Origin of the sequence: Vibrio sp. 10N.261.51.F12 (genome assembly GCF_041471725.1) — a bacterium.
Classification (GTDB): Bacteria; Pseudomonadota; Gammaproteobacteria; order Enterobacterales; family Vibrionaceae; genus Vibrio.
Genome location: NZ_JBFROV010000010.1, coordinates 1 through 44323 on the forward strand (window position 1 = coordinate 1; position 44323 = coordinate 44323).

The window sequence follows — 44323 nt, forward strand, 5'->3', positions numbered from 1 at the left end:
TAACTGATCGGCATTACCGCATAAGCGGGTCTTTTTAGTGATGCCGTTTGGGCACCCAAACATTAGAGGCCAGTTAAGCGTAACTATGCTTATGGATCTGCAGTTCAGTACGCATACCTTTCAGTAAGCTCACACACATTATCAACAAAATAATGGTAAAAGGTAATGCAGTAGAGATAGCCCCCGCTTGAAGTGCTTGAATAGCTTCTGTACCACCAACGTATAATAAAACGGCTGCAATCGCACCTTCTATCGTGGCCCAGAATACACGTTGAGGTACTGGCGCATCAATCTTACCGCCAGCAGTTATGCTGTCGATAACGAGAGAGGCTGAGTCTGAAGATGTGACAAAGAACACCATAATCAGAACGATAGAGATAACGGATAAGAGCGTGCTCATTGGTAAGGCTTCATACGCATAAAATAGTGAAAGCGTAAGGTCAGTTAGACCATTTTGACCAAGTTCACCGACTTGATTGATGACTTGATCGATTGCCATACCACCAAACGCTGCCATCCAGAACAATGTAATCGTTGTAGGAATAACAATAACAGCGGTTAAGAACTCACGTACCGTACGTCCTTTAGAAACACGAGCAATAAACATACCGACACATGGGGACCACGAAATCCACCATGCCCAATAGAATACCGTCCAACCGTGCATCCATGCTTCGTCTTCACGACCATATGGGTTACTTAATGGAATGATATTCTCAACATAGCCGACAATGGTGGTACCTAACGAACCAAAGAAGGTTGCGATAGAAACCACAATAACAACAACCAATAATACAAATGCGATTAGGATATTAGTATTACTGAGAAGTTTTACACCACCATCTATACCACGAACGACTGAAAAGACCGCAAGTGCCGTAACAAAGGCGATCACGCCCAATTGCAAGGTCGTACCAGCTTGAAAGCCAAAGACATGACCGATGCCGCTAGCGGCTTGTTGAGCACCAAGGCCCAATGAAGTGGCTAAACCAAATAGCGTTGCAAGAACGGCCAAAATATCAATGATATGCCCAAACCAGCCCCACGTTTTGTCACCCAGTAACGGGTAAAACACGGAACGCATAGAGAGCGGAAGCCCTTTGTTAAAGGCAAAGAATGCCATTGAAAGTGCGACAACAGCGTACATTGACCACGGGTGAATGCCCCAGTGGAACATCGTTGCACCTAAGGCTACTTTTCGTGCTTCTTCGGTATAGGCTTCAACACCAAGTGGCGTTTCATACCAGCCTGTAAAGTAAGCAACAGGTTCTGCTACCCCCCAAAACATAAGGCCGATACCCATGCCGCCAGCAAAAAGCATGGCAATCCAGGATAAGGTTGAGTGATCAGGTTTTGCGCTTGCGCCACCAATTCTAATTTTACCGTATGGAGATAGAACAAGGCCAAGGCAGAAAATAACAAAGATATTACCTGCCCACATGAATAAGCTATCGAAAGCGCCAATGATTTGCCATTTAGCGCCATCTAATGCCGCTTTAGCTGTGGCTGGGTCTACTACGAGAAGGGCGATAAGAAACAGTAAAATGAGACCTGCACTTGTGCCGAATACAGGGTTATGAACGTCAAACCCCCACTTTTGGACATTGTCTTGTCCTACCGTATAGTCAGTGTTATCTATACTATACTTGTCCTTATTATTATTCATCATTCCTCTGATACTACTTAGAGCTCTAACTAAAATTCGGGCGAATACTAACAAAATCAACGATAGATTAAAAGAGATTCATCGTCTGGCTCACGTTTTAACATGTATCAAGAGCGTTTATTGCATAGAGCTCTAACTGTTTTAGGTCTAAGGAAATTACCGATGTTCCGAGTGACTTTTTAACGGGTGGGGAGCACGCTAAACTTAAGCAGCACCTTGGTTGAGGGTAAATTAAGGAGAATAAAAAATTGCATGAATTTAAGCCATGAAAATAGCCCATTCGTGATCAATATATTTTTATCGAAGCGATAAGGATGCAACATCGCGATGAATGTGTTAAAACGCAGGGAATAACCCGTTACTCGTTAATTTTGGAACAAAGATTTGGAAAAACACGAAGAAGTGCTCGTGGCAATTCGCCAAGTAATAAGAGCAATAGACTTACATTCAAAAAAATTGAAAAAAGAGTGTGGATTAACCGGTCCGCAGCTGGTACTGATGAAGGCGATCAGAGAGAAAGGGAATGTAACTATTCGTGAGTTGTCGAATCACACCAATATTAGCCAAGCGACGGCGACGACGATCATCGATCGCTTAGAGCTTAATGATTACGTGAGGCGTGAACGCAGCCATCAAGACAAACGAAAAGTTCACGCCGTACTGACGGAGAAAGGTACAGAGGTATTGGATAGCGCTCCTTTACCACTACAAGATAGTTTTGTACAAAAATTTCAAAGTCTTGAAGCTTGGGAGCAAACTCTTTTGTTGTCTTCTATTCAGCGCATCTCATCGATGATGAATGCCGAAGGTATTGATGCCGCGCCCGTGCTGCAAATAGACAGTATCGTTAAAAACTAACGTAAGTCGTATTCGTTTTACTTGCTAGTTAAGCCATCAATTTTCAGAGCCCACATTGTTTATTAACGACGTGGGCTTTTTTGAGCGCTTAAAACAGTCATTAGATTAAAGGCAATAGCGTTGGAAATATATCAGCGCGAGGTAAATCACATGGTTTACCGAATACGATCCAAAGATGAGTTCTAATGAAAAACAGCATAGGATAATTCAACATTTTCTTGCTAGAATATAACTTTAGTAACCACACCATGTTGAGATATTACCCATGCAGGCTCGCCCTCATATCGGGATAATACTTGATACACGATATATTTTGATGGATTAGAGTTCGTCATAGTGAGGAACGATGACAAAAGGCATTGATAAGTACAGTATTGACAGTACTGACTATACAATTGGACAAGATAATGTCCAAAAATGGGGATTTGATGTACACAATCCTGTCTTTGGGTGGAGTGCAGGCTTTATTGCATTACTGCTCATTTTAGCGGTGGTTGTGGATGCGGAGACCGCTAAAGCAGCACTAGATGGAATAAAATGGAGCATTATTAACAAATTTGATTGGCTGTTCATGTGGGCAGGCAACATTTTCGTGATTTTTTGCTTAGTTTTGATTGTTTCTCCATTTGGTAAAATACGATTAGGCGGCAAAGACGCGACGGCGGATTATTCTTTCATGTCTTGGCTAGCAATGTTGTTTGCTGCCGGCATGGGTATTGGTCTCATGTTCTGGAGTGTTGCAGAGCCTGTCGCTTATTTTACGGGATGGTATGAAACACCGCTTGGGGTGACCGCGAATACTGAACAAGCTCGAGAGCTTGCGCTCGGAGCGACCATGTTCCACTGGGGTCTACACCCTTGGGCCATTTACGGTGTTGTAGCGTTGTCGTTGGCATTCTTTACTTATAATAAAGGCCTGCCACTTTCGATGCGTTCGGTCTTTTATCCAATACTGGGCGATCGTGCTTGGGGCTGGGCGGGGCATATCATTGATATTTTGGCCGTTTTGGCAACGCTATTTGGTTTAGCGACGTCTTTAGGTCTAGGTGCACAGCAAGCCGCGAGCGGCATTCACCATGTATTTGGTGTCGAGTCAGGCATGACTCTGCAGGTTATCGTTATTGCCGTTGTGACGCTGCTAGCGGTGGTATCGGTACTGCGTGGTATTGATGGTGGCGTTAAGGTCATCAGTAACATCAACATGATCATCGCTTTCTTATTGCTGGCTCTAGTCGCTCTAATAGGATATGCCGTTACATTTGCGTCAATCCCTGACACATTATTTGCCTACTTGAAAAACATCGTACCGCTGAGTAACCCGCATGGTCGTGACGATGAAGCGTGGATGCACGGTTGGACAGTATTCTACTGGGCTTGGTGGATTTCATGGTCCCCATTTGTCGGGATGTTTATTGCTCGTGTCTCTAAAGGGCGCACCGTTAGACAATTCATCACCGCCGTTCTAATTGTACCTACATCCGTGACTATTGTGTGGATGTCAGTGTTTGGTGGCCTTGCGATTGATCAAGTTGTCAATGAGGTAGGTACGTTAGGTGCTAATGGATTACGCGAAGTACCACTCGCGATGTTCGAGATGTTTGATGCGTTGCCAATGGGTACATTCCTGTCTGTGATTGCGGTGATACTCGTATTGGTGTTCTTTATCACATCATCAGATTCAGGCTCGTTAGTAATCGATAGCATTACTGCTGGTGGTAAAGTGGATGCACCAGTAATTCAACGCGTTTTCTGGGCATTTATGGAAGGTGCAATCGCGGTGGCTTTACTTTGGATTGGTGGCAGTCAGGCTATCGAAGCGCTGCAAGCAGGCGCGATTTCATCGGCGCTGCCGTTTACCTTCATCTTGTTAGCGATGTGCGTTAGCTTGTTGATGGGTATGAGAACAGAACGCACATAACGAACGGTTAATGTGGGTGTGAATTAAAAAGAGTGGCAGATGCCGCTCTTTTTTTTTTGAATCAAGTGTTCGATAGGCCGTCGAATACAATAATAACTCGATAGGTATGCTCAATATATTTTCGGGTTATACATAATAAACTCGGTTGTAATATACCGGCATTAATCATCATTGTTCTGAGACTAATATGTCATTTTCGCCAGTATGTCATTCATTCCTATCGACCCAACGCAGTACGATGAATGATGAAACTTTAAGGAGGCTACTTTTCGTAAATCCGACATGGTTACTTTAGGAAACTTGAATAACGTCAATAAATTAACAGACAAAATATTGACGGTCGATTTTACAACGAAAGTTGGATATTATCTGCCCGCGACACCTTAAGGACTAACATGATTAGTTGAATATTAAGTTACAAAAAGAATAATAACCTATGAAATTATCACTAAAGCAAAAGCTTATTACGGCAATGTTGTCTGCCGTGCTATTAATGGCGGTAGTATTAACAATGCTATCGGCAAAGCAACTTTCTAACCAAACCCACAATGCCATTTCAAGTCGAGCGAATACAGTATCGTTAGCGGCGGTTGAAGGCATAGGGAACTGGATTGATATTAGAAAAAACATTGCATCAGCATTTAATTCCTTTTCAGCAACAGAAGACAAAGTCCCATACCTACAACAGGCTCGAATTTCCGGTGGCTTCGATGACATCTTCTTAGGGACGCCAAACGGTGAGATGTATCGCTCACATCCAGAGCGCAACAGAGCGGATTATGATCCGAGAACTCGCCCTTGGTACCAAGACGCTCAAGCCGCGAACAAGCAGATCATCACCGAAGCGTATCAAGATGCCATTACTAACGCGTTGCTTGTGACCATTGCAGAGCCAATAAAAAGCAATGGTCAATTAGTCGGTATTGTCGGTGCGGATGTGCTGATTGATCAGTTAGTCGACGATGTCATCAGCCTTAATGTTGGTCATAACGCAAGTGCTATGCTGATTGATTTGTCTAACGGCACTTTTCTCGCTCATGAAAATACCGCTCTATTATTAAAATCCACCACTGAACTCAACCCTACACTAACGGCTAGAACCATTAGCGATTTAGCGTCCAGTGGTGAGGTTGCAGACGTAGAAGTCCAAGGCCTGGATAAGATGTTGTATTTCACTAAGGTGCCTGACACAAACTGGGTGCTGGCCGTTGAACTTGATAAAAATACCGAGCTAGCCGATCTCAACAGTGCCTTAACCCAATTGATTATGACCTCTGTACTTATCGTTATCTTTGTCGCGGCGATCGCTTCTTGGATGGTGAGTCTACTGGTGACCGAATTAGGCCGAGTATCAAAAGCGTTGGCTGAAATTGCGTCTGGCGAAGGTGATTTAACTCGTCGTTTGGAGCCCAAAAGTAACGATGAAGTTGGACAGCTTGCTCGAAACTTTAATACCTTTGTGAGTTACATGCATGAAACGATTACACAACTGACACGTGTATCAGAGTCATTATCCGACCAAGCCAAGGATACGGCATCACACGCGCGCGTTAGAAGTCAGAGAATTCAAACTCAGCAAGATGAAATCAATATGGTGGCTACGGCAATCAATGAAATGGCTGCCGCGACGCAAGAAATCGCCAACAATGCTGAGATGACCGCGAATAATTCATCGGAGGCTGTTGAAGCGAGTAATCATGGGGCTGAGCAGGTTTCTGCCACTCAAGGTTCGATTCAAAACCTGGCCTCTGAGGTCGAGGTTGCCACGGGTGTTATCCGTGAGTTAGAAGTGCACGGCAGTAGTATCAATACCATACTATCTACCATTCAAGGCATTGCAGAGCAAACCAATTTATTGGCGTTAAATGCAGCAATTGAAGCGGCGAGAGCAGGGGAGCAAGGAAGAGGGTTCGCGGTGGTGGCCGATGAGGTTCGAGTCTTGAGCCAACGTACACACGCGTCTACACAAGAAATTCAACATATGATCGAGACGCTTCAAGCCACAACAGCTAAAGCCGTTGGTATTATGGGTGACAGTCGAGGCCTCGCCGAGACGAGTGTCGATGATGCGAATAGTGCTGCCGCAAGTTTGACGCAGATCTTATCGGCGGTGAGCCAAATTAGTGACATGGCAACACAAATAGCCACTGCAGCAGAAGAGCAAGCGTCGGTGACATCGGAAGTGACACGTAATACGCAAGGGATTCGCGATGTTTCAGATGAGCTTGCAGAAGAAGCACACGAGGCGGCACAGCAAGCTGTAGAGCTCTCCGAGCTGTCTCAGAAGCTACAAAGCGAAATAGGTCGCTTTAAAGTGTAATGTTCTTAAGTGCTGCATTTTTAAGTGCAGCACCATTACGTAGTGTGTTTTAGAGAGAGTGCTTAATAGCGATAGTGATATTCAACTGATTTATCGCTATTAAGCGGTTTAGATATTACAGCCAAACATCGTTGAGTACCGTACTGTCATCATAATGATAGGCGATTTGAGCTTGTAACAACTCTGCTGTCGCGACGGCGTCGGTAAGGGCATGATGCGGCGGGTAATCTGGGAGTCCATAACGACGGCGAGTCTGCCCCAGTCGCACTGAATCAGCTTGTTTTCCTTTAAGCATATTGATGACGCCACCGGTCATTTTAGTCTGGTAACTTGATTCAATTTGCATGGTATCGACAACAGGAAACTCTATCCCCTCACCAATCATCCCCTTTAAGGCACTATCAAGAAAGCCACGTTCTATCGGATTATAATGAACGACAATAATTTTTCCGGCCAAAGCCTCCAATACATCCCCTAAAATATCTTTAAGTTTTGGTGCATCTAAGATGTCGTTGTGGGTGATACCATGAATCACAACAGACTCTTCCTCTAGCGTCGCTTTAGGCCTGACGGTCCAATGCTGTGCTTGGTTTAGTCGAATCCTGGATGTACTAAATGGCACAAGCCCTATCGATAAAATACCATCTTTATCTGGGTCTAAGCCCGTTGTCTCAAAGTCCAAAGCGACAAAAGACACATCTTTCAATAATGTATTGCCGCTGGGAAGGCCTTCGCCATAAAAGCTTTTTAGGCGGGAGTCCTCCATACGTTCTGCCAATGTTTTAAACTTGGCTTGCCACTGTATGTTGGGGCCGCTGAATAGTTTTTTTATCATAATCCATACCTAACCATAGGCGGTCCCTACTTGAAATTGTTGTTGGCTTGATAACGAAATTTTAGGAAATTTTGACCATTACTCAAGACTTGGAAAGCATCTTTGAGATTGCGGCGTTCAAAATCCGATAAATTTTCTGGCTCGATGTTATTGTCTGGAGCTATGCCCATTTGTACATCCATCGCTTGATGGCTAATACGTACCATGGAGATAAATTCCATCGCGTCTTTTAGGTCGCGAGCTCTTCCCTTGGGTAGTATGCCAGCATCATGTATATCATCTAATCGCTCAAAGGAATTGGTCGAGCGAGAACCTACCGCTAAAGCATGGACGCGGATCAGGTCGGCTAATGGCGCGGTTCCTCTACGTTTTAGGTTAATAGAGTTGTTGTGCTGACCATCTTTTTCCATTACAAAGTCTTTGAAAAAGCCCAGTGGAGGTTTGCGGTTTAATGCATTTCGAGCGAGGCAGGCGAGGAAGCGGTTATTTCGACGTGCGCGTCGTACAATAAAGCTGTTCAGTTGTTCTGCCCATTTTAACTTGCCGTAGACCCCATCTAAGTCAAAAAATATCGAGGCGTTGAGCAAGGCTTTTGGATTGGGATCATCTATCCAATCAGAAAAGCAGGCTTCCCATTCTTTTCGGGTCATACGCCATTCAGGGTTGGTCGCCATAATGTCACCCGTGCAATAGGTATAACCGCAATCGGCGAGCGCATCGCAAATAAATGTCGTGAATGCTTTGAAGTATTCCCCATGCTTTTCTTCGCTGTAGCTGTCATCGAGAATGATGGCGTTGTCTTGGTCAGTGACCATGAGTTGCTCATCGCGTCCCATAGAACCAAGTGCAAGAAAGCAGTAAGGAATCGGCGCATGTCCCAGCTTTTCTTCGGCCAGCTCAATAATTCGTTGTTTGAAACTACGCCCAATTACGGACATGGCAGTACCGACCATATGTGCATTGGCATCTTCGTTAACCAAGCGCACGAAACTGTCGCGAACCTGATCCGACAACTGAGCCAACTCCTCAACAGTTTGTTGCTGAAAAATACTGCTGACCAAAAGCAATGAGTTTTGCGATTCATAACGAACGATATCGGTGGTTTCAATGACGCCAAGCGGGATCTTATTTTTGACGACCGGAAGGTGATGAACGTTGTAACGCAACATAATGAGCATTGCTTCATAGACGTACGCGTTGTGGTCGAGTGAAATAAGGTCGGTTGACATCACGCTGGCCACTTCATCCTGTGGGCTTAGGTTTTTTGCTAGTACGCGAGTGCATAAATCACGATCGGTGATAATTCCTACGATGGGTGATGAATCATCTTCATCATTATCAGTAATATCTGGATTGAGAATAAGCAGCGACGAGACTTGTTCGTCAGCCATCTGCTTCGCGGCTTCTTGAATCGTTCTGTGACGATCGATGGTCGCGGCTTCGCCAGTGAGCAGTGTGCGAACTTTTGAAGTGGTCAAATCATTGGTGTTGCTGTTATTGGAGACGGTTTGTCTAAGCCTAACTCTATCCTCGACTTCAACAAAGTCCGCAAACGAATCAAAGTTGTCGTAAAGCTCTTGGAACACTTCTGCCGATAAACAGTACACAAGGGTATCTTCAACCGCTTTTGCTGGGAAACGTACTTTATTGTTGGTCAACAGCCCCATTTGCCCAAAAAGATCGCCTTCATCGAGCCTATTGTACAGCTCGCCCTTACGTCGATAGACCTCAACGACACCACTGCGAACCATATACAAATCGTTGATTTCGTCGCCAAAATGAACGATAGGTGTATCTTGTCGGTAGTAGGCGATCTCAATGTGTTGCGAAACATGCAACACGGTTTCTTCTGGCAGTTCATCGAAGGGAGGGTAGCTGGTGAGGAAGTGTTGGATCTCTATGAGTTCTGCGTCCATGTGAGGCCTTAATGACTATTTGGTGATCTCGTGATCTAATCATTTAATAGTACACGCAGAAATGAAAAAGGTCAGCCGAAGCTGACCTTTATTTTATCGAAACGTTCTAGATAACATCTTGATTACTTAGAAACTGATGACTCGCATCAAGCACGAAAACCTCTTTTGGTTTTCGTCACTTACGTTCCCCAAAGTACTTAAAGAACGGCAGCAATGCCTTTGCACAACGGTGTCATATTGGATTTTGTCATGCCAGCAACGCTGATTCGGCCAGAGCCTACAATGTAGATCGCAAACTCGTCTTTTAGTTGATTCACTTGCTCTTTAGACAGACCTGAGAAAGAAAACATACCGTTTTGTCTTTCAATGAAGCTGAAGTCTGCATTGACGCCTTCAGCTTTCAGGGTTTCCACAAAAAGGCCACGCATTTCTTGAATACGGTCACGCATTTCGGCCACTTCATTTTCCCACTCTGCGCGAAGGGCTGCGTCGTTTAGAATATAAGTCACAACCGCCGCACCATGTGCTGGTGGGTTGGAGTAGATAGAGCGAATGATGCCTTTTACTTGAGAAAAAGCGGTCTCTGCGATGTCGCTCGACGCGGCAACTAAAGTAAAGGCGCCGACACGTTCGTTATAAAGGCCGAAGTTTTTCGAGAACGAGCTCGCAACCAATATCTCTTTGTTGTGTTTTGCAAAAATGCGCAGACCCTGAGCATCTTCTTCCACGCCCTTAGCGAAGCCTTGGTAGGCAAAATCAAATAATGGGATAAGACCTTTATCAGCCACTAATTTTGCTAGTTGTTCCCATTCAGGCAATGTTGGGTCAATACCGGTTGGGTTGTGACAACAGCCGTGCAGAAGAACAATATCACCTGCGCTTGCTTGCTCTAAATCCGCAACCATCCCAGCAAAGTCTTTGTCTTTGGTCTCTGAGTTGTAGTAGCTATATTGAGCCGTTTCGATACCAGCTGCAGCAAAGACACCATTATGGTTAGCCCATGTTGGGTTACTGATCCAAATTTTTGCGCCCGTCAGTTGACGTTTAATGAATTCACCAGCGACGCGTAAGGCACCCGTACCACCTGGCGCTTGCGCAGTTTTTGCGAGCTTTTGGGTGACGATTTGAGACTCTTCACCAAACAGGAGTTTTTGTACAGCAAGACCATACTCAGCCGTGCCTTCAATCGTGAGATAAGATTTGGTTTTTTCGTTTTCTAGAAGTGCGGCTTCCGCTTTCTTTACGGTAGCAAGAACAGGGGTCTGACCTTGCTCATTTTTATAAATACCCACACCAAGGTTAATCTTCTCAGCTCGAGTATCTTTTTTAAACTCTTCAGTGAGGCCTAGTATAGGGTCAGCGGGCGCGGCAACAACTTTTTCAAACATAATCTTCATCCATGTTAATTGAAGGGGCAAATGTGAACATATTTTGTAACGATAACAGCCTATTTATACCTTTGTAGGCTATACGTGACAACCAGATTAAAGAAGAAAAACAAAAATTAGTTTGATTTGAAGCAGAAAAGGTCATTAATTCATTATTTTTACAGTTTTACTTTGTTATCAGTGTGGTGGGGACTTCGATAACGAGAGCGATCCTGAACGGGTATATTCCATTCAGGATTCATTAACCTGTTATTTCGTTGCGTTTATTTCTTTAGGTCTATTTCAGATTCTATTGCTTGGGTTTCGATATCTGGATGTTGGTCAAGTTGATCTTTGAACCATTCGTTCAAATGTCTCACCACGGCGGAAATTGCGTGTTCCTTGGAGGGAGGGACTGCATCAGTTATATTCAATGTTTCTTTAGGATGCAGGCCAGTTTCGTCTTCCGCGACGTGGAGCCAGTCGGGGTGCCAATAATACGGTTGACCATTCGAGGCTTCCCATTTGTGAACGCCATTTGACTCTCCACGATAGTGAATATCTGATTCGGTAAATTTGCTCATTATCATTGCCTTCTCGTCGTTCGGAACCTTAACGTTAAATGTAGTTTGGTCGCGTGAAAAAACCAACATTAACTATGATTTGAAAGCGAAACCTAAAGATGCAATTTTGTTCACTTGAAAACGATGATGCCGACATTAAAAAAGGTCACCCAGAAGGTGACCTTTAATATTCATTGAAGCGTATTAATAGAGCTTATTAACTAAGCCACAATCAATGCTTCTTAGAAGTTAGCTGAGCGTGGTGTACGTGGGAATGGAATCACGTCACGAACGTTGCCCATGCCTGTTACGTAAGAGACTAAGCGCTCAAAACCAAGACCGAAACCAGCGTGTGGCACTGTGCCGTATTTACGTAGGTCGCGGTACCAGCTCATGTGCTCAGGGTCGATACCCATAGCAATCATACGCGCATCAAGTACGTCTAGACGCTCTTCACGTTGTGCACCACCGATGATTTCACCGATGCCCGGTGCGAGTACGTCCATCGCAGCAACCGTCTTGCCATCGTCGTTTAAGCGCATGTAGAAAGCTTTGATGTCTTTCGGGTAGTTCTTAACGATAACCGGTGCTTTGAAGTGCTCTTCAGCTAGATAACGCTCATGCTCAGAAGACATGTCAATGCCCCACTCAACGTCAAATTCAAATTTCTTACCAGAATCTAGTAGGATTTGGATGGCGTCAGTGTAGTCAACTTGTGCGAAATCAGCGTCAACAAATTGCTCTAGGCGAGTGATAGCTTGCTTGTCGATGCGAGAAGCAAAGAACTCAAGATCGTCGCGGCGCTCTTCAAGAACAGCGGCGAAGACATACTTAAGCATGTCTTCAGCGAGTTTTGCTGCATCATCAAGATCTGCAAACGCAATCTCTGGTTCAACCATCCAGAACTCGGCTAGGTGGCGACTTGTATTCGAGTTTTCAGCACGGAACGTAGGGCCGAACGTGTAAACTTTGCTTAGTGCACAAGCGTAAGCTTCCGCATTAAGTTGGCCAGATACCGTTAGGAACGTTTCTTTACCGAAGAAATCTTCGTTGAAATCAACCTTGCCTTCGTCGGTGCGAGGTAGGTTTTCCATATCTAGCGTAGATACGCGGAACATTTCGCCTGCGCCTTCTGCATCAGATGCAGTGATAAGCGGAGCTGAAGTCCAGAAGAAACCTTGCTCGTGGTAGAAGCGGTGAATCGCTTGGGATAGACAGTTACGAACACGGGCTACTGCGCCGATCACGTTGGTACGTGGACGAAGGTGAGCCACTTCACGAAGGTATTCGATAGAGTGACGTGTCTTAGCCATTGGGTAAGTATCCGCGTCTTCAACCCAACCAACGACTTTGACGTCGGTTGCCGCAAGCTCAAAATCTTGACCTTTTGCAGGAGACTCTACAATCTTACCTGTTACTTCAACAGAGCAGCCAGTGGTTAGCTTAAGTACTTCGTCGTCATAATTATTAAGATTATTAGGGACCACGGCCTGAATCGGGTCGAAACAAGAGCCGTCGTAAATGGCAAGGAAAGAGATTCCAGCTTTGGAATCACGACGTGAACGGATCCAGCCGCGAACAGTGACTTCACTGTCTACCGCTAGCTTGCCGCCAAGTACGTCTGTTACAGGCGCGTAAGTCATGTTATTAATCTTCTCCATGGAGGTAAAAACGCAACCCAATGGCGACTGTTTAAAATACAAGCACGACATTGAGTTGATTATAAATTTCTCGTAAGAGGGATATATTACCTGTCAATTTTCATGGTTCAACCTTTATTGTGGTTATTCAGCTTTTATTGTTGCCCTTCAGGCGCGTGTTGAGGCCATTGCGTCCCGTTTTGCTGTTATTTAACGCGTTTTTTACTACGCGACACCATTTTCATTGAACTCAAGATACGGTTTACCTTTGCCGCTATTGAGATTCAGTGCCGTGATTGCTCAACACAAACTGATTGAGTAAGGTTTCTAGCTGATGCGAAAGCTGTTGCAAATCAATACTAATTTGATGTGTCTGCGTCGCTGAGCTTGATGCTTCGTTGGCGTGCTCAGTGATCACTGCGGTTTTTTGTCCAACACTTAAACTGGTTTGTCGATTGGTTAGTATCTGGGTTTGCACGTTATTGGCAATCTCAGTTGTCGACTCAATATGTGAGACCATCTGCTGCATTTTTTGAGCAAGGGTTTGGACATCATTGGCACGTTGGTGAGCGGTGATCGATACATCATGAACGGACTGAACCGAGACGCTACTGCCATGCTGGAACTTGACAATAATCGCTTCGATGTCACTGGTTGCTTCTGTTGTTCTACTCGCCAGTGAGCGTACTTCATCGGCCACAACCGCAAAGCCTCGTCCTTGTTCACCTGCTCGTGCTGCTTCGATGGCGGCGTTAAGTGCGAGTAGGTTAGTCTGATCTGCAATCCCTTTGATGGTGGAAAGAATGGCAGATACTTGTACCGTTTGTTCATTGAGTTTAGAAATATGTGTCGATACCTGAGTAATGTCCTGAACTAATGATTCTATGTCATTACTTGCTATATGAGCTTCCGAACTGCTCTGTTTGGTGAGCTCACTAGTTTGTTGCATCAATTGCGAAGCACGTTCCGTTGCGTCGCTAACGGTAGCTTGCTGGCCTTCAAGCATTTGCATGCTGGCTTCTACCGCGGCAGTTTCAGTCAGCTGTCGTTTTGCTGTCGCCTCATTACTTTGCGCAATTCGTGTCAGTTTATCGGCATTCCCACTGACGATTTTTGCTGTTCTTTGGACTTTATTTAAGCTGTCTGAGACGGTGTCTAAAAAGGCGTTCATGTCGGTTGTTAGATCACCGATTTCGTCATTCTGCTGTGGTGATAGACGAATAGAAAGGTCTTTACTGTCACTGACTTGCTTCATGAACTTTGACGTAGTCTGAACTGGGCCGACAATAAAACGACGAGCAATGAAGATTGTGGCAAGGTAACCGAGCAGGGCAATAATGCTCATAATCGCGACAGCAATCGCTGTACGTTTGTTGATGAGGGCGTTGACGTGTTCTAGATTGTATTCGATGCGTATGGCACCGAGTACCTCGCCTTCAGGCGTCATATGACATGCAATGCAATTTGTCCCGCGATAGTCTGCACTGGCTGTCATTGGCAGAGCAACCACTAAACCATTCCCCCAATCGGCCTTAAATGGCTCGAGAACCGTTTCTCCACGTAGCGCTCGCTGGTCTATCTGGTCTAATGCAACTTGATTATCTAGCCCCTCGCCATAGATTTTCGTGACAGCGTTACCACGTAACACTCGTACATTTTCTACGTTTTCTTGAGCAAGAGCTTTGTGCCGTAGTGTTTCTTTTTGCGCCATGGTGCCGGTGATCATCATCATGTTCAAGCTGTCAAAATAGTTGCTGGCCTTGTCTTCTAGCTGCTCACTGAGTACTGAATAGATAAGTTCGCGTTGTTGGCTATATTGATAAGCGGTGGAGGCCACGACGACTAAGCTAAATACCAACATGAGGGTAAGAAGAAGCTTGTTTGTGATAGAAAGACGTATTTTTTTAATGGATAGACGCATAATGATTATTGTTTTTTTAGTTAGCGTAATGGGCTGATAATGTGAATTTTAAGTTAATTTCTTTGGTTGTTAAAAGGGTATGATATAAAAACCTCGTAATGCTCATGGTTTTACTGCATCGGACAATAAAATATGAGATTTAGTGCAGCTAATTCATTGTTTTAAATAATGTGTTGGGGGTTTCTAACCGGGACTATTACTGGCTTTTATTGTCTCAGAATGAGGTATTTAATCGTGATATGAACCCCATAAAAATATGTGATCTTTGACTTGGCATTGACAGACGCGAGGCTAGAGCGGCGTACAACTCACCTATACTAGTGTAACAATATGTAACTGCGCGAGCTGGGGGTTGATATCAAAGAAAATAATGACGATCGTTGGGTCTGGGGACGATCTAATATTCGACGTATAGCGATAATTATTAGCTTGACCGGCTTATCTCTTTATTACATTTGGGTTTTGTATTTGGCGACACAACCACAAGTTTCCCTTGGCTACCAAACCTATTACATCGATAAGAAAACTCGGTTTTGGGGTAAAGATAATGGTCAGTTATTGTTGGGGGAAAGTGGTGTGATTAATGTTGCTAAGCCGTCTCCTTACTTGAGTCGTGAAGGTTGGAATGACAAGGTCGAAGGCGACTCTCGGGTGTTACTACATCGAGGCGGGTTGTTTTTTAACATGACAACATTGCCAAGCAGTCACCATCTGCATGTTTCGATGACACTCGACAGGGCGATTACTGAACCTGTTTATGCCTCCCTGAATGGAGGTATTCGTGTCGAATTGCATCCACGAAGCACCAACACTCTCGAAGGGGCTGTGGTGTTAACCTCTCATGATATGAAAGAACCACTCCAGCACCTTGAGTTTGAAACACCGGCGAGTCTATCTGTGACACAAATAAAGCTGCTAGCCCAACCCATTACCCATGCACTAGGAAGCCGCTAATGCTATTCAATACTCAGTTATCACCACTCAACAATCGGGTAGGGTCTTGTCAGACTGTTATTACAGAGCGACCAAGTTTATTGGTAAGTAAAGAGCAATGGATAACTATCGTTCTTGCCGTGGTTGTCAGTCGATTAGCATTTTATGTAATCGGTTTATTAGGTGCACAAGCGTTTAACCCGGAAAGTACTGCGGGGTTAGATGTCTGGCACCAAGTCTGTCGTTTTGATTGTATTTGGTTTCAGCGCATTGCAGACAATGGTTACGATCTTGTGCCGACCTGGATGAAGGGAGGGAATGCCGCCAACTGGGCATTTATGCCAATGTCACCCTTTTTGGGTTGGTTGATGGCCAAGTTGACCGGAAGTACAGAACTCGCGTTGATTATCGTCTCCAATATTACATTTTTTCTCAGTGTGCCGGTTTTTCTTATGGCATTGAAGCAACTTAAGTTTTCGGTTGAAACACAGGAAGCGGCGATATGGTTGTTGTGCTTCTCTCCTTATACCGTGTACTCGATGGCTGGCTATTCAGAACCTCTTTACATTGCACTTGTCAGTGGCGTATTTCTTGCCTGCTACCGACAACAATGGGCAGTCGTTGCATTATTAGGGATGTTAGCGGCCGTTACTCGAAACCTTGGTGTCATGCTAGTGTTTCCTGTCTTGATTTTTGGTGTGCAATACTACGGAGTGCGAAGCTTTATGCTCTTGAAAGAGAAAGCCTTGCGAGTAGTGCTGTCTATTTGGTTAATCCCTTTAGGCTTTTTCAGTTACATGGCATATCTTCATTTTTGGATGGGCGATGCCTTGGCATTTGGTCATATTCAGATTGCTTGGGGAAGAACACTGACCAACCCGCTTCATTGGCTTAGTTATGGCGTAGAACAAGGGGGCCCCAAGCTGTATTTGGTGATTGTCACGCTGTTTGGTGTTGGACTCAATGTCTATTTGTTTGCGAAGAAGCGATATGCTGAAGCGGTATTTATGATGATCAATTTGTTGATCCCGCTTTCATCAGGCGTGAATGCGATGCCACGATATATTTTTGGCCTCTATCCAACATTGTTGGCCATTTTAATGCTTTTTGAACGCTACCCTCGTACAAAAGCACCGGTACTATTAGTGTGTTCTTCGGTATCTAGCCTGATTGCAATCGGTTTTTTCTCAAAGTTATTCTTCACAGTATAACTTGAGCAAATGATTCGTTTTAAGTAGGATTGCCTGTCATTTTTATTCAGAGCATTCCTATGAAAACTGAGTTGTATAAAGAGTTCATGTTTGAAGCCGCACATCATCTACCGCATGTTCCAGAGGGGCATAAATGTGGTCGCTTACATGGCCACTCTTTTCTAGTTCGCTTATACGTTGAAGGTGAAGTGGATCCACATACAGGTTGGATTATTGATTTTTCAGAGATAAAAGCTGTATTTAAGCCGATATATGATCGCTTAGACCACTACTACCTGAACGACATTGAGGGGTTAGAGAACCCAACAAGTGAAGTATTGGCTAAGTGGATCTGGGATCAATTAAAACCATCACTTCCTCTGTTGAGTAAAGTTGAGATCAAAGAGACCTGCACGGCTGGTTGTATTTACGTAGGCTAGGGTATTTCTCTTGAATAAAAAAGCCCAAAGTGAGTCACTTTGGGCTTTTTGCTATTGGATGTCCTGTCTTGAAATATGCCCCGAACTGAAATGTTTTACGCATTGGAGTCGAGTCATTTAACAGGGATAAACTAGATTAACACACCACTTTTATAGCAAGGCCACCTTGAGAGGTTTCGCGATATTTGGCGTTCATGTCTTTACCTGTTTCTAGCATGGTTTCAATAACCTTATCTAATGAAACACGAGGCGCCGACGCACGACGTAGCGCCATACGAGTCGAGTTAATCGCCTTCACTGCGGCAATACCATTACGCTCAATACAAGGCACCTGCACTTGGCCTGCAACAGGGTCACAAGTTAAGCCAAGATTATGCTCCATAGCAATTTCTGCGGCCATGCAGACTTGCTCTGGGCTTCCGCCCATAAGCTCAGCAAGACCAGCAGCGGCCATCGAACACGCCACGCCCACTTCACCTTGACAGCCTACCTCAGCGCCAGAAATAGAAGCATTTTGCTTGTATAATCCGCCTACCGCGCCAGACGCCGCGAAATAACGAATGTAATCTTTTTCTGTCACAGTTTGAATGAACTTGTCATAGTAAGCGAGGACAGCAGGGATAATGCCACAAGCGCCATTGGTTGGCGCAGTCACAACACGACCGCCCGCTGCGTTTTCTTCGTTGACGGCAAAAGCATACATGTTCACCCAGTCAACAACAGCCATTGGATCGGTGTTCGTTTTTTCTGATGTCAGTAGCTGCTGGCGAAGCGCCGCCGCACGACGTGGTACACGAAGTGGACCTGGCAAAATGCCTTCAGTGTTCATCCCGCGATCCATACACTCACGCATGGTTTTCCAAATGTTGGCAAAGTAAGTTCGAACGTCATCATCTGAGTAAGCCGCATGCTCGTTCTCCATCACTAACGTGCTAATAGACAAGCCATGTTCTTTACATTGGTTGACTAACTCTTCTGCCGTGTTGAACTCATATGGAGCCTTGATAGCGGACGTCACTTCTTTGCCGAAATTTTCTTCGTCAACAATGAAACCACCACCAATAGAATAATAGGTTTTTGAATAGGCGACGTCTTCATCAATCCAAGCATGGATTTGCATACCGTTTTCATGAAGAGATAAGTTGGAAGAGTGGAAGTTCATTCCGCTGTCGCGAGGAAACGAAACCGTATGGCAATGCATGCCAACAGGTAGACGTTCTGTTTCTTCAACTCGAGCAATAAAGCCTGGAATAGAATCGATATCGACTTTCTCAGGAGAGTTACCTGCTAACCCCATGATAATCGCGATATCAGTGTGGTGACCTTTCCCTGTCAGTGATAGTGATCCATAAACATCTACGGTGATTTTGGTGATGTCGCGTAATTTACCCATCGAACGTAAATCGTCGATAAACTCTTTACCCGCTTTCATTGGACCTACCGTGTGAGAACTTGAAGGACCAACACCAATTTTATAGATATCGAAAACACTAATCATACTGATTTACCTCTAGAAAAGCCCCCTCGAACGAGGAGGCTTAAATTATTGTTATAGGGTGTTTATTTGGCTAATTGACGGAGTCAATTAAAAAGCGCCGTAGATTACAGAAGTAATGGCTGCGATACCACATAGTGCTGTAAAGATTTGTACAGGCGTAGAGGTTTTCAATTTTGCCATTGCCGGTACTTTGCGCATTGCATAAACAGGCATTAGGAACAAAATAGCCGCAATCATCGGCGCACCCATGGTTTCAATCATACCAAGGATGCTTGGGTTGATGATTGATACGATCCAAGTAGTGATAACGATGAACAGTAGCGATACTTTTTCAATCTTCTTAATTGGCATTTTAGAGCGAGATTTACCTAAGCCAACTAGACCTTCGTGTGCACCCAAGAAGTGCCCAAAGTAGCTAGAAGTAATCGCAGCGAACGCAACTACTGGACCAAGAATAGAAATAAGTGGCGATTCATGAACGTTTGCTAAGTAAGACAGTACGCTGATGTTTTGCTCTTGAGCGGTCGCAAGTTGTTCTGGTGAAAGAGACAGAACAACAGAGAACACAAAGAACATAACAAATGTCATCAGCATCATCGCTGCGCCACCAGTAATCATGTCTGTTTTCTTCACAGCATCGTCACCGTATACACGACGTTGCTCTTTAGAGAACTGGCTGATAATAGGGCTGTGGTTGAATGAGAAAACGATAATTGGGATGGCTAACCAAATAACAGAAGGCATTGAACCCCAGTCAGGACTCACGCTTGCCATTGATGTATTCCAATCTGGAATTAGGTACAGCGATAATGCGAGTAAAATCGCAACCAGCGGGTAAACCATTATTGATGTGGCTTTTAGCATAAGCTCTTTACCGAATACCACACCACATGTCATTGCTGCAATTAAACAGCCAGACAGTAACCAACGAGGAATGGACTCCATACCCATTTGGTTGACGAGGAAGGAATCGACTGTGTTAGTGATGCCAACACCGTAGATAAGAACAATAGGATAAATGGCGAAAAAGTAAGCAAAAGTAATAAGGTTTGCGCCAGTTTTACCAAAATGTTCTTCTACCGTATCGGTAATATCGGCATCTGGATTTTTAGCTGAAAGAACAAAGCGCGCTAAACTTTTATGAGCGAACCAAGTCATTGGAGCCGCTATTAGCGCTAGGATAACTAATGGCCAGAAGCCACCCGCACCGGCTTTAATTGGTAGGAAAAGTACACCCGCACCTACCGCGGTACCGAATAAAGACAATGCCCAAGTGAAATCTTTGTAAGTCCACTTAGAAGAAGTGCGGCTAGCAGCCGTAGTTGTTGTTGAAGTAGTCATTTATGTTACTCATTTTTGGGAACAGGAAATAAGTCGGGAGGAGTTTGCAACGTTTTTACGTGCAAAAATTAGATCTAGGTCATGATTTTGCGGGGTCTATTCATAGTGCTGATGAATTCGTTAATTGGGTCACGTTTTTATTGTGCTACAGATTAGTTCCGCTAACTTTCAGATTAGTTTAACTAATGATAATTAGCGGAAACGATTGCGTTTTGTGACTAAGATGTGAGGCTATTGTTGCGTAAGTTGATGCTGGAGGCTTTGGATGATTTGTGCGGTTACGCCCCATATGAAATGGGTCTTGTATGGGATGGCCAAAACTCGGTGATTCTGCCCCTTTATATTGAAACGGTGCATTGTCATGTTTGATGTATGAGCTAAAAAATCGAGAGGAACTTCGAATAGATAATCGACTTCATTTTTATCTACCCTGGGCTGGTAGGTTGGTTTAACGAAAGCAATGATAGGCGTGACTTGGAATTGAGTAATCGTAATGAGATCGGGTAAATGCCCGATCACTTCTACTTCATCGTACCTTAACCCGATTTCTTCTTCAGCTTCTCTTAACGCAGTAAAGTGGGCGTTGGGATCGCTAGGCTCCACTTTACCGCCAGGAAAACTAATTTGTCCCGGGTGGTGTTTCAGGTGTTTAGCTCGCTTCGTAAGGATGACTTGTAGGCGTCCGTTTCTCTCAACTAAGCCAATGAGCACGCTAGCAGCACGAAGTGTCAGGTGTTGAACATGCGCTGAACGTTGCTTTGATTCGGGATGATAATCAGAAAGAGCATGCAGCTGAAAGCGTTGTAGAAATTCATATCGAGTCATCTAATGCTACGCTACCGACGCTAAGTATTCATTGATTTGATTTTTGACGACCTGCATTTCTGCGACCACCAAATTAATATCTTCTACATCTGGAGCTTCATTATTTCGAGTCATACCTTCAATTGCCTCTAGTTTATCTACGGCCTTCGTTTCCCCAAAGCTAGCGAGGATCCCTTTTAGGGAGTGTGCAGTAATGAACAACTCACTCCAGTTTTGTGTCTGATATAGGTTGAGCACCGTCTCAGCCCCATTCTCATGTTCTTCCATAAAGGCCATAAAAACGGCTGCGATGATGTCTTCGTCATTGTCCATATAACTACGCAGTACATCGAAATCAATCATTGTTTAGTCCTTTTATTATTCATCGTTGGCAAGCTTAAAGTGATCACGTTTACTTCTTACTTCATATACTTACAAAATAGTACAGCTGGTGTAAAAATGAAAATAGAAACACCTATCATCTAAACTTCTTAGATTTGAGCGGCAAGAATCTAGTACTTTACGACTAGAAATCAAAAAAAATAAGTCATTCTTTAGCTGTAAACTTTGATGCATAGAATAAACCTGTCTATTCTTATTTGTGCGACATATATAACAAAAAATCAACAATCGCTTCGTCAGGCTAGTGTTGCGACACAAAATAAGGAACATTGAATGAGCGCAAGGATAGAAACGCCCAATACGACAAGTCAAGGTTCAGACTATAACGAAAAAAATACAGACTTTTACTCAAAGTACATTAAGGATGTCGTTGGGGTTGACTTGCTGACGCCCGAACAAGAGTATCACTATGCAACACTTGCCCGAAGAGGTGAGAAAGCCGCGAGAGATGTATTGATCGAATCCAACCTTCGACTTGTTGTGAAAATCGCTAGAGGTTACACAAAGAGAGGGCTAAGCAATCACACTATTCTTGATCTTATCGAGGAGGGGAATCTTGGCTTGATGAAAGCGGTTGATAAGTTTGAGCCAGAAAAAGGCTTTCGTTTTAGTACTTATGCGGTGTGGTGGATTAGAGAAAGTATCGAATCGTCCTTAATGAATACAGGTCGTACGGTTCGGCTGCCGGTACATGTGATTAAAGAAATTAATCGCCTTTCCAAACAAACAAAGAAAATGAGTGCTGACTTAAAACGCTCTCCGTCAGTCAAAGAAATTGCGGATAAGGCAGATAAATCACAGGCTCATGTTAGCGAGTTGATTCACATGAGCGGCTTTATTGAATCAAGTTCGTCGGTCGATATTATCGACAAAGCGTATTTGTCGTTAGATAACTGTCGTTCAGAGGCTATCCCAGAGCCGTATGAGGTCTGCCATGATGAAAAGTTATTGCGTAATCTAGAGCTCGTTATTCTCTCACTACCTGACAAGTATAAAGATATTGTCATTCATCGCTTTGGCTTGTTTGGGAAAGAGGTTTTAACATTAGATGCGCTTGGTGAAAAATATGGTCTATCAAAAGAGCGGGTCAGACAGCTGCAACAAGAAGGGGTATCAAAATTGCAGAATAAGCTTAAATTTGACGGATGGATTAACTGAGCCACTTCTCTTAGTGGGCATGTTGGCTGCTATGGGTGGTGAGGCCTTGGTTAGGAAGGTGGTAATGCCTTGGTGAGCATTATTTGACATGCTTGACCTTGTTGTGAAATTTGCTAGCCCAACGATAAAGGACATACGCTGTAGCAAGCATACCGACAACAAGAGCAAGTGTGTGAGAGCATAATCACGCTAGATTAGTGCATCGCACATCGATTTTTGGATTGATTGAGAACCATAACAAGGCGCTCTTTACTTGCAGACTCGAGTTGGGTTGTTAAAATCCGCTCAAACGCAGCTTGGTATACCCGGTTTTTAAGCACAACTAAAATTGTTGCTTCCAACTTATTCAAACGCAGTTTCGCTGTCTTGATCTCTTCTTCAGAAGTCGCTGTCACTACAGGCTGATATGCCGTGTCATACCAGGCGGACAACATCTCCCTCACTTCAATTTCTTCTACAGGTACGTCACCGTGATTCAGTTCCAAATCGCTTGACGGTAGTTGACTGTAGCGCGTGTCCAATTTGTTTTTTACAAATTTATACATAAAAATCATTCGCTTGAAAGAAGTGAACTAAACTTAGCACCTTGTCCTAGGATTATCTATTGATAATATTAATAATATTGTCGAATCTCACAAAAGAAACAAATTTTCGACGCTACGTACCTGGTTGCGATATTAAGGTTTGTATTCTGTCGATACGTGTTTGTCGAGTAGGTAATCAAGATACCTACGTGCAAGTGACTCTCTATGCCATTGCGAAATTATTCGTTTCATGGCACAAAAATAGGCCTTGAACCTGATTAATGTTTTTAACGTACGAGTTAACCGTTCAAAGTTTTTTTTGTTTTCAAGAAAAGAACAGTTAACGGGTATAGCGCGCTCAAGAGGCTGAAGTCCTGCTTCATACCAACAAGTAACAATATCTCTAATCTCGATTTCTTCTTCAGGAACATCATTACTGTTAAGCCGCTTAAATGCTGGCGGCACGGTAATGTAGCTCTCATCATAAATATTAAACACATAGAAGTAGCTCATAACATCATCTCGTTGTGCTGGAACGACAATAAACTAGGAAGTTATCGATAGCATTCAAGATAAATGAGTCACTAGTAATAGAAATACCATTAAAAATGAACAAATGTCACATTTGTTTAGACAGTATTCATTGTAACCAGTGTGGAGGGGATAAGTGATGCGGCGTAGTCGCGTATTATCGGCAAACTAACTTGATTTCGACACTATATTTCCTAGTTTGGTAGATAAGTTCGCTGTGGTGTTTATGCAACTCGTCAATTAAGGTCGCTATAGAGAAAAAGTCATGGTATCGAGTACAAACGATAGACAAAAGTTATTTTGGTCTGAAGGGCTACCGGACATAACCAAAGTCGTGTCAACGGGGGAATTTTGGCAAAACATCTTATCGCTTGAATTGAGCGCTGAACAGCTTCAACCGCCTTCATTGGAGACTATTAATCAACTGCTGAGTTTAATTCGCGATGTTGAATTAGGCGGTGTACCCGCGGCCTTATCTGTTCCTTTGCAAACCACGGCAAGAGAAATGCTCATCGTTAAATTTGAGGTTTATCTGATCGTTGACGAGCAAGTTAAAGGGTGCGTGACCTTGATGTCACGTACGGACGGTTACATCAGCGTGCTCACGTTAATAGAACAGTTGTTAGATGAACGAATGGGTGGGGTGATGATTACCAATCAAGACCACGAAGTCATCTTTGTTAACCATACCTTGTGCCAACAGCATAACGTTTCAGCGATAACAGCGTTAGGTCAAAACATCACAAACATCAGTTTATTCCACCAAAATAATGCCCATCTCGAGGTATTCAAACAAACGATTCGCAGTTGTTGTAAATGGCAAGGCGCTATGGCAACACGTTCAAAAGAAAGTAAAACCATGATCGAGATAGTGAATGTTAGAAAAATCCAATTGGCGCATTCTCAGCATGTTTATATTTATTCGTTTACTGCCGATACTGATGCTCAGCCAACGCCACTCTTCTCTAGTTGTGACTTAGCGATCACAGAGCAAGTACTTGATGAAACCTCTTTCCGAATTAAAGCTCAAGCACTGTCTCGCCGCGGCGGTAAGTTCATTATTCTTTCATTTCAACCTAACTTTTATTCTGAGCTTGAAGAAACATCGAGAAATAAAGTCTTGCTTGCACTGAGCCATTTCCATGATAAAGAAAGCTTTGGGTATCTCGGAAATAACACGTTTGTTGTGATTATTCGAATTAGAAATACGGATGGAAAAGATTTATCAACGATTAATTTGAGCATTAGGCAGTTTTTTTCAGGGTTGAAAGCCTACCTTGATGGTCATCTTGTCAATGATATTTCAGAGGGAAAAGTAGGCGTAGCACTATATGGCCTCAATAATAACAGCGTAGATGAGGTGATATCTCAGTCAGTACAAGCCATGTTCGTCCATGAAGTGGGAAAAAGTAATATAAATTATTACGATGAAGCGCTCGTAAAAGCGAACATCAGAAGGAAGTGTTTGGAGCGTTTACTAATCGAAGCGATTAAAAGTAAAGAGATTGATGTTAATTTTCAGCCTATTGTCGATACTCAAAGCGGGGAAGTCACAAAGCTAGAAGCGCTATGTCGGTTCCGATTTGAAGACGTAAAGTATTCTGTCCAAGAGGTGATTTATATAGCCGAAGAGCTCAGAGTAATCTCGGAATTAGATTTGATTGTTGCCAAGCGTGCGATTGAAGAATTTTTGATCATTCAACACTCAAGCTTACAACCCTTGTCGTTATCGTTGAACTGTTCCTTGGTGGAATCAGGGGAGTATTCTGCACACCTATGTGATTTATTTGAATTCATCGACCACTCTTCGATTGACAATAAATTGGTGACGATAGAGATTACTGAGACCGCATATTTTATCAATAACACCCAAAATGCAAACCTAATTAAAACAATCCGATCGGCAGGGGTAAAGGTTGCTGTTGACGATTTTGGCACTGGAAACGCTTCATTTTCTTATTTTAGTGATTTCGACTTTGATGAGTTGAAAATTGACAAAAAATTTATTTCTAATATTGATGAAGTTAAACAAAAATATTTTGCAGTCAATATGTTGCGGCAGTTGTCTCATGACTTGAACATTAAAGTTGTCGCGGAGGGGGTAGAGAAAGAATCGGAACTTGCTGTTTTGAAGGCGATAGGCGTTGACTACATTCAAGGTTACCTTTTTTATCAGCCGATGACGCCAGCCCAAGTAGGGGTGTTAATGGCGCAATCCACCGCGGGAAGTTCAGTATAGTATGATGACCTTAGAACAGGTAACGTCAAACTCATCGACTTGTATTGGACGACGCAATATCGTGCAATTACCTGGCGGTACGATCGTGTTTAACCAAGATTATTTGTGCGCAGAGGTGAGTGAGTTAAAAGGATTACTACCGCAGCTTGTTATTTTTGATGGTGTCGGTGGAATATTCAAAGACTTTGGTAATGGAATGTATGGTTTTCTACCTATTGCCGGTTTCAAAGGCGGGTTAAAACTACGATGTGTTGTAGAAAACGTCGTTATTCGCGTGAAGTGTGATCTTAAATTGTGGGGCGATGAGGCTATTCCTCTCGAGTTTGGGCATATAAGTGCTCGAGAACCAAAGGTATCTTACTCATTGCTCAGTGATGGCACGCTGTTCATATCTAAAAATCAAATCGCTGACGCACTAGCGATTAATCCTGCCGTTGATGACCACCTGCGTGTTTTGACCATAGTAAGTACGTCTAGCTGCAGTTATGTCAAACAATGCCAAGATTATGCGCTTCTTGTCCCGAGATTTCCTGGCATCGTCCAATCTCAAGCTGGAACAAAAACAGGTCTACATATTACGTTAACGAACGTGAGCGACAGCACCAGTGTCCAATATACGATCTTTGTTGATCCTGTGTTGTTTGCATCGATTGTAACGCGACCTTTACTATTTTCTGCGTCGAAAGATACTTGTGTTTTAACTCAACAACAGCTTTTAATTGATGCACATAAACAGTTAACCAGCCCAATACTGTTCGTTGAACGTTTATACTCAATTGATCGACATGCGCTGTGTGAACCGTCATATAATGGCTCATTTGAGGTGGCGTTGGCTCCTTATAAAGGTACGTGCTGTAATCTTTTGCTTTATAGCATCTCTGATGCAATAGAAACTATAGCAACAGGCGTTACTATGTTGTCGCCTCAGACTGTTGGTCAGAAAAACATTGAACATGAAGTAATGAAGTGGGCCGAAATCGAATTAAATACACGAGATATTATTGATATAGCTGCCCAGCCTGATATCGCAAAACCGACACTCAAGTGCTCTAATGGCGTCTCAAAAACCAATGACCTGGAAGGCAAGGTTACGCTTACTATCCCCTCAAGTAGCAAAGGGTTAGAGACATTATTTGTGTATCTTGGCGAGGTGTGCAATGAAGCTAGTGCCTTGTCATTTGACCTTATATTCATGCCTAATGTCTCTTATCAAAGTTGTGTTGTACGTAAGTCTGATCATCATTGGCAAGTGTCTCGTCGCGAACTGCAGCAGCTTGTGAGTCAAAGGAGTCGAAAGCGGATTCAGCGTATTGATATTCACTGTCGTCATGCTTTTGTTACGTCGAACGATCTTAAATTCTGCACGTTATGGACCATTAAACCGAGTGAAATAATGAGCTTGAACTTAACCTTGAATTTCGAAGATGGGACGGTCGGCTTTTCGTCGGTTTCCATTTGACATTGAATGCTTGTTTTCATTGTCTTGTTACGATTTCATCTTTAGGACCTAAAATATTGGATTTTATGGATATATTCATCTATTACTTTCTATTAGTAAGATAAGTAATCAAGGACACGTCGACAAGGAGGCGGTTGATGAAAGGGATAATTTTCACTGAGTTTATGGAATTGGTCGAAGAGAAATTTGGCTTGGATGTGTTAGATGAAGTACTCGATATGTCTGGCGATGAAGGCGTTTATACGTCCGTAGGAAGTTATGATCACAAAGACCTAGTTAAATTGATTGTGAATTTGAGTAAGAAAACGAATATTGACCCCGCGACGTTACAACAAGTGTTTGGACAAACCGTATTTAGCGCGTTACTGAAGTCATTACCCGACAGTGCCAGTATTGGACAGAGTGATTCGACGTTTCAATTTATACGGCATGTGGAAAACTATATTCATGTTGAAGTGAAAAAATTGTATGCCGATGCTCAGCCTCCTAAGTTTCATTTTATTAGTGAAACTGAAACCGAGATGGTCTTGGATTACGAAAGTGCACGTTGTATGTCTCACGTCTGTTTAGGATTGATCGAAGGGTGTGCCAATCATTTTGGAGAGCAGTTAGAAGTCAAGATGACACCTCAAACCGATGACAACAGCGTCGTTCGCTTTAATCTAACTCTTGCCTGAGAAGTCTATGCCTAGTGAAGCCGCACTCGAAAGGAAGATCAAACGCGAAAAAGCAGCTCGTCAGGCTGCAGAGAGGTTATTGGAAGAAAAAAGCCTTGAACTCTTTTCTGCAAATCAGAAATTAGAACAAGCGCTTAAACAAGTTGAGATGCGTTCGGAAGCCAGTTTTAAGCGATTAGAACTGCAGCAAAGTGTAGAAAAAATACTGATTCATTTTGGGCGGATGTTTTTGCGTACCAACCTCGATGATGTGTTGTTGCTTGATCTTGTCAGGCAGCTTGATGATATGTCAGATAATATTAGTTGCTCTGTTAAACTTCATCCGGATCTTATCCCTTCCCTCAAACAACAAGTTTATGTTTCAGCATCAATGAATAAACAAGAGGAGGGGGATATACATATTACGGCGAGTGTTCCAATTGAAGTGGAACAACAAAGAGTGGGGTCGTTGAACCTTACAATGTTAAGAGACTCCGTTGATGTCGGCTTTGTTCACAGTCAAATGTCCTTGGTGTGTGAGTTGCTGTCGAGTTCGATATCGCGGCAATTGATCACTATTCGGCATATTGAGTCAAAAGAACGAGCGGAAGCTTCTGAGCGTTCTACTCGTGAATTTTTAGCCATGATAAACCATGAGTTACGTACCCCACTTAACGGCTTATTGGGCAGCGTAGAACTGTTAGCGGATACCACGTTAACCGATTCGCAAAAAGACTTGCATCAAAATCTGAGCCAATCAGGGTTGATGTTACGCTCAATTATCAATGACTTGCTTGATTTCAGCAAAATAAATGCTGGCATGTTGGAGCTGATTCATTCTGAGTTTAGATGGCAAAATATCAACGCTATGCTGCTGAGTATTTTTGAACATAAAGCGGCAGAAAAACAAATCCATTTTCACACCGAAGCTCAATGCCTTGAAGACAAAGTTATATGTGCCGATCAGGAGCGACTGACTCAGATTTTCGTCAATCTGTTAGGTAACGCCATTAAGTTTACTGAGCGTGGTCATGTTCGCCTAGAGGTTCAGGAAGAGGAAGGGGCTTACGTATTCTCGATCTCTGATACCGGCATTGGTATTAGTGAAAGCGCACAACTTAAATTATTTCAACCTTTTACTCAAGCTGACCGCTCTAGTTCAAGGAATTATGAAGGGACAGGTCTTGGGCTTGCCATTTGTAAACGATTGGTTGAGTTGATGAATGGTAGTATATCGCTAAGCAGTAAGATTGGCGTGGGCACTGTCTTTAAAGTGACACTGCCGCTTTGTGTCGAATTAGCCTCAAGCCATCAAGAGCGCAAAGTCATACAAGAAGAAATTGCGATCGACTTATCAACAATGAAAGTACTCGTCGTCGACGACATAAAATTAAATCAGGTAATCATTACCAAAATGCTGAGTAAGCTAGGGATCGACCCTGACATTGCTGTCAATGGTGTGGAAGCGGTAGAGCATGCACGAAAATGTGGTTATGACCTGATTTTTATGGATTGCCGTATGCCAGTGATGGATGGATTTGAAGCCACGAGGACTTTGCGTTCTGAACACTATGCAAAGCCGATTGTCGCCCTGACGGCAGGGACGACTCGAGAAGAACGCCAAACCTGTTTTGACGTAGGCATGGACGACATACTCTCGAAACCCTATACCGCAAAAGATCTAACTAAAACGCTATCTAAATGGCACTCTGACCGCTTATAAAACAGGCAGAATCTTCGCCAGTTTATCAAAGGTTTCTTGATACTCGGCTTCACACTGACTATCAGCAACAATCCCGCCTCCAGCCCAAGCATGAATTTTACCCTGATACGCGGCAAGTGTACGGATGGTAATACTTGTATCCATCACGCCATGAGCACTGATATAACCAATACTGCCGCAATAAATATGTCGGCGATGGGGCTCTAATTCTTCAATGATCTCCATGGCACGGATTTTAGGTGCGCCAGTAATCGACCCCCCAGGGAAGCTTGCTTTCAAAAGGTCAAGAGCGCTGTATGGTTCATCAAGTTGTGCTGTGATGGTGCTGACAAGATGATGGACAGCTGGAAAGCTCTCAATATCAAACAACTTAGGCACTTTTACACTACCTGGCTTCGCGACGCGCCCAATATCGTTACGTAACAAATCGACAATCATCAAGTTTTCAGCTTGATCTTTGCTGGCATTAGACAGCTCGAGCGCGTTTGCTTCATCTTGCTGCGGGTCTTGGCTTCTTGGCCTTGTTCCTTTAATTGGCTTTGTTTGCACTTGTTTATCATTGGCAAGGAGGAATCGCTCGGGTGAAATACTTAATATGGCGATGTCGTCTAAACGAATAAAGGCACTAAATGGCGCTTTATTTTGCTGGTCTAGCTGTGTGAATGCCTGCCATTCGCTGCCTTCGTAATCAGCTTGCCAGCGCTGGGCTAGATTGATTTGGTAGCAATCTCCTGCCTGTAAGTAGCGTTGCACTGCTGAGAACTTATCGCTGTATTCACTTTTAGTCATATTGGCGTGCCAATTCGACGTTCTCTTAAAGCATGTCGTTATGGGGGCAACTTGAGCTTGCAACCAAGCTAAGTGTTGATGGACATTTTGGCCTACGACAATGGCTTTTTTATCTCGATGGTCGACAATGAGCGCCCAATCATAAATACCGACTGCCATCTCTGGTGCATCGATATCTTGAATGGCTAAGTCGGGGAGGTGTTCAACTCTTCGGCCTAAGTCATACGAAAAATAACCGAGCGCTCCCCCTACAAATGGCCAATGACTATCGCTGTCAACGTGGCCGATATGCTCTAGTATCGCCGTCTCCAACAAAGAAAACGGGTCATTGGTGCTAGTGGTTGTTGTCGTGGAAGTGCTTGCCATCGCGCTAGTCGTTGCCGTTGTGCTAGTAGATGCCGCCGCGGTTTGGTTTACCGTTGAAGCCTGGTTTACCGTTGCAGCTTGGTTTGTTACACATTGCGTGATGGTTGTGTTCAGGTTATGAGTGACAAGGGTCGCAACCGGTTTTGTGACAAGAATGTCGAAGCGGCTGTCTTCATGATCCAAGGACGAAGATTTCAATAACATTGACCAAGAATTGCATTCAATGGCAGCAAAGTAGTGGGTAGCGAGATCGTCTTGATAAGGAACGTCAAGGAATTGAATAGGTTGTAATTCTTTAGTATTCATTTGTGTAAATTGTGACAGAAACGTTGTCGCACACATGGCGCATGATGGAAAGCAAGAGTATCATAATTTCACAATAAAAAGTCGGACATTTATCCTTGAATTTAATAGGGTTTAGCTTGGTGTGTTGCTTGCCACATGCTGCAATAAAACCAGTCCGTCATCCAGGAAGCAATTAAAATAAAGAGGTATTCATGGCGATTATTCGTAAAGAAGACGTAATCAGTAGTGTCGCTGATGCATTGCAGTACATCTCGTACTATCACCCTCTCGATTTTGTTCAAGCCCTAGATAAGGCGTATCAAAAAGAAGAGAGTCAAGCAGCGAAAGACGCGATTGCCCAGATTTTGATTAACTCGCGTATGTCTGCAGAAGGACATCGTCCGATTTGCCAAGATACTGGCATCGTGACGTGTTTCGTTAACATCGGGATGAATGTTCAGTGGGAGTCTGATCTCACGGTTCAGCAAATGGTTGATGAGGGCGTGCGCCAAGCCTACACCAACCCAGATAACCCTTTACGCGCATCAGTATTAAAAGACCCAGCTGGTAAGCGAATTAATACCAAAGACAATACACCGGCCGTCGTTCATATCAATATGGTACCCGGTGACACGGTAGAAATTCAGATTGCAGCTAAAGGTGGTGGCTCTGAGAATAAAACCAAAATGGTCATGCTAAACCCCTCTGATGATATTGCCGAGTGGGTAGAGAAAACGCTGCCGACAATGGGGGCTGGTTGGTGCCCACCGGGTATGCTTGGCATAGGCATTGGTGGTACGGCCGAAAAAGCGGCCGTGTTGGCGAAAGAATCACTAATGGAACATATCGACATTCAGGAACTTATCGACAAAGGCCCTGAAAATGCAGAAGAAGAGCTACGTCTTGATATCTTCAATCGAGTAAACAAGCTTGGTATTGGTGCGCAAGGTCTTGGTGGCCTGACGACCGTCGTTGATGTGAAAATCAAAACGGCACCGACTCACGCAGCGTCAAAACCTGTGTGTTTAATTCCAAACTGTGCGGCAACTCGTCATGTCCACTTTACGCTTGATGGAAGTGGCCCTGCAGAGCTGACTCCACCAAAACTGGAAGAGTGGCCAGACATTACTTGGGAAGCTGGCGCTAACACGCGCCGAGTGAACCTAGATGAAGTGACGAAAGAAGACGTACAAGAGTGGAAGACCGGCGAAACAGTTCTACTTTCGGGTAAGATACTCACAGGTCGTGACGCGGCACACAAGCGTATCCAAGGTATGCTGGAGAGTGGTGAAGGCTTACCTGCTGGCGTCGATTTTAAAGGTAAGTTCATTTACTACGTTGGCCCTGTTGATGCCGTTGGTGATGAAGCCGTAGGCCCTGCGGGTCCGACTACCTCGACACGAATGGATAAGTTTACCGATATGATGTTGGATGAAACCGGCATTATGGGCATGATTGGCAAAGCGGAACGTGGCCCTGCGACGGTACAATCAATTAAAGATCACAAAGCGGTGTATCTGATGGCGGTTGGCGGGGCGGCATACTTAGTGGCAAAAGCGATTAAGAAAGCACGCGTTGTCGCGTTCGAAGACCTTGGCATGGAAGCGATTTACGAATTTGAAGTGGAAGATATGCCGGTTACAGTGGCGGTTGACTCGAGAGGTGCCAATGCTCACCAGATCGGACCAGACACTTGGAAAGTGAAAATTGCGGAAGCAGAAAAGGCATCATAGATAAAAAAAATAAGAGGGGATGTGCAGACATCTTCTCTTTTTTATCTATAATTCAGTCGTATACTGAATAAAAACAATGAAGGAGAGCGCACGAATGCCTCGATTTATACAAATATTACAGATAGCGGTACTGCTCATCGTTGGCTTTTTTGTTGGCTACGATCTTATTTTTCATGGTGTCAGCATCTTTAATGAAAAGTATGTCACCATGGCCTGCGTATTGACCGCACTTCTTGAAATTGCACTCTTTGTTATCTACAAATTGATTGAAGACGATTAAGTAAAATCCTACGCTGTTGTATTCAAACCCCTGAATTTATTCAGGGGTTTTTTGTTCATGTTTCGTTAATCTCGTATAGTACATACTGTCACCTCGTTAATTATTTGGAGTACGTTGAATGAGCAGAATTGGTCAAGAAGTCTCTGACATCCTGCATAGAAGTATGGATTCTCATGTGAGAATTGCGGTCACTGGGTTGTCTCGTGCTGGGAAAACAGCATTCATTACTTCACTAGTCAATCAACTGCTTCATACCTCAACGCATGACAATCTGCCCTTATTAGAATGTGCGAGAGATAATCGGCTTATTGGCGCGAAACGTGTACCACAGTCAAATTTGATGGTGCCGCGATTTGCTTATGATGACGCGTTGGAACAATTGCATTCGACCCCGCCGGATTGGCCGAAACCTACTCGAGATGTCAGTGAAATTCGCTTGGCGTTGAAATACAAACCCGCAAAAGGGGCCAAGAGATTATTAAGCAAAACATCCACACTGTACATTGATGTCATTGACTATCCCGGTGAATGGTTACTGGATTTGCCTTTGTTAGACATGACATTTGAACAGTGGAGTGAGGGGCAGTTCGATAATTTGAAGGGCATTCGCCAAGAATGTGCGGAGACATGGTTGTCGAGCCTAGACGCTTTTGACGTTAATGCTGAAGCGAATGAAAAGCAGATAGCCGCGATATCGCAAGATTTTACGGACTATCTTCTGGAATGCAAAAAACGCGGCCTACACTGGGTGCAACCTGGAAGGTTTGTATTACCCGGAGAGCTACAAGGCGCGCCAGTGTTGCAGTTTTTTCCATGCCTTACCCCTGCTGAAAAATTAACAAAAAATAGCGGTTATGACATGTTGAAACGCCGCTATGAAGAATACCAAAGTAAGGTGGTGAAACAGTTTTATAAGAATTATTTCTCGACCTTTGACCGTCAAATTGTGCTGGTAGATTGCTTACAACCTTTGATGACAGGTAATGAATCATTTCATGATATGAAAGATGCGTTGCAACAAATTATGAAGAGTTTTCGATATGGACAAAGCAATTTGTTACGTCGTCTATTTTCTTCTCGGATTGACAAGATATTGTTTGCCGCAACTAAGGCGGACCACGTGACGCCAGAGCAACACAATAACTTAGTCAGCTTATTACAACAGTTGGTTCACCCTGCTTGGCAAGATACCGCCTTTGAAAACATCGAGATGAGCTGTATGAGTGTCGCATCTATTCGAGCGACACAGGCCGGGTTTGTCGGAAAAAGTGCCGAGAATATGCCCGCATTGCGAGGGACAACATTAGCTGGTGAGTCGATAACCCTTTATCCAGGTGACGTACCAGCAAAGCTACCAAAACCAGAATATTGGCAAGACAATCGATTCGAATTTACGGCATTTCGGCCTCTTGAAAACGAACCGGATGCACCTTGTAGTCACATACGAATTGATAAAGCACTACAGTACTTAATTGGAGATAAACTTCGATGAATGACATAAAAGGGCGAAAAGTATTCGCCGATGAAGAACCTACATTAGAACATTCGCAAGAAGTGAATAGCCAGACCTTATTTGAGCCACAAGAAACCTTTGTCCCTGCGGCGCCGGAACCATCCGATGACTTGGAGGGACAAGAATTAGAACAAGTCGTCAAAGGAAGCACTAAGAAAGGTTGGCTGGCAAGTTCATTCCTACTTGTGTTTACTGGGCTTGTTGGTTGGCAAGCCGTCGACAATGTCGTGACGGCAATCAATACCGGTGATTGGTTATCACTGGGTTGGTCTGGATTAGTGACTGCCGTCGCTGTGCTAGGAATTGGTGCTTTTGGCAAAGAGTTATACAAACTTAGAAAACTGAAAGACCATTTTTCTGCTCAAGAACAGGCGGAAGCCATTATTGACAATGATGGTGTTGGGCAAGGGCAAGCCTTCTGTCAAAAGTTAGCTAATGAAGCTGGCATTCAACCTGAACACCCTGCTTTTGACCGATGGAAAAACAGTGTTCATAGCGCGCACAGCGATGCTGAAGTGCTGAACATGTATCAATCTATGGTGATTAAAGAGCAAGATAAACAGGCACTCACAACGGTCTCTAGGTTATCAGGAGAAGCGGCGTTGCTGGTGGCGTTGAGTCCATTGGCGATTGCCGATATGCTGTTGATAGCGTGGCGAAACTTCAAAATGATCGATCAACTATCGGAAGTCTACGGGGTCGAGTTGGGTTATTGGTCTCGTTTGAAGTTGTTTAAATTGGTATTGGTGAACATCGCCTTGGCTGGTGCAAGTGAGCTCGCTATAGAATCGAGCGCTGACATTCTGTCATTAAATATCGCAGAAAAACTCTCCGCTAGGGCAGGGCAAGGATTAGGCGTGGGATTGATCACTGCGCGATTAGGGTTGAAGACAATGATGTTGATGCGGCCGATACCATTCCAAGAACAAGATAAGCCAAGGTTAAGTACGATTAAAACCTCTGTGATGTCGCGTCTGAAAGATAAACTAACGTCATAGGTAAGTATTCTTATCAATCTAATAGGCCCCAGAATGCAACTGGGGACCCGTTAACGAATGCCTTGTTCACGTAACCTTTTGTATAAAGTATTTCGGCTGACGTTTAGGATCTTTGCAGTAGCGGAAACGTTGCGCCCGTGAGTCTCATACACGGATAACCAATCATCAGGAGGGTTGTCTAGCGCTTGTGGAATTATGGGTTCAGAAGAAAAATGAACGGTTGGTTCTAAATCATTCAAAAAGTCGTCGGGAAGGTGTTCTATGGTAATGGTCTCAGTATCAGACATCGCCACTGCAATCTGAATGACACTCACCATCTGTCGTATATTGCCCGGCCAAGGGTGCGATTTAAATAATGACAGCACATCAAAGCTAAGCGTGGGTAACGACTCAGACTGTGAATACTTACGTAGCAGGTATGAGATTAACGCTTCTTTGTCGGTACGCTCTCTCAGGGCGGGGAGTGTGATGTTGAGTCCAGTCACTCGATAATACAAATCTTGTCGAAAAGTGCCTTGGTCAACATCGATTTTAAGATTTCGGTTCGTCGCTGAAACTAGCTTAAAATCAACAGGATAAGAAGATGTTGAGCCCAGTGGCGTCACTTGCCTTTCTTGTAGTACCCGTAATAGCCGAGCTTGTACATTCATTGGCATATCACCTAGCTCATCAAGAAATAAGGTACCTTGGTCGGCTTTTCTTATCAGGCCGATGTAACCTTGTGTACGAGCGCCAGTAAACGCCCCTTTTTCATAGCCAAACAGCTCCGATTCAACAAGCTCTGACGGAATAGCAGCGCAGTTTACGGCAATCAAAGGTGCGTTCTTTCGCGCACTGGATTGATGAAGAGCATTCACAAAGACTTCTTTCCCAACCCCTGTTTCCCCATGAATCAAAATCGGTATTTCGGTATGTAGAATTCGACTGGCTTGGTTAATCGCCTTTGCTAAGCGAGGATCACCCATATTGATTCCTGCGAGATCAAGAGGCGCATCGTTAATCTTGGAGGCCACGTTTTCAGGCGCAGCGAGTCGGTAATCAAGTTGTCGAGCCTTTTGCTTAGCTGGCGGAAGAATAATGGCGAACACTCGGGATTGATTAAGGGATGACACTGGAAATGGCGTAAAAGCAGGGTGTGACATCACATGATTTAGTTTCGCATCGAAAATTTGCTCAAAACGTTGCAGTGCAAGATTTTTCCCCAATACAACTTCTGCTCTTCGATTCGCCGACACGATAATACCCGCCTCATTGAATACTAAGAGTGAAGACCACTGACTATCGATATTGTCGGGCGATGAATTAAACCAAAACAGGTAGTGGTCATCTTGAAAACGGCTGGTGATGAGCTGATTTTCAATTGCTTGAGACATGAGTTTGACCATACCTAACGTATGCGCTGTAGGCATATAGGCGTCACTTGAAATCGACAACACACCAGTAAGTCTTCGGTCGGCATCAAACAACGGCGCGGCAGATCCTGCCATAAATCGATTACATGACAGAAAGTGCTCGTCTCTAAAAATCTGCACAACGGAGCCGGTTTGTAGCGCCGTTCCTATCGCATTAGTGCCAATTAAACTCTCTTTCCAGTGCACGCCATTTTTGAAAACATGGGGCTGCTGACGGCTAAAAAAGTGCTGCTCTCCCCAGCTGTTGAGGACTTGGCCTTGAGGGTTCGCTAATGAGATCAAACAGTTACTATTGGCGAGCAGGCTATCATAAAACGGAAGTACTTTTTGTTGGGTCGTATGGATTAAACTCTCGCTTTCTTCTGCGATGTGAGTGAAGGATTGCCCTGTCGACATTTCGATAATAGGCGTGCTGGAATGGGAGAGTCCCGCTTCTCGGCAGCGTTGCCACGATTTATCGATGATAATCTTGTGAGTGTTATCCATATCGTTACCCGAATTCATTTATAGAGTGAACACACTAAAGGTTCGTTTGCGAACAATAGTGTTCACTAACTGCGCAATTAACATATCATTCTGCTGAACACTGTGAACACAAATTGTTAACAAGTGTTACCTGGATCAACAAAACAAAATAGCGATTAAAATCAAGTTATGACAATGGCTTAGTGTTTTTTTGTCATTTCTTCAATGAGTTATATTTATAAATGTAATTATTTTGTTAACTCAATGGTAGGTTGGCACAACTCTCGCAACAGTGAGCAATATCGAAAGTTATTGTTTGGGAATGTAGGAGTTACTAGTGTCGCTAACACTTGAGCAGGTAAGCAAAATTGTTGATGGAGAAGTTCATATCTCCGATATCAACCTCACGTTTGAACCCGGATCGTTTAATGTACTGCTGGGGCGCACGTTGGCAGGGAAAACATCGTTAATGCGTCTTATCGCTGGTTTAGATCAACCGACATCGGGGAAAATTAATGTGAATGGTGTGGATGTCACTGGGGTGTCCGTGCGCGACAGAAATATCTCAATGGTCTACCAACAGTTCATTAATTACCCTAACTTAACGGTGTTCGAAAACATTGCCTCACCGTTACGGTTGGCTGGAATGCCAAAGAAAGAGATTCAAGAGCGCGTGTATGAGACCGCCGAGATGCTGCGTATCACAGAGCACCTTAACAAGCACCCCTTAGCGCTATCCGGTGGTCAGCAGCAACGCACAGCTATGGCGCGTGCCTTAGTCAAAGACGCAGAAATCATTTTGTTTGATGAGCCCCTTGTTAACTTAGACTACAAGTTACGCGAAGAGCTACGTCAGGAAATGAGAGAGTTGTTCAAGACGCGTCACACCATCGCGATATACGCCACAACAGAGCCTAATGAAGCCCTTGCTTTAGGAGGAACGACAACGATATTGCATGAAGGAAATGTCGTGCAAACCGGCATTACGCCTCAGGTTTACCATCAGCCAGACAACATTGTATCGGCAACGCTGTTTAGTGAGCCACCTATCAACTTATTGTGTGGGGATGTGACGGATAGTGAGGTCACGTTTGACCAGAGTGCGCACTTTTCGCTTAACCAATCGCTTAGTCACCTGCCAAAAGACCGATACAACTTTGGTATCAGGCCAAGTCATCTCAGCTTATTGCCAAAAAATGATGACGACGTAGAGCTAACTGTGCAAGTCGAAGTTGCTGAGATTAGTGGCTCTGAAACGTTTCTTCATGTACGCAACGCGCATTTTGATTTGGTGCTTCACTTGGCTGGTGTGCATAGCTATGACGTTGACGAAACAATCAAGATTTATATTCCTATCCACAAGTTTTACGTGTTTGGCATGGATGAAAAACTCATTCATGCCCCAATTCATGATGTGCGAGGTCGATAATCATGGTGCAAATCACGCTCAATTCACTCGCGCATACGTACGACAAATCTCCGGATGCGTCTTCGATTTATGCGATTCAAGAAATGAACCACGTATGGAAGAAAGGCGGGGCATACGCATTACTTGGTCCATCGGGATGCGGGAAATCAACGCTTTTAAACATTATTTCAGGCTTGATGAGCCCATCTCAAGGAGAGGTACTGTTTGACGATTTAAAAGTTAACGACCTGCGTCCACAAGATAGAAATATTGCGCAGGTGTTTCAGTTCCCGGTCATCTACGACACCATGACGGTCTATGAAAATCTAGCCTTTCCACTCAAAAATATGAAGGTACACAAGGCGAAAATTCATTCCAAGGTGACAGAAATTGCGGAGATCTTAGAGCTCACCAATGTGTTGTCAAAAAAGGCGCAACACCTAACGGCGGATGAAAAGCAAAAAGTCTCGATGGGAAGAGGGCTTGTCCGTGATGATGTGTCCGCGATTTTGTTTGATGAGCCACTCACGGTCATTGATCCGCAATTGAAATGGAAACTGCGCCGCAAGCTCAAGCAGATTCACCAACAGTTCAATATCACCATGGTCTACGTGACACATGATCAGCTGGAGGCGTCGACATTTGCCGACGAAATCGCCGTGATGTATGACGGAAAAATCGTCCAGTTCGGGACACCAAGGGCGTTGTTTGAACGCCCGAACCATACGTTTGTTGGCTATTTTATTGGCAGTCCTGGTATGAACTTAATGGCGGTGTCGCCCACCGAACATGGCGTGTCATTTGACAATATAGAGATACCGCTATCGCAAGCATTTCAAGAGGTTATTGCCACAACCGCGAGCGATAACATCAAAATCGGAATTCGACCTGAGTTTGTGCACGTGTGGGAAAACGAAACGCCGAGTGCGCTGGTGTCTCGCGTTGAGCATGTTGAAGACTTAGGTACGTACAAAATTCTCACGCTCAAGCTGGGCAACCAGACAATTAAAGCTCGCCTCCAAGAAGACCAACTTGTTCCCAAAGAGATTGCCTACATTAGTTTTCCTGAGCAATGGACCATGTTGTATGTGGACGAATATCTGGTGAATGTAGGAGAGAACCAATGAATAAAGTAACGAATAACAAAGCTTGGTTTCTTGTACTGCCGGTATTCGTATTGGTTGCCTTTAGCGCCATTGTTCCTTTAATGACCGTGGTGAACTACTCGCTACAAGATATCTTTGACGCGAACAATGCGTATTTTGTTGGAACAGAATGGTACCGAGAAATGCTCAATGATGAACGCTTGCATGGGGCGTTGCTTAGGCAGTTCGGGTTTACGTTTACGGTGTTGTTTATTGAGGTGCCACTCGGAATCATTGTGGCGTTGACGATGCCAACAAAGGGTAAATGGTCGGCATTTTGTTTAATCATTCTTGCGGTGCCGTTGTTAATTCCGCTCAACGTGGTCGGAACCATCTGGCAAATATTTGGCCGGGCAGACATTGGTCTTTTAGGTTGGTCCCTTAACAACCTAGGCATTGACTACAACTACGCGGGGAATCCTATCGATGCATGGCTGACGGTTATCTTAATGGACGTGTGGCATTGGACTTCGTTGATTGCGCTGCTGTGTTACTCAGGGCTAAGAGCGATTCCAGATGCCTACTATCAAGCGGCCAATATCGACAGAGCGTCAACATGGTCAATCATACGTTATATCCAGCTGCCTAAATTGAAAAGTGTATTGCTAATCGGTGTTCTCATTCGCTTTATGGACAGCTTCATGATCTATACCGAACCCTTTGTCCTCACGGGTGGGGGACCCGGTAATTCGACGACATTCTTAAGCCAAACATTAACACAAATGGCGATTGGTCAATTTGATATCGGTCCAGCCGCTGCTTTCTCTATCATCTACTTTTTAATTATATTGCTAGTCAGTTGGTTGTTTTATACCGCAATGACGCACGGTGAAAACAAATAAAGGAATATACAGTGACTAAATCTAAATACACGAGATATACACAAATAGTAGGGCTGGTATTTTATATAGTGTGCCTGATGCTGCCAATTTATTGGTTGCTTAATATGTCATTTAAAGAAAACCAAGAAATATTGGGGAGCTTGAGCTTTTGGCCAGAAGTGTGGACGTTTAAAAACTACCAAACCATATTCTCTGATCCAACTTGGTATATGGGTTATGTGAATTCCGTTATCTATGTGGTGATGAATATGTGCATCACATTGCTCGTCGCCTTGCCAGCCGCGTATGCGTTTTCACGTTATAAGTTTGTGGGTGATAAGCACTTATTCTTTTGGCTTTTAACCAACAGAATGGCTCCACCTGCTGTATTCTTATTGCCCTTTTTTCAGTTGTATTCATCGGTAGGGCTGTTTGATACTCATATTGCGGTGGCGTTGGCGCATTGTCTTTTTAACGTGCCGCTTGCGGTATGGATACTAGAGGGCTTTATGTCAGGTGTCCCAAGAGAGATTGATGAAACAGCCTATATCGATGGTTACAGCTTTCCAAGGTTCTTTGCAAAAATATTCTTGCCTATGATTGGCTCGGGCATTGGTGTTACTGCATTCTTTTGCTTCATGTTTAGCTGGGTAGAATTGTTGTTGGCTCGAACATTGACGTCGGTTGATGCGAAGCCAATTTCAGCGGTCATGACGAGAACCGTCAGTGCTTCGGGGATTGATTGGGGCGTGCTAGCCGCAGCAGGCGTATTAACTATTTTACCCGGAATACTCGTGATTTGGTTTGTACGAAACCATGTCGCGAAAGGGTTCGCATTGGGTCGAGTTTAACAGGAGAACGATGATGACTTGGATGGCATGGACAACACCATCAGCGCTGTTTTTTTTAGGTATTGCACTGATTTTATTTACTATGACAGTGTTAGAAATTAAATCGCCGTGTATAGAGAGAAAAGGCTTTTTGCCAATCAGTACCACGCGCGGTGACAGGCTTTTTATTGGGCTATTAAGCGCTGCATACATTCACTTAGGGTTTGTCGGGGCGACGGAGCTGTCTATTTGGGTGCCATTTTCACTATCCATAATTTGGTTAGCGGTGGTGTTGAAATGGGGGTAAATAATACACACTAATCAATTGAAAAGTTGAGTTAATAACAATATTAATCATGTGATTTATGAAATAACCATTCTTTGGATATTCAATGATAAGAGAATAAGAACCACTGATTTAGACGTATTTATTGTTGCCTACGCGCGATGAATAAACGAATAACGTAACAGTAAAGATCGTAATAACTGACGTTGTAATGGCTGATATTGCAATACTTAGCATTGCAATTGTTAGCGCTATAAACACAGTCACGTAGTGACCAATAACGTAAACCGCATAAACGGAGTAAAATAATAATGAAAAAGGATATAAAAAAACCTTATCTCGCCACCTGTATTTCATTGTCACTAATGTTTGCAGCCGTGTCGCCTAATGCTTATGCAGATATGGCGGCAGCGAAAAAGTGGATGGATGAAGAGTTTACGCCATCCACACTGAGCGCAGACGAACAGACGCAAGAGATGCAATGGTTTGTCGACGCCGCGAAGCCGTTTCAAGGTATGGAAATTAACGTTGCTTCCGAAACACTCACTACCCATGAATACGAAGCGAAGGTGTTAGCAAAAGCCTTTTACGAAATTACAGGGATCAAGGTTAACCATGATCTGATCCAAGAGGGAGATGTGGTAGAGAAGCTGCAAACGCAGATGCAAACCGACCGCAACATCTATGACGCCTACGTTAATGATTCAGACTTGATCGGAACGCACATTCGATACGGAAAAGTTGTCCCAATCTCTGATTTTATTGCCGGTGACGGTAAGAGTGTGACGAACCCTTATCTAGATCTCCCTGATTTCATCGGTCTCGATTTTACAACGGGTCCTGATGGTAAAGTGTATCAATTGCCTGACCAACAATTTGCTAACCTTTACTGGTTCCGTGCCGATTGGTTTGAACGTGATGACCTTAAAGCAAAATTCAAAGACATGTACGGTTATGAGCTAGGAGTGCCGTTGAACTGGTCAGCCTACGAAGACATTGCAGAGTTTTTCAGCGACAAAGTAAAAATGATCGATGGTGAACGAATCTACGGTCATATGGATTACGGCAAAAAAGACCCGTCTCTTGGTTGGCGCTTTACTGATTCGTGGTTCTCGATGGCGGGCGCGGGTGACAAAGGGCTACCTAACGGCTTACCGGTAGATGAATGGGGTATCCGACTTGAGGGTTGTAGCCCGGTCGGCTCGGATGTTACACGAGGTGGCGCGACGAATGGTCCTGCTGCGGTTTTTGCCACGCAGAAATATGTTGATTGGCTGAAGAAGTATGCACCGCCAGAAGCGCAAGGCATGACCTTTGGCGAAGCCGGACCGGTTCCCGCGCAAGGCTCAGTCGCACAGCAAATCTTTTGGTACACCGCATTTACTGCTGACATGACCAACCCCGGACTCCCTGTCGTTAATGAAGATGGCACACCAAAATGGCGCATGGCGCCATCTCCGAAAGGGCCATATTGGGAAGAAGGCATGAAGCTCGGTTACCAAGATACGGGTGCATGGACGTTCTTGAACAGTACACCACTTGATCGCCGTCAAGCGGCGTGGTTGTATGCTCAGTTTGTTGTCTCTAAATCGGTAAGTTTGAAAAAAACGCTGGTCGGGTTAACGCCGATTCGTGAATCTGATATCAATTCACAAGCGATGACGGATGTTGCGCCTAAACTCGGTGGGCTTGTTGAGTTCTACCGCAGTGATGCACGTAAGCAATGGACACCAACAGGCACCAATGTTCCCGATTATCCTAAGTTGGCACAACTATGGTGGCAATATGTCTCTGAAGCAGCAAGTGGTGAGAAAACGCCGCAAGAAGCACTGGACGGGCTAGCCGCCGCTCAAGACAAAGTATTGCAACGCCTAGAGCGTAGCGGTGTTCAGGGTGAATGTGGGCCTAAGCTCAATGAGAAAAAAGATCGTGAGTACTGGTTGGCACAACCTGGTGCACCAAAAGCGAAATTGGCGAATGAAAAACCACAGGGTAAAACCATCGCATATAAAGACTTAATTGCGCAATAAAGGCACTGAGTTTTTATAATAAGAAAGGCGGCCATTGGCCGTAATGCCGATCAGTTAAAG

At 44.0% G+C, this 44323-nt stretch carries 36 protein-coding genes; 21 read left to right on the forward strand and 15 right to left on the reverse strand.

Annotation, left to right across the window (positions count from 1 at the left end; translation table 11 throughout):
• Positions 1 to 73: 73 nt before the first annotated feature.
• Positions 74 to 1666 carry a BCCT family transporter gene (locus AB4405_RS05575; protein WP_372059999.1) on the reverse strand — a complete coding sequence of 531 codons (1593 nt, stop codon included), beginning with the start codon at positions 1664 to 1666 and terminating at the stop codon, positions 74 to 76.
• A 384-nt stretch (positions 1667 to 2050) separates the two neighbouring features.
• Between AB4405_RS05575 and AB4405_RS05580 the strand changes: the two genes are divergently transcribed.
• The 3 genes from AB4405_RS05580 (at position 2051) to AB4405_RS05590 (ending at position 6762) form a co-directional block, all read left to right on the forward strand.
• Positions 2051 to 2524: a MarR family winged helix-turn-helix transcriptional regulator gene (locus tag AB4405_RS05580; protein WP_102471537.1), complete on the forward strand. Its 474-nt coding sequence runs from the start codon at positions 2051 to 2053 to the stop codon at positions 2522 to 2524.
• 346 nt (positions 2525 to 2870) lie between these two features.
• Positions 2871 to 4442: a BCCT family transporter gene (locus AB4405_RS05585; RefSeq protein WP_102471538.1), complete on the forward strand. Its 1572-nt coding sequence runs from the start codon at positions 2871 to 2873 to the stop codon at positions 4440 to 4442.
• 436 nt (positions 4443 to 4878) lie between these two features.
• The gene (locus tag AB4405_RS05590; protein ID WP_372059969.1) at positions 4879 to 6762 is read left to right on the forward strand and encodes a methyl-accepting chemotaxis protein; all 1884 of its coding nucleotides are present in this window, start codon (positions 4879 to 4881) and stop codon (positions 6760 to 6762) included.
• Positions 6763 to 6877: 115 nt separating this feature from the next.
• On the opposite strand, the gene AB4405_RS05595 is transcribed toward AB4405_RS05590, so the two are convergent.
• The 6 genes from AB4405_RS05595 to AB4405_RS05620 all read right to left on the reverse strand — a co-directional run bounded on the left by AB4405_RS05595 (position 6878) and on the right by AB4405_RS05620 (position 14983).
• Positions 6878 to 7594, reverse strand: coding sequence for a 3'-5' exonuclease (locus AB4405_RS05595; protein ID WP_372060000.1), 717 nt, complete (start codon positions 7592 to 7594; stop codon positions 6878 to 6880).
• Between the two features lie 29 nt (positions 7595 to 7623).
• A complete protein-coding gene (locus tag AB4405_RS05600; RefSeq protein ID WP_372059971.1) occupies positions 7624 to 9513 on the reverse strand; it encodes a DUF294 nucleotidyltransferase-like domain-containing protein in 1890 nt (629 codons plus the stop codon).
• Positions 9514 to 9710: 197 nt separating this feature from the next.
• Positions 9711 to 10901 carry an amino acid aminotransferase gene (locus tag AB4405_RS05605; RefSeq protein WP_372059972.1) on the reverse strand — a complete coding sequence of 397 codons (1191 nt, stop codon included), beginning with the start codon at positions 10899 to 10901 and terminating at the stop codon, positions 9711 to 9713.
• Between the two features lie 263 nt (positions 10902 to 11164).
• Entirely contained in the window at positions 11165 to 11464 is a 300-nt protein-coding gene (locus tag AB4405_RS05610; RefSeq protein ID WP_372059974.1) for a hypothetical protein, read from the reverse strand.
• Between the two features lie 221 nt (positions 11465 to 11685).
• On the reverse strand, positions 11686 to 13086 hold the full coding sequence (asnS, locus tag AB4405_RS05615) for an asparagine--tRNA ligase (protein ID WP_372059975.1): 1401 nt from the start codon (positions 13084 to 13086) through the stop codon (positions 11686 to 11688).
• Between the two features lie 271 nt (positions 13087 to 13357).
• Positions 13358 to 14983, reverse strand: coding sequence for a methyl-accepting chemotaxis protein (locus AB4405_RS05620; protein ID WP_372060001.1), 1626 nt, complete (start codon positions 14981 to 14983; stop codon positions 13358 to 13360).
• 489 nt (positions 14984 to 15472) lie between these two features.
• Here AB4405_RS05620 and AB4405_RS05625 point away from each other — a divergent pair, with 489 nt between their 5' ends.
• Genes AB4405_RS05625 through queD form a run of 3 tightly spaced genes read left to right on the forward strand, consistent with a single transcriptional unit; the run spans position 15473 to position 17567 of the window.
• On the forward strand, positions 15473 to 15958 hold the full coding sequence (locus tag AB4405_RS05625) for a hypothetical protein (protein WP_372059976.1): 486 nt from the start codon (positions 15473 to 15475) through the stop codon (positions 15956 to 15958).
• The gene (locus AB4405_RS05630; protein ID WP_372059977.1) at positions 15958 to 17148 is read left to right on the forward strand and encodes a hypothetical protein; all 1191 of its coding nucleotides are present in this window, start codon (positions 15958 to 15960) and stop codon (positions 17146 to 17148) included. The genes AB4405_RS05625 and AB4405_RS05630 overlap by 1 nt, the downstream gene beginning before the upstream one ends.
• Before the next feature lie 59 nt (positions 17149 to 17207).
• Positions 17208 to 17567 (forward strand): 6-carboxytetrahydropterin synthase QueD, encoded by a 360-nt coding sequence (queD, locus tag AB4405_RS05635; protein WP_198593034.1) that lies wholly within the window; start codon positions 17208 to 17210, stop codon positions 17565 to 17567.
• 136 nt (positions 17568 to 17703) lie between these two features.
• Here the strand turns inward: queD and AB4405_RS05640 are convergent, their stop codons facing one another.
• The 4 genes from AB4405_RS05640 to AB4405_RS05655 all read right to left on the reverse strand — a co-directional run bounded on the left by AB4405_RS05640 (position 17704) and on the right by AB4405_RS05655 (position 21573).
• On the reverse strand, positions 17704 to 19065 hold the full coding sequence (locus AB4405_RS05640) for an L-serine ammonia-lyase (protein WP_372059978.1): 1362 nt from the start codon (positions 19063 to 19065) through the stop codon (positions 17704 to 17706).
• 87 nt (positions 19066 to 19152) lie between these two features.
• Positions 19153 to 20406, reverse strand: a complete 1254-nt coding sequence (locus tag AB4405_RS05645; RefSeq protein ID WP_372059979.1) for an aromatic amino acid transport family protein — start codon at positions 20404 to 20406, stop codon at positions 19153 to 19155.
• Positions 20407 to 20637: 231 nt separating this feature from the next.
• Positions 20638 to 21231: a CoA pyrophosphatase gene (locus AB4405_RS05650; protein ID WP_102471547.1), complete on the reverse strand. Its 594-nt coding sequence runs from the start codon at positions 21229 to 21231 to the stop codon at positions 20638 to 20640.
• A 6-nt stretch (positions 21232 to 21237) separates the two neighbouring features.
• Positions 21238 to 21573 carry an Hpt domain-containing protein gene (locus AB4405_RS05655; RefSeq protein ID WP_372059980.1) on the reverse strand — a complete coding sequence of 112 codons (336 nt, stop codon included), beginning with the start codon at positions 21571 to 21573 and terminating at the stop codon, positions 21238 to 21240.
• A 312-nt stretch (positions 21574 to 21885) separates the two neighbouring features.
• Between AB4405_RS05655 and AB4405_RS05660 the strand changes: the two genes are divergently transcribed.
• Positions 21886 to 22770, forward strand: a complete 885-nt coding sequence (locus tag AB4405_RS05660) for an RNA polymerase sigma factor RpoD/SigA (RefSeq protein ID WP_372059982.1) — start codon at positions 21886 to 21888, stop codon at positions 22768 to 22770.
• A 194-nt stretch (positions 22771 to 22964) separates the two neighbouring features.
• On the opposite strand, the gene AB4405_RS05665 is transcribed toward AB4405_RS05660, so the two are convergent.
• Both AB4405_RS05665 and AB4405_RS05670 read right to left on the reverse strand, forming a co-directional pair.
• Positions 22965 to 23315, reverse strand: coding sequence for a hypothetical protein (locus tag AB4405_RS05665; RefSeq protein WP_372059983.1), 351 nt, complete (start codon positions 23313 to 23315; stop codon positions 22965 to 22967).
• Positions 23316 to 23447: 132 nt separating this feature from the next.
• Complete coding sequence (locus tag AB4405_RS05670; protein ID WP_372059984.1) at positions 23448 to 23807, reverse strand: hypothetical protein; 360 nt, start codon at positions 23805 to 23807, stop codon at positions 23448 to 23450.
• Between the two features lie 283 nt (positions 23808 to 24090).
• On the opposite strand from AB4405_RS05670, the gene AB4405_RS05675 reads away from it, so the two are divergent.
• From AB4405_RS05675 to AB4405_RS05690, 4 genes are all read left to right on the forward strand, one after another.
• Positions 24091 to 26064: an EAL domain-containing protein gene (locus tag AB4405_RS05675; protein ID WP_372059985.1), complete on the forward strand. Its 1974-nt coding sequence runs from the start codon at positions 24091 to 24093 to the stop codon at positions 26062 to 26064.
• A gap of 1 nt (position 26065) precedes the next feature.
• Entirely contained in the window at positions 26066 to 27523 is a 1458-nt protein-coding gene (locus AB4405_RS05680) for a hypothetical protein (RefSeq protein WP_372059986.1), read from the forward strand.
• Positions 27524 to 27660: 137 nt separating this feature from the next.
• The gene (locus tag AB4405_RS05685; RefSeq protein WP_102471554.1) at positions 27661 to 28200 is read left to right on the forward strand and encodes a heme NO-binding domain-containing protein; all 540 of its coding nucleotides are present in this window, start codon (positions 27661 to 27663) and stop codon (positions 28198 to 28200) included.
• A gap of 7 nt (positions 28201 to 28207) precedes the next feature.
• Positions 28208 to 29902 (forward strand): ATP-binding protein, encoded by a 1695-nt coding sequence (locus AB4405_RS05690; protein ID WP_372059987.1) that lies wholly within the window; start codon positions 28208 to 28210, stop codon positions 29900 to 29902.
• Here the strand turns inward: AB4405_RS05690 and pabB are convergent.
• Complete coding sequence (pabB, locus tag AB4405_RS05695) at positions 29897 to 31363, reverse strand: aminodeoxychorismate synthase component I (RefSeq protein WP_372059988.1); 1467 nt, start codon at positions 31361 to 31363, stop codon at positions 29897 to 29899. The genes AB4405_RS05690 and pabB overlap by 6 nt on opposite strands.
• A gap of 191 nt (positions 31364 to 31554) precedes the next feature.
• Between pabB and AB4405_RS05700 the strand changes: the two genes are divergently transcribed.
• The 4 genes from AB4405_RS05700 to AB4405_RS05715 all read left to right on the forward strand — a co-directional run bounded on the left by AB4405_RS05700 (position 31555) and on the right by AB4405_RS05715 (position 35866).
• A complete protein-coding gene (locus tag AB4405_RS05700; protein ID WP_372059989.1) occupies positions 31555 to 33075 on the forward strand; it encodes a fumarate hydratase in 1521 nt (506 codons plus the stop codon).
• 94 nt (positions 33076 to 33169) lie between these two features.
• On the forward strand, positions 33170 to 33355 hold the full coding sequence (locus AB4405_RS05705) for a hypothetical protein (RefSeq protein ID WP_102471558.1): 186 nt from the start codon (positions 33170 to 33172) through the stop codon (positions 33353 to 33355).
• Between the two features lie 118 nt (positions 33356 to 33473).
• Positions 33474 to 34847, forward strand: coding sequence for a YcjX family protein (locus AB4405_RS05710; RefSeq protein WP_372059990.1), 1374 nt, complete (start codon positions 33474 to 33476; stop codon positions 34845 to 34847).
• A complete protein-coding gene (locus AB4405_RS05715) occupies positions 34844 to 35866 on the forward strand; it encodes a YcjF family protein (protein ID WP_372059991.1) in 1023 nt (340 codons plus the stop codon). The genes AB4405_RS05710 and AB4405_RS05715 overlap by 4 nt, the downstream gene beginning before the upstream one ends.
• A 50-nt stretch (positions 35867 to 35916) precedes the next feature.
• Here AB4405_RS05715 and AB4405_RS05720 read toward each other — a convergent pair whose 3' ends face one another.
• Positions 35917 to 37764, reverse strand: coding sequence for a sigma-54-dependent Fis family transcriptional regulator (locus AB4405_RS05720; RefSeq protein ID WP_372059992.1), 1848 nt, complete (start codon positions 37762 to 37764; stop codon positions 35917 to 35919).
• Between the two features lie 316 nt (positions 37765 to 38080).
• Here AB4405_RS05720 and AB4405_RS05725 point away from each other — a divergent pair, with 316 nt between their 5' ends.
• The 6 genes from AB4405_RS05725 (at position 38081) to AB4405_RS05750 (ending at position 44263) form a co-directional block, all read left to right on the forward strand.
• A complete protein-coding gene (locus AB4405_RS05725; protein WP_372059994.1) occupies positions 38081 to 39172 on the forward strand; it encodes an ABC transporter ATP-binding protein in 1092 nt (363 codons plus the stop codon).
• Positions 39173 to 39174: 2 nt separating this feature from the next.
• The gene (locus tag AB4405_RS05730; RefSeq protein WP_372059995.1) at positions 39175 to 40278 is read left to right on the forward strand and encodes an ABC transporter ATP-binding protein; all 1104 of its coding nucleotides are present in this window, start codon (positions 39175 to 39177) and stop codon (positions 40276 to 40278) included.
• Positions 40275 to 41138 (forward strand): carbohydrate ABC transporter permease, encoded by an 864-nt coding sequence (locus AB4405_RS05735; RefSeq protein ID WP_372059996.1) that lies wholly within the window; start codon positions 40275 to 40277, stop codon positions 41136 to 41138. Before AB4405_RS05730 ends, AB4405_RS05735 begins: the two co-directional genes overlap by 4 nt.
• Positions 41139 to 41215: 77 nt before the next feature.
• Complete coding sequence (locus AB4405_RS05740; protein ID WP_198593037.1) at positions 41216 to 41968, forward strand: carbohydrate ABC transporter permease; 753 nt, start codon at positions 41216 to 41218, stop codon at positions 41966 to 41968.
• 13 nt (positions 41969 to 41981) lie between these two features.
• Entirely contained in the window at positions 41982 to 42254 is a 273-nt protein-coding gene (locus AB4405_RS05745) for a DUF2160 domain-containing protein (protein WP_372060002.1), read from the forward strand.
• Between the two features lie 290 nt (positions 42255 to 42544).
• On the forward strand, positions 42545 to 44263 hold the full coding sequence (locus AB4405_RS05750; RefSeq protein WP_372059998.1) for an extracellular solute-binding protein: 1719 nt from the start codon (positions 42545 to 42547) through the stop codon (positions 44261 to 44263).
• Positions 44264 to 44323 lie beyond the last annotated feature (60 nt).

Bases quoted from the DNA above. Each gene is read 5' to 3' on its own strand.
- AB4405_RS05575 (WP_372059999.1), bottom strand. From the start codon at position 1,666: ATGAATAATAATAAGGACAAGTATAGTATAGATAACACTGACTATACG.
- AB4405_RS05585 (WP_102471538.1), top strand. From the start codon at position 2,871: ATGACAAAAGGCATTGATAAGTACAGTATTGACAGTACTGACTATACA.
- AB4405_RS05590 (WP_372059969.1), top strand. From the start codon at position 4,879: ATGAAATTATCACTAAAGCAAAAGCTTATTACGGCAATGTTGTCTGCC.
- AB4405_RS05600 (WP_372059971.1), bottom strand. From the start codon at position 9,513: ATGGACGCAGAACTCATAGAGATCCAACACTTCCTCACCAGCTACCCT.
- AB4405_RS05605 (WP_372059972.1), bottom strand. From the start codon at position 10,901: ATGTTTGAAAAAGTTGTTGCCGCGCCCGCTGACCCTATACTAGGCCTC.
- AB4405_RS05610 (WP_372059974.1), bottom strand. From the start codon at position 11,464: ATGAGCAAATTTACCGAATCAGATATTCACTATCGTGGAGAGTCAAAT.
- asnS (WP_372059975.1), bottom strand. From the start codon at position 13,086: ATGACTTACGCGCCTGTAACAGACGTACTTGGCGGCAAGCTAGCGGTA.
- AB4405_RS05630 (WP_372059977.1), top strand. From the start codon at position 15,958: ATGCTATTCAATACTCAGTTATCACCACTCAACAATCGGGTAGGGTCT.
- queD (WP_198593034.1), top strand. From the start codon at position 17,208: ATGAAAACTGAGTTGTATAAAGAGTTCATGTTTGAAGCCGCACATCAT.
- AB4405_RS05640 (WP_372059978.1), bottom strand. From the start codon at position 19,065: ATGATTAGTGTTTTCGATATCTATAAAATTGGTGTTGGTCCTTCAAGT.
- AB4405_RS05645 (WP_372059979.1), bottom strand. From the start codon at position 20,406: ATGACTACTTCAACAACAACTACGGCTGCTAGCCGCACTTCTTCTAAG.
- AB4405_RS05650 (WP_102471547.1), bottom strand. From the start codon at position 21,231: ATGACTCGATATGAATTTCTACAACGCTTTCAGCTGCATGCTCTTTCT.
- AB4405_RS05655 (WP_372059980.1), bottom strand. From the start codon at position 21,573: ATGATTGATTTCGATGTACTGCGTAGTTATATGGACAATGACGAAGAC.
- AB4405_RS05660 (WP_372059982.1), top strand. From the start codon at position 21,886: ATGAGCGCAAGGATAGAAACGCCCAATACGACAAGTCAAGGTTCAGAC.
- AB4405_RS05665 (WP_372059983.1), bottom strand. From the start codon at position 23,315: ATGTATAAATTTGTAAAAAACAAATTGGACACGCGCTACAGTCAACTA.
- AB4405_RS05670 (WP_372059984.1), bottom strand. From the start codon at position 23,807: ATGAGCTACTTCTATGTGTTTAATATTTATGATGAGAGCTACATTACC.
- AB4405_RS05675 (WP_372059985.1), top strand. From the start codon at position 24,091: ATGGTATCGAGTACAAACGATAGACAAAAGTTATTTTGGTCTGAAGGG.
- AB4405_RS05680 (WP_372059986.1), top strand. From the start codon at position 26,066: ATGATGACCTTAGAACAGGTAACGTCAAACTCATCGACTTGTATTGGA.
- AB4405_RS05685 (WP_102471554.1), top strand. From the start codon at position 27,661: ATGAAAGGGATAATTTTCACTGAGTTTATGGAATTGGTCGAAGAGAAA.
- AB4405_RS05690 (WP_372059987.1), top strand. From the start codon at position 28,208: ATGCCTAGTGAAGCCGCACTCGAAAGGAAGATCAAACGCGAAAAAGCA.
- pabB (WP_372059988.1), bottom strand. From the start codon at position 31,363: ATGAATACTAAAGAATTACAACCTATTCAATTCCTTGACGTTCCTTAT.
- AB4405_RS05700 (WP_372059989.1), top strand. From the start codon at position 31,555: ATGGCGATTATTCGTAAAGAAGACGTAATCAGTAGTGTCGCTGATGCA.
- AB4405_RS05705 (WP_102471558.1), top strand. From the start codon at position 33,170: ATGCCTCGATTTATACAAATATTACAGATAGCGGTACTGCTCATCGTT.
- AB4405_RS05710 (WP_372059990.1), top strand. From the start codon at position 33,474: ATGAGCAGAATTGGTCAAGAAGTCTCTGACATCCTGCATAGAAGTATG.
- AB4405_RS05715 (WP_372059991.1), top strand. From the start codon at position 34,844: ATGAATGACATAAAAGGGCGAAAAGTATTCGCCGATGAAGAACCTACA.
- AB4405_RS05720 (WP_372059992.1), bottom strand. From the start codon at position 37,764: ATGGATAACACTCACAAGATTATCATCGATAAATCGTGGCAACGCTGC.
- AB4405_RS05730 (WP_372059995.1), top strand. From the start codon at position 39,175: ATGGTGCAAATCACGCTCAATTCACTCGCGCATACGTACGACAAATCT.
- AB4405_RS05735 (WP_372059996.1), top strand. From the start codon at position 40,275: ATGAATAAAGTAACGAATAACAAAGCTTGGTTTCTTGTACTGCCGGTA.
- AB4405_RS05740 (WP_198593037.1), top strand. From the start codon at position 41,216: ATGCTGCCAATTTATTGGTTGCTTAATATGTCATTTAAAGAAAACCAA.
- AB4405_RS05745 (WP_372060002.1), top strand. From the start codon at position 41,982: ATGACTTGGATGGCATGGACAACACCATCAGCGCTGTTTTTTTTAGGT.
- AB4405_RS05750 (WP_372059998.1), top strand. From the start codon at position 42,545: ATGAAAAAGGATATAAAAAAACCTTATCTCGCCACCTGTATTTCATTG.